We start from the raw sequence: 57,671 nt of genomic DNA, 5'->3' as shown, positions 1-57,671 counted from the left end.
TCTAATATATCTTTAACTTTTAGTACCATGCTTCTATTGATATTTGCGCCGTTGGTCAGCAAGCAGACGGCTGTTCGTTCATTTAGCAGTATGGCCACTTCGGTTCCAAAATTGGGATTGCCCCCTGGGTGCTCTATAATCGTTTGGTTGGCGTTTACCGACCAGCCCGCCGCATAATACATTTCGTTGACAGCCGGAACAGACATATCACCCTGATGTGATTTTTCGATAACCGTATGGAATATTTCGGGTATGTCCTGCACAATACCCATCTGTATGCCCATCCAACGCGCCATATCTTTTGTACAAGAAATGATGTAGCCTGCGGGTTTATTCCCGGAATAATCCGGCGCGTTATATGGAGTTGTCATAAAAAAGGAAGAACGGTAGCCCTGTGCCAACTGTCCGGTGGCTTGAGCATCTTCTTTATAAACATACGTCTGGTGAAGACCTAACGGCTGAAATACCTGTTCCCTCATAAAGTCTTCATAGCTTTGTCCCGACACAATCTCAATAACCAAACCCAATACGTCATAATTAACGGTTCCATAGTTATACTGTTCACCGGGAGGGAACGCCAACTCAGCATCTACCAGCATTTCCACAGTCTTTTGCAGCAAATCTGGCGTATTGCCTTGTGGAATATTTTGAGTATGCCTAGCATTTGTTAGGCCGCTAGTATGGTGAAGAAAGTTATTGAGTGTAAGGCTTTGCATATCAACAGGTTTCCCTTGATACTTTAACGTAAACCAAGGTAAATATTTTTGGACAGTGTCAGTCATTGACAGCAGCCCTTGCTCTTCCAACAGCAGAATACCCATGCCGGTAAAAGCTTTACTGACCGATGCCAACTCATATAGTGTATTTTCACTTGCAGACAACCCACTTTCACGGTCTGCATACCCGGAAGAAAAGTAGAACACTTCATCATCAGCAAGTATTGAGATTGACATTCCCGGCACACCTGATATACGACTGGCATCATCCAGCAACGCTTGTATTGCCGCAGATTGCGTATCTGACAACGACGCATAACTTTGTGTTGTGAATCCTGAGAATAATATAAGTATCGTTAATACAAAAACAATAGTCTTTTTCATAAACTCTCCATTTCGAAAAAATTATGCGAGGATAATATAAACAACCCGTAGTACGCCTTATCCGCCAAATGTGTCATTTCAATATATTTAATACTAGATGTTCAATGATCAGATTACTATTGTAAACTTCATACTCTTATGGATATTATTTTTAGGAACACAAAAAGACCCATCTGCTTCATCAGCAGAAGGGTCAATTGTCTGAAAGTATTCCTCAACGTTCTCATCAAAGGTTAACTGGATCTCTTCAATCTGTTTCGTTACAAAATCCTATTTATTTATAATATTATACAAACAATCTTTAATCCTCAACATATATACCTTGTTCATTAATTTATTATCCATCATCTAATCGATACATTCATTAGTATTGCTAAACTTGAGTAAACTTTGGTGCGATTTTGCAGAAAAAAACACAGGTTGGCCATTAGAATTGACCGGTAATTAATTAAGCTAAAGGGACACGATAGTTTAATAGCAACAAGAAGGCAACCGATTATCGATCGGTTGCTTTTTTCGTTATACTAACGGGCAGGATAGTTCAAAAGTTTCGCGAATACCCTACATATGGAATTGTTTACGAAGTTCGTGAATAAGAGTAGGAAATTCTTGCAAAATATTAAACAAAGATTACAAGAAAGGGCTGGATATCTTGAAGACACTTGAAAACCGGATATATTTTTTGGACAATTTGAAGGTTGCACTAATCATGCTTGTGGTTGCCCATCATGCAGGTCAACCGTACGGAGGCTCCGAAGGATGGTGGTATTTTAAAACTGTTGATTCACCGGGATTAGGTTCTTTCTTCGCTGTAAATGCCGCATTTTTTATGAGTCTTTTCTTTATGATTTCGGCTTATTTTATGCCAGCTACGTTTAATAAAAAAGGTGCTAGCAAGTTTCTTAAAGAACGTTTTCAACGACTTGGCATACCACTTCTTATCGGCTTCTTCATCATCATTCCACTACTAATGTATACCTATTACATTAATTTTAGAGGATATCCATCCATTTCTTACTGGAAATATTATATTTCGACCTATTTTGGAATAGGTGATCAACCTGTAGGTTGGACAGGCCCTTCATGGCCTGATATGAATTTCGGTCATTTGTGGTTTATTGAGCATCTTTTGGTATATGCTCTACTCTATGCTATTTTCCGAATGATAATCAAAAAAACTTTAACAACTGAAACCAAGAATAAGTTTCCTGGACATGTTACTATATTACTCTTTACGCTCTTTGTTGCCGTTGTTACTTTTGTAATTCGAATTTGGTATCCTATCGACCACTGGGTAGGCTTTTTTGGAATAATACAAACTGAATTTGCGCATGTGCCGCAGTATGCCAGTTTTTTTATCCTTGGGCTTTTAGCTGCGAGAAGAGGATGGATGGGGAATATACCCAAATCCCTTGGGCTTAGTTGGCTTGCTATTGGTGTTATCCTTGTTTTAATAATGTATTCTGGCAAACTGAGTTTTTTTCAAAAAGGCGGACTTACTTGGGGAAGCCTAGCCTATTCCGTCTTTGAAACATTTCTGTGTGCAGCGTTATGTATCGGAATAATTTATTTATTTTATGTGAAATTCAACAAAGCAAGTATACTGTTTCAAAATCTTTCATCCAATACATTTACTGTTTATGTTATTCATGTACCAGTTGTCGTTATTTTGCAGTACGCATTCGAAAACATGAGTATGTCAGCATACGTTAAGTTTCTATTAGTCACCTTTTTTGGTATTATTTTATGCTTTGGTATAAGTCATTTTATCATTGGAAAGATTTCATACCTAATAAAATCTTATAATAAACTTAAATCATCAAAAATGATAGATTGTTAATGAACATTAATACAAGTAACCATTGAATATAAAAAGAATAGACTTTGGAGAAGATTCAAAGAAGGCAAGAACTTCCTATAACACCGTGTTCCCACTGCGGGGCATCCGCCCCTTGGTCTGCATGAGGAATTTCGAGGAGGCATATTCAGCAGACACACCTGCACCGACTAACCGCATCGCGGCCGCCCCTATCGGGGCTTAAGTCGGTGAGGCGTCGGGAACACAACAACGTTATACGAAATGCGAGATAATAACACAAAAATTACAGGAGGTTCTTATGTCAATAAAGATAATAAATGGGACAAATGATGAAGCGAATTATGTGAGGAATAAACTTATTGAGTTCAATTCAAAGCAAGTACCAAATGGAACTTATGAGGAAATTAATTTATGTTTGAAGGATGATAAAGACGAGATTATAGCCGGCCTCAACAGTGCATTATGTTGGAATTGGATGGAGATTGATATTTTATGGGTAGAAGATGACCATCGTGGACAAGGATTCGGAAGAAGATTATTGGAGGAAGCAGAACGAATTGCAAGAGCAAAGAATTGTTCATTCATTAAGTTAAACACCTTCAGTTTTCAAGCGCCAGAATTCTATAAAAAATATGGATATCACGAAATGGCAGTAATCGATAATGCTCCTTTAGGGAATAAACACTATTACTACAAGAAAGACCTAAACTAGGTTTCAGTAATTCGAGGATGGCATTAACATCGTCTAACATAATATTCACGCTCCGGGGCTAAAGCTTTACTAAGGTAAAGGATTAATAAGCATGCACGCCTTGAAACCACTTTTCAGTGTTAAACTAACGGGACACGATAGTTGAATACTAGACATTGTTTGGGCAGACTACCGCAGTCTGCTCATTTTATTAAGCTAACGGGCAGGCTAGTTTAATGGATAATGCAGGAAATATTAGGGTGCGCGTTGAAGTAAAGAGAGCAATTCATTTTAATAAGGGGGATAACCAGATGAGCTTAAAGGTGGAACCGTTGGATTTGCAAAGGGCAGATATTTCAGGATCTAAGTGGCAGGAGGTCAGAGCTGAGGAGCTTGATATCGATAATGTAAGCTTGGCAAAGACAAAAATTAATAACGTAAACATGAGTGATATGTCTTTGAATGATGTTAATATGGGTGGAATTAAAATCTCGAACGCAAACTTGTCGGGTTTAGGTATTCAGCATGCTAACTTTAGCCACGCTGTTATTGACCATGTCCATCTTTTTGGAACAGAATTTCATAATGTGGTTCTTCCTCAAGAAGGAGACGGAAACTACAATCCCGAGGGACAATATAAACCAGTAAGTTTTCATAATTGTAACCTGTCAAACGGACAGTTTAATAATTGTGATTTATCAAATGTTGAAATAATTGCATGTGACATTTCAGGATTAAAAATAAATGGTATCTTAATTACTGATTTACTCAATAACAAATAAACAACAAAGAGCGGTAGCTGTTTTGTTTTGACTCCTCTAAATAACGAAGTTTGGTTACGCTAACGGGACACTATAGTTGAATGACACACTTTGATGAGCAGGTGCTTCGGTATCTGCTCTTTTTATTAAGCTAACGGGCAGGATAGTTTAAGATCTTACGCGGTGAACCCTACCACAAAGTGATGCCTCAATGAATTTTGAATTGCACAAATTAAGTGTACATGGGAGTGGATGAGATGTCTTTGCACGTTATATCCCTATCAGGAATGGTTCAGAATTAGGGATGAGCAATAGGGCGGTTATATCGGCTAGAGGTTTGCACGATATTGACATTTTTACGTATCGCTTTCGCCTCCCATTTCATTCCATGCCGCGGGATGCGCCATGCGATAGGCATGGGGCGTCATGCCCGTCAGCTTTTTGAACAGGCGATTGTAAAATTTGAGATCCTTGTAGCCGACTTGCTGGGCAATCGTCGTGACTTTGTCCGTCGTTGTCCTTAATAATTCGCAGCTCTGCTCGATTCGCCACTTGTGTACATATTCGAGGAAAGTCATGCTGAAGCATTCCTTAAATCTTCTTCGGAAGTGACGCTCGCTGAGACCGGCTTCCTCCGCACAGCGTCTTGCGCTGTCTGGCTGGAAGGAATTCGCTCTCAGTTGCTTTGCAATCGTGTATATAATCTCATCTGTGTCCCTTCTGCGCTTGGCAGGCTGAACGTGAGGGGAGGCTTCCAGCAATGGAGCGCGCGTCATGTAAGTAAGCAGACGGACCAGCTCCGCTTGAATGAGCGGGATGTAGTTGGCGCGACACCTTTGGAATTCCTCAAGCATGATATTGAAGCTGTGCTGGAACAATCCGTCGTGGTCATGGAACCTTTTCCATGATTGCTCCGGGAACTCTAATTGGAGCAGCCGTTGCACATCCTGATCAGGCTCGAAGGCACGGATCAACCGTTCCGAGAATGATTCGTTAAACAAACAGTTGTATACGATAAGCCGTCCCTCCCCAGGGGCAGGCGTTGACGGTCGGAAGACGTGAGATACCCCGATTGGAAGGTAGAACAGGTCTCCCTTAGACACCGTAATCGTAGAGCCTTCAATATAATGATAGCCTCTGCCTTCGCTCACGTAACAGAGCTCGATAAATTCGTGTCGATGCTGCTCCAGGAGAAATGACTCTGAGACACGGTTTACATATACGGGCTGTTCCGGGAACAGGTACATACTGCTGCTTGTCACAAGCACGTTTTTTTTCATGGAGTTCCTCCTCTGATTTCTGTCATAAGGCATACTTATGTCCGAAAACAACCGATGATTGGTCCGAATCGCCCCTTTTATCCTTCATTTCTTCAATTATAATAAAAGTTGTTCTGGAATGGCATCATGAATCCGCTCAATACATTTGGAGAGGAGATCCTATTATGAATCAAGCCATATCATCGGATTGGCAAGCAGCATGGATATGGGGTTCTGGCCAACAGAGCCCGAGGAACGAATGGCGCTGCTTTCGCCGCTCCTTCATACCTATGAATCCTATCGAAGGGTCCACAGTGCGTATTACCGCCGATTCCCGTTATGTCTTGTTCGTTAATGGCAAGCAGCTTGGACGAGGTCCTGTACGCTCTTGGCATTCCGAATGGGCCTATGACGAATACGAAATTGAGCATCTGCTGGAACCAGGGAAGGAAGCGGTCATTGCCGTGCTAGTCATGCATTACGGCATCTCAACGTTCCAATATTTGCGAGGCCGCGGGGGATTATTACTGCAGTTGGAAATGCAGCAGCATGGTGCAGACACGGATAAGTTTATGGCGAACTCCTCCCGCATCGTAACCGATGCATCCTGGAAGACCGCCATCCATCAAGGATACCAGGCCAACTCCTCCCGCATCTCCTGCCAGCTGGCTTTTACCGAAGTCATCGATGCAAGGACTTGGGATGCATCCTGGATACAGCCCGAATATGACGATAGCGATTGGGAAGAGGCAACTGTTATCGGACCCGCAGGAATGGAGCCCTGGGCGGGGCTGGTAGCTAGAGATATCCCATACTTGACGGAGGAGCCTGTATACCCTTCTCGTGTAGAGAGCATACTCGGCGTGAAGCCGCCTGCCTGGAGCGCCGTCGTGGATCTATACGCATTGGTGTCCCCGAATAGCGGCAACCATGCTAATAACGTCGCCTTCTGCGGCTACTTGGCGACGAAGCTGATTCTAGAGCATGCTGATGTATTCACGATCGGCATCCCTGATTCAGGTCGCATTGACCCCGTCATCCGAATTGATGGGCGACTGTATCCAGTGGACAGCTATACAGGAGAAGAGCCCGAGAGGTATCTGACCGTCCATCTGGAGCCCGGAGATCATTTCATCCTGATTGATGTAACCGGTTGCAGCCATGGGCATGGTTTCCATATCGGCTTCGACTGCGAAATGCCATTTCAGATTCAAACGCTTGGATTAAAGGACGGGGAAACAGGCACATCGCCGTTTAGCCTCATCGGCCCGTTCGATGCGGTCGAGATCATTGATCATCAGCAGGCGAGAGACCTGGTCAAGTTCCATTCCGTTTATGAAGCGATCAAGACGGCCTCATCCGCTGCCGATATGCAGCCGTTCGAAGCTTGGATTCATCCGATCGCTGAGCAGTTCGTGAACCTAAATGACGTCTTCACCTCTTGCATCTGGAAGAAGTGCGAGGTGCCCCAACCCATGACGTCGTCCTTGCAGCATGCTGTGACAGCCGGGGCAGACGCTGCCTTGTTGCCTGTTATCCACGGTATGGATACGGAAATCGTCATTGATTTTGGACGGGAGCTGTCGGGATACATCGCATTCGAGCTGAATGCTGCGAGTGGGACCATCGTCGACCTGTATGGTTTTGAATATATGAAGGAGGGTTGGCGCCAGCATACCTACTCGCTGGACAACACAATCCGATACGTATGCCGTGAAGGCAGGCAAACTTATGTATCCTTCATCCGGCGCGGGCTGCGCTATCTTACGCTGACCATCAGAGAGGCCTCTCGACCGGTAAAGCTGTACGAGGTGAAGCTGCTCCAGAGCAACTATCCAGTTGCTAATGTCGGCGGCTTCCGCAGCAGTGACCCCATGCTGAGCGACATATGGGTAATTAGCCGGGACACGACCCGCCTGTGTATGGAGGATACGTTCGTGGATTGTCCAGCTTATGAGCAGGCGTATTGGGTGGGCGATGCCCGCAATGAAGCACTCATCAATTATTATACCTTTGGGGCCAGGGAGATCGTAGAGCGGTGTCTGAAGCTGGTACCAGGCTCCGCTTCCCAGACGTCCCTGTATGCTGACCAAGTGCCAAGCGGATGGAACAGTGTAATCCCGAACTGGACCTTCTTCTGGGTAACCGCTTGTCTGGAATATTATCGTTATGATGGCCGTCAAGCGTTCCTGAATGAGATTTGGCCTCATGTGAAGCTAACGATGGAAGCGTATCTACACCATATCAATGACAAGGGTGTATTTGTGTTCCATGGCTGGAATCTGCTGGACTGGGCTCCATTTGAGCAGCCGAGGGAGGGAGTCGTCACCCCGCAGAACATGATCCTCGCAAGAACACTGCGGCATGCTGCCGAGATTGGAGCACTAGTCGGTGAAAGAGATCAAGTGTCACGTTTCGAAGAGGAGGCTGAGAAGCTGATCCGCGCTATCAATGAGTACCTATGGGATGAAGAGCGGCTTGCTTATGTCGACTGTATCCACAGTGACGGTAGCTTATCCTCTACCCTGAGTGCTCAAACGCAGATTGTAGCCTTTCTATGCGATATCGCGAAGGGAGACAGACTGGAGATCATCAAACCATATATCATTGAAACGCCGAAAGACTTCGTGCAGGTCGGGAGTCCCTTCATGTCCTTCTTCTATTACGAGGCTTTGGCTAAGATGGGACGTCTTGATATGCTCATGAAAGATATGCAGTGCAATTACGGATTCATGATCGAGAATGATGCCACCACGTGTTGGGAGATGTATCCTTGGAGCGGGTTCTACACGAATCCAAAGGTAATGACGCGCAGCCATTGTCATGCTTGGTCGGCGGGACCGGCTTATTTCCTCGGTGCTTATGTCCTTGGTGTTCAGGGTGTTACCCCGGGGTGGTCCAAGGTGAGGGTTGCTCCTGAGCCCTGCGGGCTGCGATGGGCTTCCGGCTCTGTGCCACTGCCTCATGGAGGACGTATTGATGTCTCCTGGAGGGTCGAAGAGGCAGGTCTGTTAAAACTAAGAATTGAAGCGCCGCCGGAGGTTGAGATCATAACTGAAGCACCGAAGGGCTACGAACTGAGGGTGGAATACCGAAGTAAGAATTCATCCAATAGAGAGGTCGAGTCGAAATGAAGGGTATCGGAAAAGGATTAGTATCCTTGATGGTTCTGATGGGAGCACTCTGGTTTGGCACGAATAACGTTCATGCGCAAGATGAATCTATACAGGACAGTGCGTTCACTTTCTTCAATGGAGCAGCGCGAATGGCTGACTCCACGGCACCAGACCAATATTCCGCCCGAATGGCTAACGATAATACGGGATGGAATATTCAGTATATGAATTGGGATTTCTCTCATCTGAAGCCTGGCACGTTATATGATGTCTACGTGAAGGTTAAGGTGAAGCATGCAGCATCCAATCCGTCAGGCGATGCTTTCAAAATAGGTGTTTACGATATCACAGATCAGAATTTTACGATTTCGGAGCAAACGATCACTGCGTCGGAAACGGAGGATAACGTATGGACGGATGTGAAGATCGGCATGTTCAAGCCGAACGCCTCTGTAAACTGGTTAAGCTTTTATGTATCGGGAACCGCCAATCTAACGCAAATATCGGATATTTATGTTGACGCTTTCATATTTATAGAACATGAAACTTATACGATTGAGGACAATCTCTTCTTTAAATTTAACGATGCGGCTGCAGTTGTCGACCCTATGGCGGTCGATAATAGCGCGATCCGCATGAATCTCCATGCAAGTAAAGCCGGAGAGATCGAATTGGGAAACTTCGACGGGAGATATGTTCGGCTATCTGGTTTATGATCTTACGGCGGAAACCTATCTGGTCAATCCGACAAGAATCCCATCGACATCCTCTTCTAAAGTTGCTTATTACCCTCAGTGGAATACCGATCCAATCGTAATGGATCCTGCTCATGATGTTCGTGTATGCTTCTTTCCTGTAGACAACGTGGCTAATTTTCCAACCTTCAAAGTCGATCGCGTCAGTCTGTCTCAAGTACCAGCGGATGAGAGCGCCGCGAAGACGATCTATGCTTATCCCTATAAGCTATCTCCGCTTAACCAAGACGGGCTCAACGATTCCACAACGGTTGCTTATACGCTTCCCGCTGCTCAAACTGTAACCGTGTCTGTATATAGCTATGTGGATCAGGCGACAGTTCGGACGTTAACGAGCAGTGCCCAACAATCTGGTCCTCAATCCATTGTCTGGGATGGAAAGGACGACAACGGACAATTTGTGGCTAATGGGCTGTATATGGTAAAAGTAATCGCGGGAACGACTGACTTGCTGCGGACCAACGTGGAGGTCATTCAAGGAGTCTCGATAACAGTTCCTATAAGCTCGGTCCATGAGGATATACCAAAGGGCATCTTCTATGAAGCGGGAGAAATTCCATACAGGGTATCGGACGCCCAGACTTATCTGGAGGCTACGTTCAGCGATATCAGCAATATGGGAGCGGATACGGTTTTTCTGGCTAATTGGCATGCGAAGCCGGCGAATATTTACCAAGAGACCTTACTGCAAGCAGAAGCGAATGGGCTTAAGATCGTTGGCCTGCCGGATAGCTATTCACTATTTAACGAAACGTTGTATAACGATGAGAACGCGATGTATGCCCAGATAAACGCGATGATCAATCCTGTTCGTACTAGCAATGCATTATATGGGTACTACTTGTATGATGAACCTGCCAACGATCTTCGCCTAGCAGATAATCTGAAGGATATGAAGAGAATTTTGGAGACGATTGATCCTAGCCGACCGGTCTTGATGACTTATGTTGGCTTGGATAGAGTCCCTCTCCATTATGAGGTGGAGAGACCGCAGGTGTTAAGCATTGACCCATATGGTGTCGGTGAAGGAAGCGAAATAGGCGATCAGGCATATTTATAAGTATCCCGGCTTCTCATTCGAGCAGTATATGGACTTCTCCTCTCTGCAGATTCGAAAACGGATTAATGACAAGGCGCCGATGTGGACGATTCTACAAACGAACAATACCACAGGCTGGTTGCGTAATCCAACTGCGGCTGAGATCCGGGCGATGACCTACGAGGCGATCGGTCATGGGTCGGAGGGTTTCACGTATTTCGTCTATCAAACCGAAGTGGATTGGGTTGGTATTGTTGACGAGAATTACAACCATACAGAGGATTACGGAACTGTTCAGACGTTGTTCAATGAAATCGAAACGTTGAAGCCGACCATCAAAAAAATGAAAAGAATTGCAGCAGCAGCAACCACCGCAGGGGGAGGGAACTTTGCGTATCCGAGCGCGGATATTACTACGCATGAAGATATCGAGACGGGCGACAAGTATTTGGTTATCGTCAATCACGATAGTATCCAACCCGCGAACGTAACCATTACGATTGACCGGGCCAAACTTGGGATGGATATCACCTCCATCACCAATATGCTGGATAACGCTAACGTAACGTTTACTGCCAACTCTACGAGCTATATCATCAGCAATTTGAATATGGCACCAGGAGATGGGAAGGTGCTGAAGCTGACGAAAAGCGCTGCACAAACGAAATATATTGGGCAAGACAAAGCTTTCCATGTCAACAACGGCGCCGTATCGAACGTGACGGATATTTCAGCTTCAGATATGAAGACGGCCATGCATAAGATCACGGGATCACGGACTTGGAATATTCAGTGGTTCTGGGACAAGACGCAATTGATTCCGGGCGAAACTTATGATTTGTATGCGGTTGTCAAAATCAAATATGCCAAGGATACGTACATAGACTCCAGCGGAGCGGAGCATCCGTTCCAGCCTTCCGGAACTGCATTCTCCTTCGGGGTATATGATCTAATAGCAGAAAAGGCCGTAGCGGCGGAGAGCATGGAAGACATGTTCTGGCATACCGTCAAGATCGGTAGTTTCGTCCCTTCCCAGACTGGAGATCAAGTGGTGTATATCATGCCATGGGATAATCCGGGGAATGTGTTGGAGATTTATGTTGATCAGTTTTACTTTGTGAAGCATTAACGCGTATTTTGAATATGTGCGACTGCTTCTGAAATTGAGGGGGTTATCGCACGGTCGCGTTTGATCCTCAGCATGAATCAGGAGTTCACACAAGCAAAGGGCGATATGAAACGGAGTTCTTGCATAATGGGATACGAGGGGTAATGTGATGAATCAGCATATTGCTATTGATATTGGCGCGTCCTCCGGTCGCGTGGTGGCAGCGAGCTTAGCTGCCGGTCAGCTTCATTTGCGAGAAATTCATCGGTTCAAGAATGACTTCACCGAAAAAGACGGGCATATGTATTGGGATATCGAGTACTTGTCCCAGGAAATCGTGAAGGGGCTGCAGCTGGCCAAGCAGCAAGGGATTGAAGCGTGCACGCTGGGGATCGATACGTGGGCCGTAGATTATGTGCTGCTGGATGATGCCGGGTCTCGCATGCACGAGGTCTATGCTTACCGCGATCACCGCACGGAGGATGTACCGGATCGGCTGCATCAACGGATAAGCCGAGAAATAGTCTATGCGAAGACGGGTATTCAGGAACAGCGGTTTAATACGCTATATCAGCTGTTTGCTCATGGTCCGAATGAATTGTCCCGTGCAAGCAGTATTCTGCTCGTACCCGATTATTTATATTACCGGTTATCGGGCCGGCGGATGAATGAGCGCACAAATGCTTCCACGACGCAACTGTTGAACGTGAAGACGGGCGATTTTGACGAAGATTTGCTGGGCCTGCTGCAACTGCGCAAGGATCAGTTCGCCAGTTTGCAGGAACCGGGTGAATTCTTGGGTTCTATTCTGCCTGATCTTGTCCACGCGCATCGCTTGCCGGACTGTCAACTGGTCGTCGTGCCCACACATGATACGGCTTCTGCCGTCGTTGGGGTCCCAATCCAGATTAACCGCCCATGGGCATATCTAAGCAGCGGAACCTGGTCCCTGCTTGGTGTCGAACGAGATAGACCGATCGATACGCTCGAAGCGATGCGATGCAATTACACGAATGAATGGGGAGCCTATGGCACATACCGGTTTCTCAAAAATATTATGGGCATGTGGATGATCCAAGAGGTTCGCAGAGAGCTTGGCGAGGAGCATAGCTATGCGGAATTGACGGAGCTCGCATCACTTGTTCCCGCCTATCGCAGTCTTGTTCCGTGCAATGCGGCTAGATTCCTGAGTCCGAAGCGCATGATTCTGGAGATGCAGCGATTCTGCCAAGAGAGCGGACAACCGGTGCCGATGTCCCCTGGAGAGCTCGCACGATGTATCTTCGATAGTCTCGCCTTAACGTACTATAATGCGATGCAGGAATTGAACAGGCTGCACGGTCAAGTGATTGAAGTGTTGCATATTGTCGGCGGAGGCTCTCAGAATGCGCTGCTCTGTCAGTTGACTGCGGATGTGCTAGAAATCGAGGTGCAAGCCGGACCTTCCGAATCCACCGCACTCGGCAACATTGCCGTCCAGATGATCAGTTCGAAGGTGCTGCCGAGCCTTCAGGAGGCACGTCGGTGCATTGCCCATGCTTTTCCACCTGTCGTATATATGCCGCAGGGCATGCCAGACCGGGAATCGGTTCTACAGCGCTGGCAGCAGGTGCAAGACGTTACGACCCAATAGCTTCTAATGATGCGGGAGGAGAATAGTGCCATGAATCAAGCAATTGAATCCAGTTATAACGAAGCGAGACAGCTCTATGCCCAGCATGGAATTGATGTCGATGAAGTGTTGCGCAAGCTTATTGATATTAAAATATCTCTGCATTGCTGGCAAGGGGATGACGTTCAAGGCTTTCTTTTTCAAGACAAAGGATTAAGCGGCGGGATCGCGGTCACGGGCAAATATCCCGGGCGTGCGCGTACGCCTTACGAGCTGCGGCAGGATCTGGAGAAGGCGCTGTCCATGATACCGGGAAAGCATAAGGTGAATCTGCATGCGATATATGCGGATACCGACGAACAGGTTGATTTGAGTGAGCTGGAGCCTCGCCATTTTCAAGGCTGGGTGGATTGGGCTAAGCAGAACGGATTAGGACTCGACTTCAATCCAACGATGTTCTCGCATCCGAAAGCGGAGGATGGATTTACACTCAGTCATGCCGATCCGGAAATCCGCCAATTCTGGATTGAGCATTGCAAAGCTTCGCGGCGGATCGGCGCTTATTTCGGAGAGCAGCTGGGCGAGCCGTGTGTGACGAATCTTTGGCTGCCCGATGGGTATAAAGATACGCCTGTGGATCGGCTGGCGCCGCGAATCCGTCTGCGCGATGCGCTGGATGAGATATTCCAAGAGGAGATGAACGCGGCGCATCATATCGATGCGGTGGAGAGCAAGCTGTTCGGCATCGGCTCCGAGAGCTATGTCGTTGGTTCGCATGAATTTTATATGGGATATGCAATGAGCAGAGGCAAGACCATTTGCTTGGATTCGGGCCATTTTCACCCGACGGAGATGATCTCCAGCAAAATCTCATCCATTCTCATGTTCACGGATCGGCTGTTGCTGCATGTGAGTCGGCCAGTCCGATGGGACAGTGACCATGTCGTTACGATGGACGATGAGCTGCTTGACATCGCGCGCGAACTCGTCCGTGGTCATTTCCTCGATCGAACGCATATCGGTCTGGATTTCTTTGACGGAAGCATTAACCACGTTGCGGCTTGGGTCATCGGTACGCGCAATATGTTGAAGGCATTGATGCGTGCCATGCTGGAGCCTGTGGAGCTGCTGAAGGAACTTGAGCTTCATCGGGATTATACATCCCGACTTGCGCTCGTCGAGGAATACAAATCCTATCCATTCGGCGCGGTATGGGATTATTATTGTGCCCAAGGAGGCGTGCCTGTAAGGGAAGAGTGGCTTCAAGTCGTGAAGCGCTATGAGCAAGAAGTGATGTTTGCACGTTAATTCGAGACCTCCTGTCCGGGCTGTGATGTATTTGATCATGGCCTATTTTTACGGAGAAATAATCATCTATTTCCTAAAATAGGTATTTATAAACACAAACAAAAAGTATCGGAGGTAATCAAAATGATCGAAAATGCATGGGATGCCGCTAAAGCTTCGCAAATTGTAAGCGAATTGGATCTGTTAGCCTTCCGTTCCAACTTGATCGGTGGGGATCGGCGGGTCTGTAACATTTATGGCGGCAATACGTCGTCCAAGACGACAGTGATCGACTTTCGCGGACGCGAGACCGAAGTCATGTATGTGAAAGGCAGCGGCTCCGATCTTGGGTCCATGCAAGCGGCTCATTTTACGGGACTTCGATTGGAGGATATACAGCCGCTCGTTGCGCGCGAATCGATGACGGACGAGGAAATGGTAACGTATTTGGGGCATTGCATGATAGATGCCAAACATCCGCGCGCCTCGATCGAGACTTTACTGCATGCGTTTCTGCCCTTCAAGCATGTTGATCATACGCATCCGGATGCGATCATTAGTCTATGCTGCGCAGATAACGGCAAGGAGATTGCCAGCGAGATTTTCGGAGATCGATTCGTGTGGGTTCCTTATCTTCGTCCAGGTTTCGCCTTGTCGAAAATGATCGTAGAGGGCGTACGAGCCAATCCGAACGCAGAGCTGGTGCTGATGGAGAAGCACGGACTTGTCACGTGGGGGGATACGCAGGAAGAATGTTATGCACACACGATTCGCATCATTAACGAAGCCGCTGCGTATATTGAAGCGCGAGTGGACGAATTGCAATTGTTCGGCGGCATGAAGCACCAAGCTTTGCCGAAGGAGACCCGCCGTCAGATCGCGGCGCGTGTTATGCCGGTGATTCGGGGCGCAGTATCCGAAGGGCAGAAGATGATCCTCTCCTATGATGATGAAGAGGATATCCTGCGCTTCGTGAATGGGTGCGATTCGCCGCAGTTGTCGCAGGTTGGTGCAGCATGCCCAGATCACTTGGTCCATACGAAGGTGGTGCCGCTGTTCATCGAATGGGCGCCGAATACCGAAGATGTTGCTGGATTGGAGGAGAAACTGCTCGCAGGGATTGCCGCCTATAAGGCGGAGTATACAGCATATTTTGAACGTCATCACACTGAGGGCGATCAGATGTTCCAAGCAGCACCGCGCGTCATCCTCATCCCGGGGATCGGAATGGTGAATACGGGCAAGAGCTGGGCGATCTCGCAGGTCAGCGGGGCCTTGTTTCACCGAGCGGTTGCCGTGATGCGCGGTGCAACGACGCTTGGGCAATTCGTCTCGCTGTCGGAGAATGAGTCCTATCACGTGGAATACTGGCCGCTTGAGCTCTACAAGCTGTCGCTTGCGCCTGCAGAATCGGAATTTTCGCGTAAAATTGCCTTCATTACCGGCGGTGCCGGCGCCATCGGCAGCGAGACGGCACGACGACTTGTATCGGAGGGCGCGCATGTCGTACTGGCCGATCTGAACTTGGAAGGTGCGCAGCAGATCGCACAAGAATTGAATGCGAAATACGGCGCCAACCGAACCTATGCGGTGAAGATGGACGTCACTGACGAGCAAGCGGTACAGGCCGCCTATGAAGAGACATCCGTCATGTATGGCGGCGTGGATATTATCGTCAACAATGCAGGATTGGCCACCTCCAGTCCGTTCGATGAGACCTCGCTCAAGGAATGGAACCTGAACATGAATGTACTTGGGACAGGTTATTTCCTCGTAGCCCGTGAAGCCTTCACCATAATGAAGCTCCAAGGCATTGGGGGAAATATGGTGTTCGTCGGTTCCAAAAACGCTGTATATGCAGGCAAGAACGCCTCCGCTTATAGTGCCAGCAAAGCGCTCGAAGCGCATCTGGCACGGTGCATTGCGGCCGAAGGCGGCGAGTTCGGGATCCGCGTCAACACGATTCTGCCTGACGCCATTCTGCAAGGATCTGCGATCTGGAATAGCTCCTGGCGGAATGAACGCGCAGCCGCGTATGGCATCGAGCCCGATCAGCTCGAAGAATATTATCGCAAGCGCACAACGCTGCTCGTGAACATTTACCCGAAGGATATTGCAGAGGGGATCGCTTTCTTTGCTTCTTCCAAATCCGATAAGACGACAGGCTGCATGCTGACGATCGATGGCGGCGTTCCTGCAGCATTCACGCGCTAGATACCCGTTTCTTGGCCCGAGCACTGGTATATTTATACTATGACAATGAAAAGTAAGATGGAAAAGAGTTCTATCCATGCTAGTCTTAGAGCGACTACTTATGCAGGCTACTACAATATGATATATTATAGTTAAGCATTATAACTGAAGGGAACTGAATAAATTGGCTAATGAAAGAAAAACCGATTACGAATATTTCTTCTCCCTTTCCATGGAGAGCGTTCCTGCTTTCATGAAAGTTTTTCGTTTCTAATTTCCGTTAATTAGTTTTTTATAGAATATACTGGAGATATTAATTTATCAATATGAGTGATGCATACTGTCACCAATAAAACGGTAAATTTGCAGGATTCCGGTAGAACGCGATCTAGGGCAGAACGAACGGAGGGCCATGTGTGGATTGATTTTGATGCGGAAGTCATATCAGGGTATTCGTTGGGTAATGTTGTTTTAGGGAGAAATATATCTGAGTATATCGATGAACTATATTCGCGGCACAGGATGAGCTTAAAGAATATTCCGTTCCCGGATGGCGAGGTAAGATCTGCGTATACATTGGATGGTACTTTGACAATTGTAGTGGATTCTAGTGGCCTGATTGTCTCTATTGGTTGCAATCAAAGTTATACGGGGCGCTATAAGGAGTGCTTGTATGCCGGGCAATCCATGAGGGATATAATCGGGCTGACATCTAGGCAGCGTATTTTTAATGGATCGCTGATCATTGATGATGACTTTGGATTTTCTTTAGTAATTCCTCCGCCTTATGACGAAATTGCTGATGCTGTGGAGCATATGCCACTCGATTTGATATTTAACGAAATCTATGTGGCTGACTTTTCTTCTTGGAATCCCAATAATAGCGGAGCAAGATTTTTGCATGAAAGGAAGACAAAGAGGTGAAAATTAATTCTCAAGTGCTTTCTAGTCAAACGATTGAGCTTGAAAGGGATCAGGTAAGTATTTTGGGTCCGAAACTGGAACTGCATAATTGCACCGTCATTTCGGAAACCGATGGGCAAGGAATGGTTTTTGCTGGATTGAGGATGCATGGAGGTATTTTCGATCAAAAGCAAGCCTTAAGGGACTTTCATTTTCGGGGTGTACATTTCTTACGCGTCAGGTTTATGGGCAAGTATATTGGCTGTGATTTTGGCGACTGGGAAGACATGGACAGATCATCCGTATCAGAGTGCGATTTTTCATCTGCACGCTTGCAAGATTGCCGTTTGTTGAATTGTGACATGAAGAGAATTTTTATTCCCAAATGGCCATGCTTTTGCTTGTTGGATCCGGCGGAAGCTCGGGATTTTGTGATCTCACAACAATGGCCGAAAAAAATCGGTCTGATTTTGGACATTTATACGGATTCGGATCGGGAATGTGTCGCTGTGTTTGGCGATGCCAGTGAGTGGGCTAAGAAAAGCGGGTTGCCGATGAGCGAAATACGCGAGCTTTTGCAAACCATCCCCGGTCTTCATATTGTTGACTAAGCCGTTTGGAGATGGAAAATTACGGAGCAACATTTTGAACGAATCAGGAATATTGGAGGCTAGGTATATGTGTACGGCACTGGCCATGTATGACACAAGTGAAGTCACACCAATGGAGGCTTGCAATGCAGGCGAGTCTTTCTTTGATGCTATCGATGGATTGTAGTGATTAGTGATACGGGTGCAGCATTGATTGTCATATTGAACAGTATGAGGCTACTGAGGGTTAAAAATTAATGCCTATTGATTAAACTAACGGGACACTATAGCTTAATTAAAACGCGGCTGCCGGCACGGATCGGCAGCCGCGTTGCGCTAACGGGCAGGATTACTTCATCAATTGTCGAATCCTTCGTTAGCCAATATTTTTAATAACGGGGGTAGGGTATGGAAATTAAGATACGTGAAATTGTAGCAAATGATTATACTGAAGTTGTTTTTTTATGGAACGATGTACTTGGAGTTCGTAATGTTAATAGTGAAAACTTTCGAGTTACTATGGAAGACATGGATAAGGACGGAAATTACAAAACATTCGTTGCATTATTTGAAAATGATGTGGTTGGTTTTGTCACTATCGTTCAGGCGTTATCCGTAGGGTCTCCGATTGGTTATCTACATATTCAAGGGCTTGCTGTTAAAAAGGAATTACAGCATAGTGGGATAGGTACAAAACTACTAAAACACACTGAAAATTATGCTAAAGAAATGGGAATATCAAGTATTATTTTATGTAGCGGATTTAAGCGAACCGACGCTCATGCTTTTTATGAGCATAATGGCTATGACAAAGAATCATACTGCTTTGATAAGATTATTAAACTTGACTAATGAATAACCATTTTGCATTAAACTAACGGGACACGATAGCTTAATAAATAACTAAAACGCGGTTGCCGGCATAGATCGGCAGCCGCGTTGTGCTAACGGGCAGTTTAGTTCAAGTGAAACTTGAATGGATTTATGTGGTAAAATATAAATATTTGATATTTTAGGAGGAATCTTGTAAATGTATGATATTTGTATTAAAGAAATTACAAAGGATAATTGGGAAGACGCATTTGAACTATCAGTGCACGAGAGCCAAAAAGCATTTGTTCCTAATGTTGCAGAATCACTAGCGTTTGCTTATATAAAACCTTGGGATGAGGCTTTAGATCCTTATGTTTTATATGAGAATAATAGAATTGTTGGTGCGTTTTATATTAGCTATACACCAGACAGTGAGGACAATTATTGGATTTGTGGATTTCAGATCGATAAGGCACTTCAAGGTAAAGGATATGGAAAACAGTCTCTAAAATTATTGAATTTATAAAAGAAAAACACAAAAAATGTAAGTTTATATCTTTAACAGTAGAAAAAGAAAACAAGCAAGCTATCGATTTATATGAGAAAGCTGGGTTTATAAGCCAAAATCAATTAAATATCTATCAGCAGCCTATATATAAGTTAAAGCTTGATACTTTCCATTATTAAGCTAACGGGACACTATAGTTTAATAAATAACTAAGACGCGGCTGCCGGCATGGATCGGCAGCCGCGTTACACTAACGAGCAGTAAAGTTCAAATATAATCATTTATTCACTTGTTGATGTATTAGATGCAGTAGTATGTTAACCATGACTACGCTATTGAATGTTAATAATTAACAGAGAGGGTTGTCTATCAAATGAATACCGTTCGAAAACTTACAATAGAAGACGTAGATGCATTCACAGAAATTTCTTGTAATTCGTATCCATGGATTGGATATCAGGAAGATAACGTAAACAGGTTGAAAAGTTGGATTGAAAATAGTATTGAGCAGTTTCCTCAGCAAGAACTGTTTGGAGCTTATAGGGATAAACTACTTTTAGGTGGAATGTGTCTTTATGACTTTAAAATGAATGTTACATCGACAATTATGAGTGTAGGAGGGATTGGTTCAGTTGCGGTGGATTTACTGCATAAAAAGGAAGGAATCGCTAAAGAACTAGTACAGTTCTCTTTCCAACGTTATAAGGAATGCGGAGTGCCATTGGTCACGCTATACCCATTTGATGCTGGATCTTATAAGAAAATGGGGTTCGGATATGGCAGTCAAATTAATCAATATAGAGTGAAAACGGTAGGTTTCCCTAGAGGTGACTCAAAGCAACATATTGAATTTTTAAATAATGAAGACAGAAATGAGGTTCTAAATTGCTACAACAAGTTTTTTGAAAGGACAAATGGGTTAACTGAAAAGTTGGATAAAGGTCTGGGTGATCTGTTTGACTTTAACGAGAATCGAATCGTGGGATATAGAAAAGATGGAACAATTTTAGGATATCTGGCTTTTTCATTCCACAAGCATTATCAGTACAAAAACGATCTAGTCATCAAAGAACTTGTTTACGAAACTCCTGATGTTCTTTTAGAATTCTGTACATTCCTTCATACTCAATTTGATCAAGTAGAACGTGTGATAATAGAAACCCAGGATGAATATTTCCATTTTTTACTTTCCGATCCCTCACGAGGTACGTATGATTCATTTTTATCCAAGTATCTCGAGACGAGTACAATAGGCATGGGAATTATGTACCGAGTAGTTGATATAAAAACTCTATTCGAAAAGCTAGTGAATCGTAACTTTGGAAATCAAAACTGTAAGATGAAAATCTCTATAGTTGATACTTTCTTCGAGTCAAATAATGGAAGTACAATAATACATTTTGTAAATGGATTTCCAACTATAACTGATAACACCGATTACGATGTGGAAATTAGCATGGATGTCGCTGAGTTTTCTTCTCTAATTATGGGGGCAGTAGACTTTAAAACATTAATCCGTCTTGGATTAGCTAGGTTATCTGATAATACATTTTTTGAATCAGTACAGAATGTGTTTAGAACAGAACAAAAACCAATGTGTCTTCTTCAATTTTGAACAAGGGTTCTGACCTGAGCAGTAATTGTTTTGGGCAGTTGAATGTTATTACCAACGTCTATTATATTGAACTAACGGGACACGTTAGTTGAACAGAGCGAGGAGCAGTTTGCTACGGCAGCTGGCTCCTTGTTTTTATTAAGCTAAAGGGCAGTTTTGCAGTTTTGCATGGGCGGGTGTTGTTGAGAGCAGATTGGTTGAGGCTACAGAAACGCACCGAGCCACTGTAAAAAATCTTTAATGGCGCTAGCTGTTTCTCTTTTGATCGGGCGTCAGACTTAGATGCTTACGGTTGTAAACGAATAGAAACCAAAAACTGTCGCATTGCGGCAGTTTTTGTTATTTCACGCATCTAGTATATGAAAAACATTCTTTTCTTAAAGCTTTTACATATTTCCCATACCGTTCGGATGTATGTTAGCATGGACTTGGCATTAGAAGGAAGGAGCTCATCATGGTATCGAAGTCAGCATTCCCACTATTACTACTCAATATGTTTCTCGCAAATTTAAGTATGGGTCTCGTTATTCCCATTCTCCCCGAGCTCCTCACATTGTTCCGGGCAGGTGGACAAGCGGCAGGATACTTGGTTTCCTGTTTTGGACTAACCCAATTTCTGTTCTCACCGGTTGCAGGTAATTTGTCAGATCAGCGTGGGCGAAAACCTATGATTATTGTAGGGTTGATTCTATTTGCTTTCTCGAATCTATTAGCCGCCTTAGCTGGCGATCTATCCTTATTGTTCGTCTCAAGATTGATTGGCGGAATCGGTTCAGCAGCGCTTATTCCAGCAATTATCGCGTACGTTGCGGACATTACGCCAGATCAAGAGCGCAGTAAGGCGATGTCGTGGTTAGGCGCATCCATGACATCGGGATTTATTATCGGACCCGGGGTGGGGGGATTACTGTCTGAGCTAGGCATCAAGGCGCCTTTTTATGCTTCTGCGCTGGTCGGACTGCTCGCCATGATTTGCAGTCTGCGGATGCTGCCAGAATCGTTAACGCCGGACGTTCGCCGGTTGCGCCAGCAAGCGAAGGAGAAGAAGGAGAATGTATTTCAGCAAATTGGCCGATCCATTCACTCACGCTATTTCATTTTATTACTTATTGTTTTTGCGATTTCCTTCGGCTTGACCCATTTTGAAGCGATATTCCCACTCTTCGTCGTGCAGAGCTACGGATTCACGACACGTGACATATCGATCCTGCTGACCGTATGTTCGTTAATCGCTACCGTCAACCAACTTGTGCTTACAGAACGAATCGCCCGTCGATTCGGGGAGAAACGGGTCATTGCAGCCATGCTCATGTTGTCCGCAGTAACATTAATCGGTTTGATCTTCTCAGGCAATTTCTTGTATGTCATGATCGTGACGATGTTATTCTTTACGTTCAACAATATTCTGCGGCCCATGATGAACAGCATGCTGTCCAGGGAAGCAGGGGATGAACAAGGTTTCGTCGCGGGTATGAACAACGCCTATTCGAGTCTTGGCACCATCTTCGGACCGATGCTCGCAGGAATTCTATTCGATGTTCATATCAATTTGCCTTACCTGTTCGGTGCCTTCGTCTTGTTACTGAGCTGCTTCGTGTCGTTAACACGACTTCGTAGACAGAGTTATCGCACATCGCACGAATAGGGTATGTCAGCAGGGAATACGCAAGGTGACAAAAAGCGAATCTAGCCATGGAGGGAAAACAATCATGCAAGAGATGTTTTGGCTTACAAATGTGAGATTGGAAAATGGACACATCGTTCAAGACAGCAACGTTATAGGAACGAAGACGGAATCATACCATTTACAAATTCAAGCGGGAAAGATATCGAATATCTTGCCTGCGACAGAACCTTTGCCTGATGATGGTGGGCTGCGGAAGGATGCGAAAGGCTTGCTCGCATTGCCATCCTTCATAGAGAAGCATTGTCATCTAGACAAGACGCTGCTTGGCGACCGCTGGCGCCCCGTTCAACCGGCTGCTTCCATTATTGAGCGATTCGAAATGGAGAAGAATACGCTTCCTACGCTTGCAACGACGATGAAGGAACGTGCCGAGGCGTTGCTTCACGTTCTACTCCAAGCCGGGTCAACCCATGTCCGCACGCATGTCGATATTTATCCCGAAGTTGGTCTACGTCACTTGGAGGCGATCCAGGAAGCGCTCGCTTCATTCGATGGCAAATTATCTTATGAAATCGTTGCTTTTCCACAGCACGGACTCCTGCGGACGCAATGCTATGATCTTATCAAAACAGCGGTACGTCAAGGCTGTGGCCTGGTCGGAGGCGTAGATCCGCAACATGTGGACGGCGACATGGAAAGGTCACTGCAGCAGATGATGGAGCTGGCTGTCGAAGGAAATGCCGATGTTGATCTGCATTTGCATGACGGAGGACGTATCGGGCTCGATACGATCAAACGGCTGGCACATCTGACAGAGCAGGCTGGATGGCAAGGACGCGTATCCATAAGTCACGCATTTGCTCTAGGTGACATGGAAGGACAAGAAGCAGATGAAATTGCCCATCTGTTAGCCGAGAATGGCATGACGATCGTTACAAGCGTGCCGCTTGCCAGAACGATGCCGCCGGTTCCATTTCTTCACCAGCATTCTGTGCCTGTAGCCGTAGGATGTGACAACATTTTTGATTCGTGGTCCCCCTTTGGTAACGGGGATGTGCTCGAGCGTGCCGGCCGATTGGCAGAACGGTTCGGAAGTAGTACGGAACTGGATTTGGCACGAACACTACATTTTATTACTGGAGGCAAGACCCCATTAGATGAAGAAGGTTATCAAGTATGGCCTAAAATGGGTGATGAAGCGAGCATCGTATTTGTCGAGGCAAGCTGCTCGGCAGAGACGATCGCTAGAAGATCGAAACGCCCAGCCGTGATGTATCAAGGCAAGATTGTATCTGGATCGTTGTAGATACGGATCATTTATAACACATTTAAGCCCGTCAAAGCGCACAAGCTGTTATTATACCTCCAATAACTTCGGCGCTTTGCGCTATCAATCGAGACATTGTTGCATGGAGTGTATGCTATCCCTCTCTTATACTGTTCGTAGATAGGTTCAATCTAGCTACACACAAGGAGGCAGACAGTGGCATGAAGTGCAGCAAGGAGAATACCGTAAGTTGGAGCAATGAAGTGAACAATGTCTATGTTGCGGATAACGGGCGCATCCGTGTCGAGATCGACTTGGCGCATGGAGTATATGCTTGTACGCGGCAAGGTTTTTTTGAACTTAGCGAGGTATACAGCGCCTTTCGTTGGCAGGGTCGGGAATATCATACCGGGCTTTATGACCGCCATGTGCTGCAAGCTGAGCCCCAGGCGATTGAAGATGCGTTCGGCCGAGGCATCCATTGGACGATTCGGCATGAGTCGTCAACGATTCCAACGATGGAGCAGCATTTCTATGTATACGAGGATCATGCATTTTTCTTGACGAAAGCTGTTATCGCGAGTGCAGAGGAGACGCAGGTTCGGCGCATTTCGGTCTTGAAGACGAACAAGTTGACGGCAGCGCAGCCATCCTCGCCGCAAGACGAGCTGCATGTGCTCCGCGTGCCTTACGACAATGACAAGTGGGTGCGTTATACGGCGAGACCTTTCCCGCATGAGACGGAAAGCTACGAGGTTACGGCTTTGTTCCAACCAGAGAGTCGGAACGGGCTTCTCATCGGTTCGATTACGCATGATGTCTGGAAATCAGGCATTCGAATCAAAGGGGAACACGCAGGTCAGGTCGATGAGCTTGAATTCTATGGCGGAGCGGCCGGTGAAATGACGCGAGACGTGCTGCCTCACGGTTATGTGATCGGCACGCGCATTGAATCTCCACTTGTGCTGGTCGGCTTTTATGAGGATTACCGGGATGGCCTCGAGGAGTATGGATGGGCAAATACATGCGTTACGGCTCCGCTGCCTTGGGCTGGCGGTGTACCGTTCGGATGGAATAGCTGGGCTGCGGCCATGAGCAATCTGGATTATGACTTGTATACTTCGACGAGCGACTTCTTGAAACATGAGGTGCAGCCGCTAGGGTTCGAGAATGACCAGACGCTCTATATCAATTTCGACGCTTTCTGGGATCGGTTCACCAAGGAGGAGATGGAGGATGCGCTGCGAAGAGTCCGGAACAATGGTCATCTAGCAGGCACATACTGGACGCCTTTCGCGTTCTGGGGCAGCGTCACGCAATTCCAAGATATCGTCGAAGGGACGAATGGGCAGTATACGTATACCGATATTTTGCTCAGGGATGATGCAGGGGAAGTCGTCGCGGATATTGCGGGCGGGCTCGCGATCGATCCGACGCATCCGGGAACGCTTGCGCGAATCGATTGGTTCACGCAGAAGATGATTGCCGAGGGCTTCTCCTACGTGAAGCTTGATTTCATGGCGCATGGTGCGCTGGAAGGCAGGCACTACCATCCGGAGATTACGACGGGGATTGCCGCCTATAATTACGGGCTCTCGCATCTAGCGAAGAAGCTGTCTCCGGAAGCCGCAGGCCGAGACATCTTTGTTAATCTATCGATTGCTCCGATGTTCCCTTACGCCTACGCGCATAGCCGGCGAATCTCCTGCGACGTGTTCGGGACGATTCAGGACACGGAGTACCTTCTGAATTCCGTCACGCATGGTTGGTGGATGAATCAGTCGTTGTACCACTACAATGATCCCGACCATGCGGCCATTTACCGAAGCTGCAACCAGGAGCCGACGTCGTGGCATGAAGGGAGAAGCCGGTTTACGGCATCGGTGATCGCCGGCACGGTACTGCTTCTTGGCGATGATTACCGCAACCTGGAAGCCGCGGAGCGGGCGAAGGCCTGGCTTGGAAATCAAGAGATGAACGGGCTTGCTCGGTTAGGTCGAACATTCAGACCGGTCGAAGGAAACTTCGGGGATCGCGCTTCGGATGTCTTCGTGCTGGATCGTTTAGAAGATTCATCCATCATCTATTTAGCGGTGTTCAACTTCAGCGGCAAGGAAGCCGCGCATAAGTCGATATCGCTTGAACGGGTTGGTTTGGAGTCGAATCAATCCTATCGTGTATGGGATATATGGGAAGGCGTGGAACAAGAAGCGGCGAAGGTGCTGCAGATAACTTTGGAGCCTGCCGAGTCTAAAATCTATAAAATTACGCAAAGCAAGGCATGACGGACGAATTCATCTGAAGGCTGAAAAGACCATTTCCCGCAGTGGGGAATGGTCTTTTCCTTAGATGCAGCTAAGATCGAAGTCGATCCGGTTTCCGGATTGAATCACTTCCTCCATGGGCATTGTTGAGCAAAAAAATCTATGAAAGACGTTTTCAACTATCAAACGTAACTATGCGTTATAGATCGTTCGTACAAGGCTCCTTACAATAGGACGTAAGTACAGTTCGAGGAGGCATTTGGATGAACAATCGGATTCAAACGAGGTATTTAGCTATGCTCCTGATCATCGTATTAGGCAGTTCATTATGGCCTGTATGGAGTTCAGCGGAGTCTGCAAGTGCGCAATCTGAAGCTCTTTTCACGAACAAGAACAAGAAGGTAAAAGTCACGAACGGCAAATCTGAACTGAGTTATGATCTTACGACGGGTACAGGCGATTTCTCGTGGTCTGGCACGACGATGGTCAGAGGATTTCATTCGGAAGCGAAGCTGACGGGGCACGAAGAGCGGTTAAGCTCATTAGATGCTGTATCCCGCACCGCCGAGTGGAGTTCACTTCAGGATGATGCTTACGGGAAGCATGGGAAGAAGCTGACGGTGATCAATACGTTCGCTTCCGGCATAACGATGGATGTGAACTTTTACGTCTATCCGAAGTCATCTTACATTCTCGTCGATATGCAAGTTCATGATGACAATCAGCTAACGGTCGAGATCCTGGAACCGATTACAGCCGATAACCTGGATATCGGCGCAGGTAAGGACAAGCGGATCTTCACGACGCCGTATACGAATAACTTCGACTTTGGGGTAGCACCCGTCGATCAATTCGGTCACAGTCAGAATGGCGCGGACCGCTTCCATGGCGAGGCATTGACATGGGAGAAGTTCAATGGGATTAGCCATTGGGTCGCATCGATGTTCGATAACACGGACAAGCAAGGCATCGTTGCGGGCGCGGCGACCGTGAAGCAATGGAAGAGCAGCCAGAAGCTCGGGGAAGCGGCGTCGAAGAATGGCGCGTTAACCGCGTTCTCCTTGTATAACTGGGGCGGATCAATTCACGGCAAGACCGTTGCTTCCGACAAGTTCTTCCTTGGGTTTTATGAGGATTATCAACAAGGCTTAGAAGAATACGGAAGCGTATACAATATGGGAGAACAGCATATGGAATGGCAGGGTGAAGTGCCGATGGGGTACAACACCTTCTATTCGCACGACAGCTACGCAACCGCCGAAGCAATGTATCCAATGGTCGACTATGTGGCAGAGCATTTGAAGCCACTTGGTTATCAATACTTCAATTTGGATGGGGGATTCCAGCCTGAAGGCGGAATGCCGTTCGAGGATGCGATGGCCAAGTTCGCCGATTATGTTCACGCCAAGGGATTGAAGGTCGGAGGCTATTCGACCCCGTTCACGATTTATGAGGGATGGCTGGACTTGCCGGTGGAAGGCTCGAATTTGACCCATCGGGATATCTGCCTGCGCGATGAGCAGGGCAATTTAATCAAGACCTATTTGAATACCTACGCGCTGGACGCAACGCATCCTGTCGCGCAGCAAGTGATTAAGCGCAACGCCCAACAATATATTGCATGGGGCTTTGACTATTTGAAGCTGGATTTCATCGATATGGGCATGTATGAGGGCAAGCACTATGACCCATCAGCCAACGGCATGCAGAATTATCGCATCGGCCTCGGCATTATCCGCGATGCGGTGCTCGCAGCGAACCGCCCGATCTACATTAACGAGTCGATCGCACCGCTGCTGCCTGCCGCATTCGCTCACGGCCGACGTACCGCTTGCGATACATCACTCGGCGTAGCGAGCTACTCGGGGATCGAGCGGCAAGCGATGAACAGCGCTGCTTCCTGGTGGACGAATGGAACGCTGTACGCCTACAACGACCCGGATATGTACCTGCCGGAATACGTAATTCAGGGCTTCTGGCACAAATACAGCCAGCGGGACGCGCAACTCCTGGCGACGACGGTAGCACTCGGTGGCGGACATTGGCTGCTCGGCGATAATCTGCCGTTTGTCGCGGATGACCGATGGAAATGGGTGGAGAACAAGGAGCTGTTAGCACTGGTGAAGCAGGGTAGATCAGCAAAGCCGGTGAGCATGACCAATTTCTATCATCAAGAGGAGCATTCGCCATCCGTTATTTATACGACCGATGCCGAAGACAATCGGATCGTCGGGCTGTCGAATTGGACGTCGGAGGAACAGAAGCTTACGGTGAAGTTCGAAGATCTCGGACTAAAGCCAAATCACAACTATGCCATTACGGAATTATATAGCGGAGATCAACAAGGCACAGCAAAGGGCAGCTATACATATAAGCTCCCGGCCAAAGGGACCGCGATCTTGCGCATCACGAAAGGTAAGGGGGCAGTCGAGGCTGATACACCCGTCAATCTAGCGTTAGGCAAGCCGGTGCAAGTCTCCTCCACTTGGGCTGATCCAGGTTATGATGCCGCGCGGATCACGGATGGCAATGAAGCAACACGTTGGAATGCCGCGGATGGACAAGTGAATGATCAATGGGTTGAAGTGGATTTCGGACAGGACACGACACTGAATCAGGTTGTCATCAAAGAGTTCAGGGATGCGAATTTCCGAATCGCGAACTATGCGCTGCAATACTGGGATGGTGCGAATTACAAGGACATTACGAAGGGATTTACGGTAGGCGACCATCGGAAGCTGACGTTCCCGACGCTAACGACGTCTAAGATCCGGTTGATACTGAAGACGAATTATGGCGTGCCTTCGATTAACGAAATCGAGGCTTATCATATACCGGATGCGGTTGGGCAGCGTATCGATCAAGACAGCAGTGGGGGCGAGTACAACTACTATTCGGATATTCGGGCAAATGTTGAGCGCATGCAGGTCTTTACGCTGGAGCATTCCGACCTGCCGAAGCTGGACATCTACATCTATGAGAGCTATGTCAATGCAGTGCCCAAAGATGCTTATTACTTCGATCTCGTGACCTTGGACGATGCAAATAATCCGGTGGATACGATCTTCTCCGCATCGCTCACGCCTTATAACATACCGGGATCCGTGTCTCCATATTCGATTTATCCGAGACTGAAGGGGCTGGACGTAACGAAGAAATATGGCCTCATCTTGAAATCTCCTCGATCCACATATACGGAAAGTACGGATAACAACTACGGCTTCGCATATCGTGATGACAATCCGTATGCGAAAGGAATGGCTCGATTGTCGCTGGACGGCGGCCAGACATGGACAAATGAAGAGCAGCGAGATTTGCTATTTACGGTCTATACGGCGAATCCATGGAATCGTCCGTAGCATGCAAGCATGAGCAAGGCGGTTCCGGATGATCGGAGCCGCCTTTTCACTAGCTACATCAGATCATGAATGAGAAGGAGAATGAGACATGAGTGGAATGAAACTGTGGTATAACCACCCTGGCACGGAGTGGTCGCAAGGACTTCCGATCGGCAACGGAAGAATCGGCGCGGTGATTTATGGAGGCACTGATGCGGAGACCTGGAGTGTGAACGAAGTGACGTTCTGGTCGGGCCAATCCGAGCCAGCGGTAAGTGAGTCGAATGGAAAAGCTGATTTGCAGGCGATGCGGGAGCATTTCTTCGCGGGCGACTATGCGGCGGGAGATCGATTGGCGAAGCAGATGCTGCAGCCGAGGAAGCAGAATTACGGCACGAACCTGCCGCTCATGGATGTATTGTTCCGGTTCGCAGCATCGGGCAAGGCGGAACAGTTCAGCCGAGAGCTGCAGTTAGAGCAGGCGGTGTACCAAGCGTCCTACAACGTAAATGGTAAGAAGATCATGCGCGAGGTGTTCGCAACCCATGCGGATCATATTGTTGCAGCACGTCTTTGGGGAGAAGAATCCGGGAGCATTTCCTTCCAACTTGGTGTTGTAGGACGAACCGCATCATTCGCAGCGGAGATCGTGAACGAGGATACCATCGCCTTCCGATGCCAGGCAACGGAGCAAGTCCACAGTAATGGGACATGCGGCGTCTGGAGTGAAGGACTTATCAAGGTGATCACGTCCGGCGGATCGCTGCGCGAAGAAGCGGGGCAACTGATCGTCACAGATGCCGATGAAGCTTGGGTTTATTTGGCGGTGAACACGGACTATCGTGCCGAGGGCGGAGCGTGGAAGCAAGCTAGCTCGAAACAGATCGAACGCGCAATCGCGAGTGGATATGACGCATTGCGGGTCGATCATATCGCAGATTATCGCCGGCTTTATGACAGAGTCACGATCCAGCTAGGCGAGTCAGAGCATCCAAGTCTCCCGACGGACGAACGTCTGCGGTTATTGAAGACAGGACAAGCCGATGACCCCGAACTGTTCGCGTTATTCCTGCAATATGGCCGTTATTTAATGATTGCCGGTTCGCGGGAGGACTCGCCGCTGCCATTGCACCTGCAGGGCATCTGGAACGATGGGGAAGCCTGCCGAATGGGATGGAGCTGCGACTATCATCTGGATATTAATACCGAGATGAATTACTATCCGGCGGAAGTGACGAATCTTGTGGAATGCCACCTACCTTTAATGCGCTATATCGAGGCGTTGTCGCAGGCAGGCCGTGCGGCGGTACGCGATTTCTATGACAGCGAAGGCTGGGTAGCGCATGTTTTCTCCAATGCTTGGGGATTCACGGCTCCGGGCTGGGAGACGTCTTGGGGGCTCAACGTGACGGGCGGATTATGGATTGCAACGCATCTGATGGAGCGTTATGCCTATAGCTTGGATCAAGATTTTCTAGCGCAGCGTGCCTATCCCGTCTTGAAGGAAGCGGCCGAATTTTTCTTGGATTATATGACGATCCATCCGAAGTATGGGTGGCTCGTCACGGGACCTTCGAATTCGCCAGAGAATCATTTCTATTGCGATGATCGAAGTCAATGCGTGCAGCAGCTGTCGATGGGATCGACGCTGGACCAAGTGCTCGTACGCGAGTTGTTCACCTTCTGTCTTGATGCGGCGGACCGATTGCAGACAGATCATGCCTTCCAGCAGCAGTTGAGGGAGGCAATCGCGTTCCTGCCGCCGCTGCAAATCGGTAAGAACGGCCAGCTGCAAGAATGGCTGGAGGATTATGAGGAAGCGCAGCCGGAGCATCGGCATCTTTCGCACCTGGTGGCGTTGTACCCGGCTCATCAGATAACCCCGGAAGGGACGCCTGAACTCAGCGAAGCAGCTAGAGTCAGCCTGGAGCGGCGAATGGCGCAGGATGAGCTGGAGGATATTGAATTTACGGCAGCGCTCTTCGGGCTCTATTTTGCACGGCTACAGGACGGGGAGAAGGCGTACAGACACGTCTCCCATCTCATTGGGGGCTTATGCTTCGAGAATTTGCTGTCGTATTCAATTCCAGGCATTGCAGGCGCGGAGACGAATATCTTCGTCATTGACGGGAACTTCGGCGGAACAGCCGCCATGGCCGAGATGCTGCTGCAGAGTCAGATGGGAAGCATTCATGTACTGCCGGCATTGCCTAAGGCGTGGGGATCGGGAAGGGTGACGGGACTCCGTGCAAGGGGAAATGCAGAAGTCGATATCGAATGGCAAGAGCACCAACTGGTTCGTACGACGATTTACGCATATGCCGCAGGGAACATCACGGTGCAGTATGGAGGTAAGAAGGTGTCGCTGGATGTCGAAGCAGGCGGGGTATATCGATTAGATCACGCCTTAGATGCTCTGCACGAATAATCAGCTCATGATGAACAACCGAAAGGGGCGGTCCTTGGTCTAAGAGATAGACCAGGGATCGCCCCTTCTTGTTCTCGAATGAAGCTGGATTAACTCTTGATCGCGCCCATCATCATCCCTTTGACGAAATATTTCTGCACGAACGGATAGACGAGGACGATCGGCAGTGTCGCTACCATCGTTACCGCCATACGAATGCTTTCGCTGGATACCGGAACGCGGGTAGAGCTTTGCGCAAGCTGCTGCGCATCCGACATCATGCCGGCTGTTTGGAATTGATTCAGAATTTTGACCAAGACGGCTTGCAATGTTTTCAGCTCCGACTTGTACGTGTAGATGTACGAGTCATACCAGGAGTTCCAGTGTCCAATGGCCAGGAACAGTCCGATCGTCGCGAGCACTGGTACGCACAGCGGCATGACGATGCGGAAGAAAATCTGCAGGTCGTTGGCGCCATCGATCTTCGCGGACTCTTCGATCTCGCCGGGCAGCTGTTCGATGAACGTACGGACCAGAATCATGAGGAAGACGCCAATCAGTCCCGGGAAGATGAAGACCCAGAAGGAGTCGATTAATCCTAGCGATTTGATGACCATGTACGTCGGAATCAATCCGCCGCCGAAATACATCGTAAAGACGAAGAAGAACGAGAAGAACCGCCAACCGATCAGATGCCGCTTACTCAGCGAGTAGGCGAGCATGGAGATGCAGAAGATCGAGAGCGATGTCCCGATGATCGTACGCAAGAGCGTGACACGAATGGCGCTCCAGATCTCTGGATTACGGAAGATGGTAAGATAACTGTCGAAGGTTATTTCCCGCGGCCAGAAGTATAACCCGCCCCGCAGCGTATCGGTCGCATCATTTAACGAGATGACGAGAATGTTCCAGAACGGGTAGAACGTGACGATGAAGATGACCGTGAGGAACAGATAGAGTGCTGTGTCGAACATATATTCCGCAATGCTTTTTTTGCTTTTCATGATAGTCCCTCCCATTGCCCTAGAATAAGGATTGCCCGTTAACTTTTTTGGCGGTGAAATTGACGATGCAGACGATGATAAAGGCTACAACCGAGCTGAACATGCCTACGGCAGAGGCGTACGAGAACATGCCATTCTGAATCCCGTAGCGGAACGAATACGTCGACAAGACGTCGGAGTAGTCTTTGGTCAGTTCATTGCCGAGCAAGAAATGCTGGTCGAAGCCGGCATTCAGAATGCCGCCTAGCGCGAGAATCAATAGAATGACGATGGTTGGCTTCAGGTGGGGCAGCGTAATATAGCGAATTTGCTTGAACCGATTGGCCCCGTCGACCTTGGCGGCTTCATAGAGCTCTGGATTGATCGCTGAAATAGCTGCCAAATACATGATCGAACTGTATCCCATATCCTTCCAAGTGTTGCCGATCGCGACGATCCACCAGAAGTACTTGCCGTTCTGCAAGAACAAGATGCTCTCATCGGTAATATGGAAAAATTTAAGAATTGCATTTATGGCGCCATCCGATGACAGTAGAGTTACGATAATATTCGCCGCGATAACCCACGAGATGAAATACGGCAGATAGGATGCGGTCTGTACCGTTTTCTTGAAGCGGACACTCTTGATCTCATTGATGGCGATGGCGATCAGGATCGGCATCGGAAAAGAGAAGCACAGCGTAATTAACGTGGATGCCAGCGTATTACGCAATACGATCAGGAAGTCGCCGTTCGTGAAGAAGTACTCGAACCAATCGAAGCCTACGAACTCGCTGTGGAACAAGGTTGTCCAGAACCCGCCTAGGTTCGGCTGGTAATTCACGAAGGACATGTACAGGCCGACCATTGGTGTATAGGCGAACAACACGGCCCAGATTAAGGCGGGCAGCATCATGAGGAAAAGGTATTTCTGCTCTTTGAAGACCGTCCAGAGCTTCCGACGAGGAATCGTGAGCTCTCGTCCATCGTGTACGTTCATGTTTGTTTGCATGTGTGACACCTCGCAGTTTCTTGTGATAAGAAAATTATAAGATCACAAAAAAATAGATGTCGATATGACAATGTTCCGAATGATGCTTGAAAATAACTTACATTTTGAAAAGGGATTCAGAAAGGCATGCCAAGGAAGCTATAATAAGTTAAGAGTCAGCGAACAAGGAGTGGTCATCATGTACAGCATATTTCTAGTAGACGATGAAGAGATAGAATTAGAAATGATGCGCGACATCATTCGTTGGGAAGAGATGGGGATTTACGTCGCGGGCACGGCCATCAACGGAAAGGATGCGTTGGAGAAAATCCAGACGATCCAGCCAGATATCGTGTTAACGGACGTTCAAATGCCCATTATGAACGGTATTGAACTCGCGAAGCAGGTGACGGAGCAGTTCGATTGGATGAAGATTGTCTTCTTGACGGGACATGATGAAATTACATATGTGAAGTCGGCACTCAATGTCGGCGCCGTCGGTTATTTATTGAAACCGCTGGATCTGGAAGAGATCGCAAGTGTGATGACGCGCGTCAAAGAGAAGTGCGAAGAAGTTCGGTTGAAAAATAGATCGATCCAAGTGACCAAATCGAACATCTTGAAAGAACTGATCTATGAGAAGAACGAGGATCGCAAAAGCAACTTGATGGAGAGCTTCGAGCGGTTGGAACGAAGATCCTATCAGGCGGATTATACCGTGGTTCTGGTCTCCATTGACGACCATGTCGAGGAGCGGGAGATGTTCATTGAGGATGCGATGAATCAGATTCGTACGTTCATGGGCCATTATTTCCTCTCGTGCCAGCTGTCCTGGAACGATGTCTCGCTACGTGAAGGGGAGATGCTGATCCTGATGGACAGTCATCCCCGCGTGATGCAGCGCTTGTTCTGGGTCGAGCTTGCGCAGGCAGTGAAGCAAGCACTGCCTTTTATGGTCACGTTAGCCGTCACGGAACAGGTTGGACCGCTTACGCAAGTTCACGCGCTGTATGATCATGCGAGGAAGGTGTTAAGCGAACTCTTTTATACAGGGTACGGCAAAGTGATTTTTGCACAGGATATGCGCATGAATATGGAGAGCGATCAGTTGCCGCCTTTTGCAGAGAACGAATTGTTGGAAGCGGTTCAACAGATGGAGGAAGAACGGGTTGTCTGGATGTTGCAGGAGTATTGTACGCGGCTAGTGACGCTGCGGGTGCGCAAGAAGCACATTCATGATTGGGCGCTGGATCTTGTGGGAAGAATTCAGGACCAGCTTCGCAGTAATCCTTCGGATACGAATACGGCGGAGACGCGGGCCAATGTCTACCATGCGATTTATGATTGCCAGACGATCCATGAAATCGAAGAGGCTGTCAGTCAGATACTGAGACATATGATGGATTCGATGAAGGATCGGTTCACGGATAAGAACTTGAAGCTGGTGCACCAGGTGAGTTCCATTATTCAGCAGACCTATCATGAGCAGATTACGATTACGAGCCTTTCCAGCCAAGTCTACCTGTCACCGAATTACTTGCGGTCGATTTTTAAAGAGAAGACCGGCGTGACAATTCATGATTATTTGACGCGGATTCGTCTCGAGAAGGCCAAGCAGATGCTATCGGATCCTTCGCTGAAAGTCCAGGATATTGCGCAAAAAGTAGGCTACGAGAGTACTTCATACTTCATTTCCCTATTCCTGAAGCATCAAGGAGTCACGCCGAATGAATACCGAAAAAACCTATAAGAAGCTGCGTTTCTGGCAAACGATTGCCCATCGGCTGTCATGGATGACGGATTTGAAGCTGCGCAACAAGTTTATTATCATTTTTCTGCTATCGATCATTCCATTCTTCGGCATGATTTATTATTCCTATACCTCGACCCGGGATCAGATTACGGAGCAGACGTATGCGAGCTTGAGTGGCACACTGAATCAAATTAACACGAATATCGAGAATCGATTGGAGTACTATCATCAGTTATCCAATATCATGTACATGGACTCGCAGCTTCGCAATTACCTGTCGAATGATTATGAGCAGGCGTTCTATTATTTGGATGCCTTCGAGTACATCAATCGGCAGTTCAGCGCGATGCTCGCACTCAACACGAATGTACAGGGGATCACCATTTATACGGATAATAAAACGCTGTATTCGGACGGCGAATATATTCGATATACGGAGGAGCTTCCTGAGGCGGTGCGGCGGATGGCCATTCAAGCGGCGGGCGACACGGTCTATACCCAGATGGACGAGCATACCTTGATTCTGGCGCGCTCGCTGAGCTACTTCAGCCTGACACATCCGTACGGGATCTTGATTATCCAGATTAGCAACGCGGAGCTCTACTCCCTCATTGAGAAAGAGAACAATAACAAAAGCGTCTATATTATCGACCAGGCCGGCCGCGTCATTACGACATCCGACAAGAATCTGGCGTCGAAGAAATTATACGATACATTCCCGATCGCGGATGATCTTCAGTCGACCTCCGGCAATTTCGACAAGCAGGTGAACGGGGAGGATCGGTTCTTCACGTACAAGGCGTTGAGCAACGGATGGAAGACCGTCATCACCGTCCCGTATCATGAGCTGCTCGAGAATACGAATAAGGCGACGGCACGCATTGTATGGATTTCGGTGATCGCCTTTGCAGCTTCGATCCTATTAATCTATGTGACGACGAAGCTCATTACGAAACGGATTGAGAAGCTGCTTCTCTATATTCGCAAAGTGGAAAAGGGGGATTTCCAGGTCTCCATCCAGTCGATGGGGCATGATGAGATTGGGCAGTTATCGTTCGCTTTCAACAAGATGGCCTCCAAGATTCAAGATTTGATCGAAGATGTGTACGTGAAGGAAATATCGACGAAAGAAGCGGAGTTAACGACGATGCAGGCCCAAATCAATCCGCATTTTCTATACAATACGCTTGCCTCGATCTCCTCACTTGCATTGAAGGAAGGCGGCACCAAGGTCTACGAGATGGTGAACTATCTCGCGAAATATTACCGAATCTCCTTGAACAAAGGCAAGCGGATTATCCTCGTGAATCAAGAGATTCAACTGGTAAAGAACTACATTGCGATTCAAGAGATTCGATTCCGGGGCATGCTGCATATGCATTATGACCTCGACGAAGAGCTGTTCAAATATACGACGATCAAGCTAATTCTGCAGCCGTTCATTGAGAATTGCATTAACCATGCCATATGTCACGAGTCGGGTATTAACATCATCGTGAAGCTCTATGCGGAGGGCGACGATATCGTGTTCCAAGTGATCGACGATGGCGCGGGGATGCCGCCAAGGAATCTGGAGGATGCCTTCCAGACGGCGAATAATTTATCGGGCTACGGGATTAAGAACGTCAATGACCGCATTCAGTTGACCTATGGCGATGCGTATGGGGTCGATGTCTTTAGCCGGCTGGGCATTGGGACGACAGTAACTGTGCGCATCCCGAAGCGTCACAGCTATGAGATGATCTAGCCATTCAACGATGAAAGACGTTTTCCACTATGAATCATAACATTGCGTTATAGATTATCGAATCAAGGCTTCTTACAATTAATCTTAGATTCAGTAGGCAACCATCAATACGAACTTCAGAGAGGGGTTAATGTATGAAGAAGGTAAACTTAGTTGTATCGGCGGTATTGGTTCTATCTTTGCTGGCTGGCTGCGGTTCGAATTCGGCTTCCAATGAGACAGGTTCAGGAGCAGGATCGAATTCGGCAGCGAACGATACAGCTCCGATCAAGCTGACATGGTTCGATAAGAATACGGGCGATGCGTTCACGAACCCGGTAGCGAAGGCGATTACAGAGAAGACAGGAGTAACGGTGGAGATCCAGCAGCCGACAGGGAACCCGCTCGAGAAGCTGAACTTGATGCTCGCGAGCAACGATTTGCCGGATGTTCTCATGCTGGATCGTGGAAGCGATATCATGAACAAGTACATTGCTTCGGGGGCGATCATTCCGCTGAATGACCTGATCGACCAATACGGCCCGAACATTAAGAAGATGTACGGCGATACGCTCAAGAAGACAAGAAGCGCTGACGGGAAGAACTACTATTTGGCGAACTGGTACGGTCTCGAGAAATACCCGGTATTCGGCTTCTTGATGCGGATGGATATGCTGAAGGAGCTTGGCGTCGGCGATAAGGTGAATAACGGTGAACCGTTCACGGCGCAAGAATTCGAAGAGTTGCTCGTGAAATTCAAAGAGAAATATCCGACGATCGACGGCAAGCCTTCCATTCCGATGACGCTCAATGGGGAAGATATGGGCAGCGTGCAGTGGACATTCAAGGGGATGTTCGGCATGAAGACCTATTACGAAACGAATGGGGAGCTGAAGAAAGATATCCGCGATCCGCGTTACCTGGACATGATGAAATTCATTAATTCCTTGTACAACAAAGGGTTGATCGATAAAGAGTGGGCGACGATGAAGACCAAGCAGTATGAACAGAAGATCGCCGCCGGCAACGTGTTCGCCACAGCAAATGCTTCGTGGAACGTAGGGGCCCCGAATACGCTGCTCAAGGCGGATGCGCCGGAAGGTACGAACAAGGAAGAGCGTCAGCTCTATCAATATAAAGTGCTAGGGCCGAACATTGCGGCTGACCTGACAACATACGGACCGAAGAGCTCCTTGGGCTGGGACGGCGTAACGATCTCGAAGACGAATAAAGATCCGGTGCGTACGATCAAAATGTTGGATTTTTTAGCTAGCGAAGAAGGCCAGTATTTGCTAATGTGGGGATTAGAAGGCAAGGATTGGGACATGAAGGACGGGAAGCACGTTCCGCGCCAAGAAGTGCTGGATGCATTTACGAAGGATTGGAATGAAGCTTCCAAGACGACGGGCATTCGCAAATGGACATGGATGATCAAGAACGGTCCGGGTTCGGACGGTACGCCTTACGATCTGATCGGACGCTACAAATCGGATCCAACGACGGATCTCGCGATCAAGAACTTGGCGGATACGGCTTACGATACGGCACCTTACGACAATCTGGGCCCTGCTGGCGGTACACCGGAAGCGATCATGGAGCAGAAGGTTGGCGAGACAATCAATAAGTATTATCTCAAAATGGCGCTCGCACCGACAGAACAACAAGTCACGGATATGTACAACCAGATGATGAAGGAAGTAGAAGCCGCAGGACTTGCAAAGCTTGAGAAGGTCTATAACGAGAACTATCAGGCACGATTGGAATTGTGGAAGTAACGGGGCAATAAAACATCACGAAATCGTTGAGAGCAGGTGGATAGCTAGTGATTCAGTATCAAGAACAGCATCGCATTTTCGCAATTCAGACGAAAGGCTCCTCTTATGTATTCGGTATTAACGCGAAAGGGATCCTGCAGCATCTGTATTGGGGCGAACCCGTGGATGTGGAAGATTGCATTCCGCTGCTTACGAACAAGGGTCATAGCTCCTTTGATATGGAACTGGAAAGGGAGATCGAAGAATACAGCTTTTGGGGAGGGCTCATCTACAGCGAGCCTTCCTTGAAGGTCATCTGGCAGGATGGCGTACGCGATCTCTGTATGGATTATGCAGGGCATCAGATCACGAAGCAGGATGGCAAAGAAACCTTGGTGATTACGATGAATGACCGAGTCTATCCGATTGAGGTGCATTTAACTTATGCAGTCATCCCGGAATTTGATCTTGTCGAGCGTTCCGTGCGCATCGTTAATACGGGCGAGTACGAGATCGTCTTGGAGAGCATGCAATCTGCGGCGTGGAGCCTTCCGACCTTGCCAGATTATCGGTTAACTCATGTCACGGGCAAATGGTCCGGAGAATTCCAACTACGCAATACCGTGCTATCGGAAGGGAAAAAAGTGCTCGAATCCCGCCGAGGCTTCACGGACGGCCATGCGAATCCATGGTTCGCCGTGGATAACGGGCATGCAACGGAAGAACGTGGACAAGTCTGGTTCGGTGCTCTTGCATGGAGCGGCAACTGGAAGATCACAGCGGAGAAATCGTCATTCAACCAAGTCCGGGTAAGCGGCGGGATCAATGATTTCGATAGTGAATGGATCCTTGGTCCGGGGGAGAGCTTCAATACGCCAATGTTCGTCGGCGGGTATACGGAAGGCGGATTCGGCGAGATGAGCCGGCATCTCCATCATTATCAATACCAGTATATTATTCCGAGCCAAGAGCCGAGGAAGGTATTGTATAACTCTTGGGAAGCGACTTATTTCGATGTTAATGCGAAGGACCAGATGGCGCTGGCGGAACGTGCGGCGAAGCTAGGGGTAGAGCTGTTCGTCGTCGATGACGGCTGGTTCGGCGCACGTAACCATGATCGAGCGGGGCTTGGGGATTGGTTCGTGAACCAGGAGAAGTTCCCGAACGGATTGAATGAACTGATCGAGAAGGTGCATGCGCTCGGCATGGAATTCGGGATCTGGGTTGAGCCGGAATCCGTCAATCCGGACAGTGAATTGTATCGCCAGCATCCGGACTGGGTCTATCACTTTCCGACGCGAGGACGGACGGAGCTGCGCAATCAGCTGCTGCTCAACATTTCGAAGCCGGAAGTGAAGCAGTATATTTTAACGTTCATGATCGATCTGCTATCGAAGCATGACATTACGTTCATTAAATGGGATATGAACCGTACGATCACAGAGCCGGGCATGAAGGATCATCCGATCCATCGTCAGAAGGAAGTATGGATTCGCCACGTGCAGACACTGTATGAGATTTGGGCCGAGCTGCGCGAGCGCTTCCCGCATGTCGCCTTCGAGACGTGTGCTGGCGGGGGCTCACGGATTGATCTTGGTATCCTTCGCTATGCGGATCAATCGTGGCCGAGCGATAACACGGATGCCTTCGATCGCCTGAGCATTCAGGAAGGATTCTCGTATGCGTATCCGCCGAAACTCATGACCTGTTGGGTGACGGAATCGCCTAGCGGCATGAATAAGCGAGTGACGTCACTGGCGTACCGCTTCCACAGCGCCATGATGGGGACGCTCGGGATCGGGTCGAATCTGAACGAATGGAGCGATGAGCTGATCGAGCAATCGGCTGCCTTCGTACAGCAGTACAAAGACATTCGCCCGGTGATTCAATACGGACAGCAATACCGGCTGCCAGCCTTGAAGCATAAAGGCGTTACAGCCGTACAATATGTGAGCCTAGACGGCTCGGAGAGCGTCCTATTCGGGTTCCTGCATTCCCAGCGTCTCGGTGAACCGCTGCCGCGCCTTCGTCTGCAAGGGCTGCAAGCCGATCAATCCTACCGGATCGATCAGCTCGAAGGCACATGGACGGGTCGGGCGCTGATGAACATTGGCATCGAGCTGCCGCTGCGAGGCGATTTCGATAGTCTGATGTACCGCATACAGTGTGTCTAAGCCGGAATAATCATTGATTTTAAAATATAAGAATTTATTAGTATTACGAAATAAACTGCTCTTATATTTCTCGAAGATACGCTTATCGTCCGATAAAGGACGACGAAGTCTCGTTTCTTCTTGCTTCGTTAGGGAAGTCATCCCTTCCGCGTATCTCGGTACGCGGAAGGGGACTTCCCTATTATTTTTTTGAAGATGCGGGAGAAGTAGTAGGGGTCCTGGAAGCTGAGCTGAAGGCTGATTTCCTTGATGCTCTGATTCGTTAAGTCTAGATACTGGCACGCCCGCTGGATTTTGAGCCGTAGAAAGTAATCGATGGGCGAGTATCCCGTCGCATCCTTGAACAGCATCGAATAATGAGGGACGGATAGTTTCGCTTGCTCCGCCAGCTCTTGCAGCGTCACCTGCTGTTCTATGTGCGCGCTCATATATTGCAAGGATTCCTCAATATCGTGTTTGTTCTGCCGTGACTTCGGCACCTTCGGCTGCTGCTGCGAGAATCGTATGAGCGCGGCGAGATGGCAGGCCAATTGCGAGACATAAATAATATGATTTAACGAGTATCCTTTCTCTAGAAGTTCATAGGATTCATGGAACAGCTCAATGATTTGCGTCGATTTCTCCACCGAGACTTGCGATGATGCCGTGAACGAATCAATGCCCTCGAAGAAAGCAGGTGCATTCTCGCCCCGCATATGAAACCAATAAATAGTCCATGGGTGGGATTCGGTTGACCCGTAGGCATGGGGCGTGTTCGCTGGGATGACGATGATCGATCCTTTGTGCATCTGATGCAGTTTGTTCTGATTTAACCGAACCCATCCTTCACCAGCAATGCAATACATGATGATGTAGGACGGGCTGCCCTCGGGACGCTCGCGATAGTGATGCATCGCCTGCGGGAAGTAGCCGATGTCGGTGATATACAGTGACCGGATCAGCGGATGGGAAGCATATTCTGCCAAAATATGTTCCGGCAGCACGATTAATTTTTGCGACATGAAGCCGTCTTGTTTTTTGATCGTATCCATGCTTCAACTATGCTTCTTCCTCCCTGAAATGTCAATGAAGAGTGTTGGGTTATAATCATAAAATAGTCCATCACAATCATGCGATAGTCAATGGTGTTCATGGCCGGAAGCTCGTAAGATGGGGGTATCACAATGAATCTATTGCATTAGGAGGGTACAGACCATGACAACGTTAGTAGAGAGCGTGAAAGTATGGGAAGAGACGATTAACATCCCAACATATGAAGTAGGGGAGCCGGACAAGAATCCCATGTTCCTAGAGAAGCGGGTCTATCAAGGCAGCTCGGGCCGCGTCTATCCGAATCCGGTCATTGATAAAATTTACGATGATAAAGTGATGAAGCCGTATCAAGTGGTGTTCCTCGAGAATGAATATGTTCAGATCCAGATCATGCCGCAAATTGGTGGTCGTGTCTATCGTGCGATCGACAAGACAAATCAATATGATTTCGTCTATCACAACCAAGTGATTAAGCCCGCGTTGGTCGGCCTTACCGGTCCGTGGATCTCGGGCGGCATCGAGTTCAACTGGCCACAGCATCATCGCCCGAATACGTTCGGTCCGGTGGAATACCGCATCGAAGAAAACCCAGACGGCAGCAAGACGGTATGGGTCGGCGAGATCGACCGCATGTACGGAACGAAGGTGACGACCGGATTTACGCTGCACCCGGGCAAAGCGTATCTTGAGATACATGCCCAAATGTATAACCGTACATCCGAGCCGCAGACCTTCCTCTGGTGGGCGAATCCTGCGGTAGCCGTCAATGATCATACGCAATCCGTATTTCCGCCGGATGTGCATGCTGTATTCGATCATGGCAAACGCGACGTATCGAAATTTCCGATCGCGACCGGAACGTATTATAAGATGGACTATTCCGAAGGGGTCGACATTTCGAAATATTCCAATATTCCCGTACCGACATCGTATATGGCGTACCATTCTGATTACAATTTCGTCGGCGGTTATGACCATCAGCTGGAAGCCGGCATTCTGCACATCGCGAATAAGCATGTCTCGCCGGGTAAAAAGCAATGGACTTGGGGCCATGGCGAGTTCGGACAGGCATGGGATCGTAACTTGACGGATGAGGACGGCCCGTACATTGAACTCATGACCGGTGTGTATACCGATAATCAGCCGGATTTTACATGGCTTCAGCCGTATGAAGAGAAGAGCTTCAAGCAATATTTCATGCCTTACAAACACCTTGGCATGGTGAAGAATGCGTCCATCGATGCGGCCGTGAATTTGGAAGTGACAGGCCAGTCGATCACAGCTTATGCGTATGCGACATCCGTCTTCGAGGATGTGCACGTGCTGCTTAGAAGTCCTCGGGTAACTTATGTCGATAAGACGATGACGCTGTCGCCGACGGCAACCTTCTCCATCACGGTGGATCTGGATCCGGAAGATCGGGAGGAAGATCTCGTGATCGCGGTATTCTCCGCAGGCGGAAGGGAGCTTATCTCATATCAGCCAAAACCGAAGAAAGTCGAGCAGACGCCGGATCCTGCCAAGGCCATCGGCGAGCCGGAAGCGTTAAAAAATACGGAAGCACTTTATCTCGCAGGGCTGCATCTGGAGCAGTATCGTCATGCGACGTATGAACCGGATGCCTACTATCTGGAAGGGCTTCGCCGTGACCCGGGAGATATTCGACTCAACAACGCATATGGCCAGCTGTTGTTACGTCGGGGGCTGTTAGAACAGAGTGAAGCTTATTTCAGGAAAGCGATCGAGACGCTGACTCGGCATAATGCTAGACCTTATGACAGCGAGCCCTACTATAACCTCGGAAAAACGCTCAAGCTGCAAGGTCGGCTCGACGAAGCCTTTGCCGCATTCTACAAATCGGTGTGGTCGGCAGCGTGGCAGGCGGCAGGATACTTTGCGCTCGCGCAAATCGCCTGCGAGAAAGAGGCGTATGAGGAAGCGTTAGAACTCCTGGACCGCTCGCTCTGCATGCAAATGCGGAACTATAAAGCCCGCAATCTGAAGAGCTTGGTGTTACGCAAACTGAACCGTCTCGAAGAAGCGGCGCGGTATACGGAGGAGACCATCGCGCTGGATCCGATTGAATTCGGTTCTCGCAATGAACGCATTTACATGTATGAGCAAGTCGGGGATACCGTCAATGCAGTGAAATGCTTCGAAGAGTTGGAAGGGTTGATGCGAGGCAATGCCCATAGCTATATTGCGCTGGCACAAGATTATGCCGATGCCGGGCAATATACGGAGGCGCTTATTGTGCTCGAGCGTATCGCTTCATGTTCAGCGGGTCACGTGTACCCGATGATTCGCTACTACCAAGGGTTCTACAGCATGAAGCTTGGCCGTGCCGATGTATGCGACGCTTTCTATCATCAGGCTGAGGCGGCAGATCCAACGTATTGCTTCCCGAACACCGTGCAGGATTTCATTGTGCTGAAGCATGCGACGGATGCACGCGAGAACGATTCGAAGGCACCGTATTATCTCGGTAATTTGCTCTATGACAAGAAGCGTCACGGGGAAGCCGTCGCTTATTGGGAGCAGTCCGTACAGTTGAATGATACGTTCGCTACGGCGCATCGCAATCTTGCGTTAGCTTATTTCAACAAACAAGGGAATCCTGAGGCCGCGTTGGCATCGCTCGAGCAAGCATTCTCCCTGAATACTGCAGATGCGCGTGTCTATTATGAGCTGGATCAGCTCTATAAGAAGCTTGCGTACACGCCAGAACAACGACTAAGCATGATGGAGAAGCATATGGCACTCGTCGAAGCGCGCGATGATCTCTATCTGGAATATATTACACTCTACAATTTGCAGGGCCGTCATGAGGAAGCGATCGGTCTGATTCTGAACCGGCATTTCCATCCTTGGGAAGGTGGCGAAGGGAAAGTGCCAGCCCAATATGTCATCGCTCGCGTGGAATGGGCGAAGAAGCTGCTGCAGGAAGGCCGGGTTCAAGAAGCTATTGATCAATTGCTGCTGGCGAAGCAATATCCGCTGAACATCAATGAAGGGAAGCTGGAAGGCGCGCAGGAGAACAACATCCATTATTATCTGGGCTTCGCGCATCAACAGCTGGGAGAACAAGATATCGCGCAGCATTATTTGGAGCTCGCTTCGAGAGGGTTGGATGAGCCGACGAGCGCGATATATTATAACGACCAACCGCCGCATATGATCTTCTACCAAGGGGTTGCATGGCGTCAATTAGGCAATGAGAAAGCGGCACATAGCCGGTTCAATAAGTTGATCGACTTCGGCGAGCAGCATCTATTCATCGAGCAGAAAATTGATTATTTTGCCGTCTCGTTGCCGGATTTCCTCGTGTTCGAAGAAGATTTGAACAAGAAGAACCGCATCCATTGCCATTATATGATGGGGCTTGGTCATCTGGGGCTCGGCAACCAAGAGGAAGCGAAGAAGAGCTTCCAGCAAGCGCTGTCGCTCGATCCGATCCATCAGGGCGCGATGATTCATCTGGCGCTGGTGTAGAGAGGAGCTGCTTGTATGACACGATGGGAACGATGTGAGAAGCAGTCGGGTCATGACATATGGATTGGTCGTAATGCATGGATGGAGATCAAGGTCGTGCCCGCACTCGGCAGCAAAATGATATCGCTGAAGCATCTTCGGACAGGTAGAGAGTGGTTGTCGGAAGCCGCTGGTCCCCTTGGGAATAAGGGGTATGCGACTTCATTCGCAGACAGCGACGGCAGCGGCTGGGATGAGATGTTTCCGACGATCAACGCATGCGCCTATCCGGATCATCCTTGGCAGGGGACGGAAATGGCTGACCACGGCGAGGTGTGGTCCATACCATGGCAGGTCGAGATCGCGGATGAGCGACTCAGCTGTCATGTGCATGGCGTGCGGCTGCCGTACCGGCTGAGCAAAACGTATTCGTTCACCGAAGAACAACGCTTGCGGATCGATTACACGGTGTACAATCCCAGCCCGTTCCCCCTCTCGTTCTTGTGGGCGGCGCACCCGTTATTCGCCGTCCATGAAGGGATGGAGATCATCGTCCCATCCGAGCTGAATGAGATCGTCGTTTCATACTCACAGCATGAGAGGCTTGGACGGATGGGAGACGTGCGAAGCTGGCCGATTCCGTTCGAGGATCATCCAGAGATTCGTCTGCATCAAGTTGAAGCGATGACGGCAGGGACGGCGGAGAAGTATTATTTCCGAGGCGAGCTGCCGGAAGGACGGGCAGGACTTCACGATCCGAGCACAGGCGAGTCACTGATGATGTATTTTCCGGTGGAACAAGTGCCTTATTTCGCGGTGTGGGCGAATTACGGAGGATATCAAGGCGGGTATAATGTTGCGCTAGAGCCAGCAACAGGATTTTTGGATGACTTGTCTTATGCGATGAAGCAAGGGATGGTAGCAACCATCGAAGCGGGAGGCCGCTATCATTGGTTTCTTGAAGTTGAATTAACATAAAAAAGAGGCGCGGAAAGGCGGCAGGCTTGGTAATAGAAGGCTTGCTGCCCGACCGGGCCTTTTTTTTAGTTGGATGTGGATGACTCAATGCATCCGAGGGATGTTCTCAATCATAGCTTTCGGCACCTAATTCCATGATTCTTCCTCGTCGCATTCTCATCATCTGTGGTACGGCGCTTACGCTGAATGTATGACGAACTGGAAAATGTTAGAGGAAAAATTTATCGATGGGCGAATATGATATATAAAGTAATTTACCGAAAAGGGGCACTTTCAAGTGGAATTAAAAGAATTGATTGATCTTCTAACCATCGCTGAAGTACGTGGTAATGTGAATGTTAATATAACTGGTATCAAAATGAATTCACAACATGTAACCCCTGGAGATCTGTTTATTTGTGTTCCTGGTATACCTGGCTTCCAAGAAGATCGTCACTCTTATGCTGAAGATGCAGTCAAAGCTGGGGCGGTCGCCCTTATAGTAGAGCGTGATATTAACGTATCTGTACCAACCGTCAAAGTGCCTGATTCTCGATATGCTATGGCAGTGATAGCTTCTCACTTTTATGGTTATCCGAGTAGTGACTTAAAATTGATAGGCGTTACTGGAACAAATGGAAAGACCACTACATGTCATATGCTTGAATCGATATTGGCGCATGCAGGATTTCATACGGGGTTGATGGGGAACCTTGGAACAAAAATTGGTTCAATGACGATGGAAACCGATATCAATACCCAAGAGCCTCCTGTTCTACAGTCAAATTTAAAGAAAATGAAAGATGCTTCCATCGATTATTGTGTTATGGAAGTCACTTCTCAAGGGTTAAATGTAGGACGTGTGCTAGGTTGTGAATTTCGAACTGGAATTTTTACGAACTTAACGCAAGATCATTTGGACTATCATGGAACAATGGAAAATTATTTAGCCGCTAAAGGATTATTATTTTCAAGAATAGGAAATTCTTTTTCTCCTGACCTATCTCAACGCAAATTTGCCGTTTTAAATGCAGATGATACTGCATCTACAATATTTCGTAAATTAACTGCTGCACAAGTCTTAACCTACGGAATTGTTAATGAAGCAGATGTTATAGCAAAGGACATACAGTTGAATGCTCAAGGAACTGTATTTAATTTAGTTTCCTTCGCAGGAACGATATCGGTTAAATTAAGAATGGTAGGAACTTTTAATGTGTACAACGCGCTCGCTGCCATAACAGCTTCATTAGCCGAACAGATCCCTTTATATGCAATCCAAGAAGGGTTGGCTAGCCTTTATACTGTACCTGGCAGAATGGAAGTCATCGATGAAGGTCAGGACTTCCTTGTGCTTGCTGATTACGCTCATACCCCTGACGGATTAGATAATGCGCTCTCGACAGTTCGTGAGTTTGCGAAGAGAAGAGTTATAGTAGTTTTTGGTTGTGGTGGTGACAGGGACCGTACAAAACGTCCGGTTATGGGCAATCTCTCAGCAAAGTACAGTGATATTGTAATCGTTACTTCGGATAATCCACGGTCGGAAGATCCAATACAAATCCTACAGGATATTGAAGTTGGATTAAAAGAATGTGGAGTAACAAATGCCACATATGAACTCATTGAAGATCGGAGAGAAGCAATAACAAGAGCCATTCAAATTGCTGAGTCTGGGGATATTGTACTTATCGCAGGGAAGGGTCATGAAACCTACCAAATTTTAAAGGATCGAACGATACATTTTGACGATCGAGAAGAAGCCAGAAAAGCGATTCAAGAAAAAATGTCGATATCATAGCAGAGATGATTATTGAGCTAACGGAACACAAGATAAGGAGCTTGCTTGAAGCGGCTCCTTTTTGACTTGTTGAGGTAAAGGTGTTGGAATAGTAGTTATTTCCTTCTTGGGAGTGCTTTTTGGCGCAAATAGAACTTCTATGTTCTTTTTGACGCTGTCTGATATTCACCTTATCGCGTGTATCGGAGATTTCTCCCCAATACATGTAACCTCCATTACGGCAGCGTACCAGCTGTCGTTTTTAATTTAGAAACAGCAGACCATCCATGTTATAAAAAATGAAATCGGAATCGGAATAAATTCTTGTCATTTATCGGTACAAATACTTGTCATCTGACAATATGAGTTAACGGACAGCAGTGGAATGCCTTTACTTTGATTCGCCAAAACTATAAGTTTGATTTAACCGAACTACACAAATTGAAATTAAAAGGAGTATACATATGGGCGATAGCAAAAAAGAAAAAATTTATTATCAAAGAAGTACTGAAGAATTAAAGTTGAAGAGCATTAGAGCTCAGAGACTGGTTCAAGAATTTAACAGGAGTGACGTTGAAGAATTTGAAAAGAAAGAAAATATTATTCGGGAATTGTTTGGAAGTGTAGGAGAAGGGCTTAGCATCGAGCACAACTTTCATTGCGATTTAGGTTACAACATACACGTAGGTAATAACTTTTATGCAGGTTATAACTGTACGATTTTAGACATGGCAGAGGTAAGAATTGGTGATGATTGCATGATAGCTCCTAATGTTGGGATCTATACCGCTGGTCATTCTGTAGAACCAAAGGGTAGAAATAAAAGTGGTTATGGAATACCGATAACTATAGGAAACAATGTATGGATTGGCGGGAGCTGTGTAATCTTACCTGGTGTAAATATTGGTGATAATTCCATTGTAGCTGCAGGTTCAGTTGTCACGAAGGACGTGCCTGCAAATACAATAGTCGCGGGTAATCCAGCAAAAATAATAAGACAAATAACCGAGTAATATTTCAACTCTGTATTTGTATTATTACGCTAACGAGCAGATTTGCTTAATATTAAATGCGCAATTCATAAGAAATTACAATTATTCAAATTGTTATAATTTAAAGAGATACTCAGAATAATTTCAGGGAGGAGCCAAATGACAATGAACCAAACAGCACTTCCACAAATCGTTTCAGAACAAGAGTGGCTGACTGCTCGAGAAAAACTGCTCGTCAAAGAGAAGGAACTCACTCGTGCGTTGGATGCACTGGCCGCAGAACGTCGCAGGTTGCCGATGGTAAGGATCGTTAAAGATTATGCATTCGAGGGCCCGAACGGTACAGCGAATCTTATTGATCTTTTCGACGGACGACGGCAGCTCATCGTCTACCACTTCATGATGGCTCCGGGATCGAACCACCGTTGCCGAGGCTGCTCGTCATTCGTAGACAATATTGGCCATCTTGCTCATCTGCATGCTCGTGATACGACCTTTGTTCTAGTCTCCCCTGCACCATTATCACAGATCGAGCCCTACAAGAGGCGCATGAGTTGGACTGTACCCTGGTTCTCTTCGAATGGCGATAACTTTAACCTGGACTGTGGTGCAGGTAGTGGATTCGGCCTGAGTGTCTTTCTCCGTGATGACGAACAAGTTTATCGTACCTATTACACTATGGCTCGTGGTGTTGATAGGCTCAGAGCTGACTTCAATCTCCTTGACCTGACACCCTACGGGCGCCAGGAAGACTGGGAGGATTCACCTGAGGGTTGGCCGCAAACACCACCTTATACGTGGTGGCGGCTGCACGATGAATACTAATCGTGACCCGAGGAAGGAACAAACTTGATGAATTGCAGGATTTTCGAGCGATAGCTGTCGTTATTTGTTCGGAAGCATTCCCTAACAGCAGGAGAAGGTAGTCAGCTGAGGCTGGCTGCCTTTTACGCTAACGGGACACGATAGCTCAATAAATGACATTTGAAGGTAGCTGACTTCTTGAGATCGGCTGCTGCCTTTTCTCAACTAACGGGCAGGATATTATCAAAAGACTCTCGAATAATTAGATAAAATTGGAAATGCATGAGTTCAAATCATATCGAATAAGGCGGCTGAATTAATGAACGAAGAACAAGTTTTTGAACAATTCAAAATGTGGAGAAGATGGACGATTGATTTGGTGGAGTCACTGGACGAGGCCCTGCTTGACGATATTCCTACTGGTTTCTCGAATAATATAAGGTGGAATATCGGACACATATTGGTTGGGTGGGATCATGCTGTTTTTACCAATCTCCAGAAGGATAGGCAATTATCTCTCCAATATCACACCATGTTTCCTAGAGGCAGTATGCCATCACTTTGGGTTGAAACTCCTCCCTCGCTAATTGAACTTCGAAATAATTTATCTAAACAACAAGATGACATTGTAAATGCAACACGAGGAAAACTAGACAGAAGATTAGTTGAACCGTTTCTCCATATGAACACTATTGGAGAGATAATGCTATTTCAACTAAGCCATGAAGCATTACATGCGGGAGTCATAACAGGTATAAGGCGTTGTTTGGCATGAAAAACTGAAATGGGAGTTCAAAAACCTAAATTTTTTGTTCTATTTTCATACAACAGGAGTCCTTATTAATCCCGTCGTGTAGATGTCCGGCGCTCGACCATTAAGCTAATGGGACACTATAGCTTAATAAAAAACTAAAACGCGGCTGCCGGCATGATCGGCAGCCGCGTTGTGCTAACGGGCAGTTTAGTTTAGAAGCAAGTGAATGTAACATCCAATATGTGGTAATATAAGAATCTCCTAAAACGAGGAACGTGAGAGTAGAGGGGGATATGGTCATCTTCTTTCAGTTTTAGGTGGTTTAAGCTAAAAATGTGAGGATAATCTACTATGCTAAGGAGTGGCATTCTATGGATTATACGAAGTGTTTTAAGGAAGTTATACTGAACTATTCTTTTATCGACCCTATTGTGGAATTTATTCGACATAATGAAAACATTACTTACAAGGTAACAGAAAAGGGATCTGAAGACACTTACTTGTTACGAATGCATAAACCAATTACAAAAAACATGCAGGGTGTACAAAACACGCGTGAGGCGATTCAATCGGAGCTAGAATATTTGTTAGCTTGGTCATCTCATTCCGAATTACCTGTTCAAATCCCTGTTCCGAATATAAACGGTGAACTAGTAACAAACGTTGTCATGGAGAGCGAAGAAGTATATTGTTCCGTCTTGAAATGGATTGCAGGGGAAACCATGTCTAAGATAGATTTCACTAATGAGGAAATGGTTAGTACCTTGGGGAAGCGTATTGCACATTTACATCAGTTTTCGAGGAGTTTCGAACATGGTATAAGTTTTATAAGACCCCATTATGAGATAGAGTGGCTTAATAACATATTGACCAAATTTCGATCAGGCGAAAATATTGGTATTATCACCACCGAGGAATTTAAAATTCTTGAAAATACATTTTCGCTGGTAACCGATCGTATGAAAGGGTTGAGCAAAAGTTCTGAAACATGGGGATTCATCCATGCCGACATTCACCATAGCAACCTAATTAGCACATCATCGGGAATCTCATTCATTGACTTTGGATTATCGGGATTTGGATATTACGCAATGGATGTGGCTTCTGCTGCCCTATTTACTAAAAGTGATTTACGGGATGATCTGCTTTCCAGCTACACAAATATAATTTCAAGGAAGATAGACATTGCACAATTAGAAGATTTCATGTTTTTGGAAATATGCGTACTCTACGCATTTCGAGTAAGTAATGAAGGAATGCATATATGGATACGTGAAAATATACCAAGTCTGATTGAACTAAGTAAATCCTTGCTTAATGGGAAAGAGGTTTTTTATAAAATCAATCAAAGAGGCTTAGCAAACTAGAGAAGCCCGTAATTAAAGAAAACAAAGTACGCAGCTCATCGGAACCCTCCTTACCTTAAAATACTTACAAAGTTCTTATTCTTCATAGGGTGTTGCGCTAACGAATAACGATAGCTCAATAAAAACACTTGAAGACATCCGGATTCTTGATGGATGCATTGTTAGTTGAACAGTGATAAGGTGAAACAGCATCAATCATGTATTTTCCATAAAAAGGAGTCTCAACCGTGAATGAAAAAAAACCTATATATTCGTCTAACCTCGTCATTAGAAGCGCAGTCGACGATGATGTCGATATGCTGCGCGACGTCTTTCGCCGTGCGTCGCTGACAATCGAGGGCGACCGTGATCTCATCGCTACTCACCCTGAATGGCTTGTGTGGGACGACGCGATGTTGCCGTTCGCACGTGTCGCTGTTGTTGACGGGCGGGTCGTAGGCTTTGCGTCGGCACGTCCAGTCGACGATTTCCTCGAACTCGAGGATCTGTTCACTGATCCAGATTGGATGCGCCAAGGCGTCGCGAGTGCACTAATCGAAGACATTGTGCGTCGCGGTGTACGAGTAGAGGTGACCGCCAACCCGCACGCGATAGGGTTTTACGAGTCCGTTGGCTTCGTCGCCAGCGGCGTCGCCAACACACAGGGTGGGACGGCACCACGGATGGACCTCGATGTCACGCGTGCTCGATTTTGAAATCATTAGAGATATAGAACTAAGTCAAATCAGATATCAAAAAGCACTTATATAATCACAACTCATTACGCTAACGGGACACGATAGCTTAATAAATAACTAAGACGCGGCTGCCAGCTCGATTGGCATCCGCGTTTCTCTATAGGGCAGTTTTTCGAAAGGATATATGGAATATTTTAGCAATATGTGTTAAAGTTAAGTTGTTCCATCTTATGATATACGGTTTCATTAAATGAAACAAAAGAGGTGTATGCATATGATCCATGTCATTCGGAAAGCAAAAAAAAGTGATATTACTGTTCTTTCACACCTGATGGAAGAATTGAGTGGTAAACCTATCTCTCATGAAGATATGAATAATCGACTAAAAGTGGTAGAAGAAAGCAGCACAGATACAATTTTTGTTTATGAAAAAGATTCGGAGATTCAAGCAACTCTTGTATTTAGAATAAGGGAAAATATTCGTGAGGTAAGTCGTTATGGGGAAATTTGTATAATTATAGTTAGATCATCAGCAAAGCGGCGTGGAATAGGAAGACAACTTATGGATTTTGCAGAGCACCTTGCGAAAGAATTAGGATGCAAGGGCACATACCTCATCAGTGGTTTTGGGCGAAAAGCAGAAGCCCATCAATTTTATCTGGATTTAGGGTACAAGATAACTGGTTATCGCTTTGTGAAAGAGCTATGAATGAACGTCACTTAACTGACGGAGAACGAGAGTTGAGGAGCTTGCTTGAAGGCAGCTCCTTTTAGCTTGTTGAAGTAACGGGCAGGATAGTTTATCAATATATTTTTCATTATTGCAGGAAAATATTGGTGAGAATTGAATTCTTACTTGTACTAAAAAAAGAGGAAAGAAGGTTTGCCCGATGGAGGTTACGCAGCAGCCAGCTACGGTTACATCTGTCCCTAAATTGGCATATGACGGCGGACAAATCGATGTAATTTGGGACAATCATGAAATGGCTGTCCAATGGTATGAAAAACATATGGGATTTACCCGCAAGCAAGTAATGAATGGGAAAAATGAAAAATTATCTACAGCGGAAATTATGACCGAGTTGCGAGCTGGTTTATGGCTCAAATCTGTACTGACGGACAGAAGAGTTAATCATTTTTTCGCCGAACGTGGCACGGTTGACCCAAACGTTCGTTGGTGTCATGCTACGCGTGACTTAGAAGCCGAGCATGCTTATTTCCAAAAAGAAGGCATACGTACTTCTGACATTTATTACACAGCCGATGGTAAGGGTCACTTTGATTTTTGGGGATTCGAAGGTACCCGCTTAACCGCAGCAGAAAGCCAAGATATTCAAGACGGTTCACGCTTTGGCGGAAGTTGGGTTCGTATTGGAGTAAGAAATCTTCAAGAGGCTAGGACGTGGTATGAAAAATATTTAGGGATGGTATTATTGGAGGATTACTCTACAAAAGGGTCCCTAAAAATGGGGTTATCTTTGGAACATCATCCCGATGCACATTCCGTTTGGTGGCTTGACCAACTTTCAGAAGACGCACCGGATAATGGACCAGTAGATGGACCTTGCCGCCCATATTGTGTCACTCATGATGGAGAGGCTTTTTCTCAATATTTTCAATATCTACGAGATAACGGTATCCGTACTTCTGACTACATTACTGGTGGTTTTTTTACGTTTTTTCACTTTTATGACCCAGACGGCAACCGATTTAATGTATATAAATATTAACTGAATCGTAAACGACCAGAGTGTGACAAAAACCTCTGATAGACCTTTGCACTAACGGGACACTATAGCATTCGCCCTTGCCTTCTAAAATGATTCGTTACGCTAACGGGACACTATAGTTTAATAACATAACTAAGACACGGCTGCCGACATAGATCGGCAGCCGTGTTACGCTAACGGGCAGATTAGTTGAAGTCGTGGTTACGTCATCCGTCTCCAGTCCAGGCGATAACGAGACTTTAGCCTGTTTTAGCGAGATGATCCTTCGCTTAAGATGATGGTATGGAAAAATCATCTGATCGAGGTGGCTTGATATGACGTTAATCGATAGTCCGAGATTCAATCGACTGAGCGGGATCGTGCTCGCTTATTATGTTCTAGCTTCCGTCTTCGCGCTACTGCTTGGAATCGTGCAGCCGGCTACCGGCATCCCTGTGGTGATCATCCAGCTGACGCAGTTCGGGCCGATGCTGGCGGTACTTGTCGTTCTGTGGTTACTCCCTGGCTCTCAAGGGCTTGTTCGCCAGGCGGGACTCCAATCATCGAAGGCGGGCATTGCTCAATTGGGGGAAGCAGTGCTGATCGTGGTGGCGATTTTCGTGGTCGCGCTGGCCTGGTACGGATTGTCCGGCCATATGATCGACTTTACGAATCCGTTCGATCTGGCGCACCCGATATGGCTCATCGTCATTGCGCAGTTCATCGGAGCGGCTGGAGAAGAGATCGGTTGGCGCTGTTTTCTACAGCCCGCCCTACAGACCCGCATGGGCGTCCTACTATCCTCTGTCGTCGTCGGACTGCTGTGGGGCGTGTGGCATGTGGGGGTGTTCGCCGAGGGCTGGCTGTACGCAAGTTCGTTCATCTTGTTTGCCGTCTGTCTCTCGGTCATCCTCGGAGAGCTGCTGCGCGGCAAAAGACTTAAGTTGCCGACGGCCACGACGTTCCACGCGCTGATTAACCTAGCGATGCTGCTATGGTTCAAGGAAGAGGGAGGAGACGCTTACGCGATGGCGACGATGGCGGTTGCAACCTTGATCGCTGCGGTGTGTGCGCTGATCGTTCACTCGGTTCGCACGGGCAGGGGAACGAGGAAAAGTAATAATACCTTCCCTGAATTGCGCTAACGGGACACGATAGCTTAATTAAAACGCGGCTGCCGGCATGGATCGGCAGTCGCGTTGCGCTAACGGGCAGATTAACGCAATAACAAGCTCGAAAATATGGTACAATTTGTAATACTAATGGGAGGTAAATGCATTTGAGAAATATTGTTGAAGATGATCAGTTTCTAAGTGAAAGAACTGAGATGATGTATTATTTTCAAGATAAGTTTTACAACTCCGATGAAAGTGAAATAATTCATTCACCGTCGGGGAAGTTCAAACTTGAAATCCATCACTATAATCATGAAGAAGATAATATTAGGAGATACAATTATACCAAAGGGATTGTTACGGATAGTGACAATAATACCATCGACATAATATATAGAAACCTCGACCCGTTCCTTTTCAGTTGGGTGGAGGTAAATGGCATAGAATATCTGTTGTGCGGACTCGATTATCAGGGGTATTCAATTGTTAATTTATCAAATAATGAGACCAAAAATTATGTTCCCGAAGAGGCTTATGATGGGCGTGGATTCTGTTGGGCGGAAATAATGTATTTCCAACAAAAAAAACTAATAGTGGTTGATGGTTGCTATTGGGCATGTCCTTATGAACTTGTTTTTTATGATTTTTCTAATCCGATGAATGTTCCATATAAAGAATTATTCCTCGTGGAAGTTGACAGCATCACAAATTGGGATAACTGGAAAGATTCCTCCAGAATTAGATATCTTGATACGGAAAATAACGAGAAGGAATTTGCTTTTTAGAGACTACGCTAACGGGACACGTTAGTTCAATTTTCTGCATTTAGAAGGGTTTTCCTCGTTTCATTACGAATATGGAATACATGAGTGAGGTGAAATTAATGTATGACTATATAAGCATCCATTCTGATGATTACACAAAAAAAGTAAAGTCGAAGATTTTGGAACAATACTTGATTAGTAATTTGGGTTTTGAAAAAGTCAGTCACCTAATATATTGCACAGAACTCCATGGAGAGAGGATCAGGCTAAGAGGCATTCCAGCTGGACTAGATGGTAACTACGCGTATGATACACTAGAAGGTATTGAAGAAGTAAACTTAATTGAAATAGATTTACCTAGCTGCATTAGTAATATTTTAGAACACCCCATATCTAACGTTGCTACTGCCATTTCAAAAGAGTTCTCATGGATCATAGATGAGGACCATGGATTAAACTAACGGGACACTATAGCTCAATGATGACACGACGGCAGCCGGCCAAAACGATCGGCTGCCGTCGTTGCGCTATTCTAGCTAATAGTTTGTCAATATTTAAAACTTAATGGATTCAATCGCCGGTGGTATACTGAAAAATGAGTATAGCAAATAACCCTTCCTGCAGTTGTGGGAAGGATTTCCTGAGAAGGTGAGAATTTCTTTCTAACTCAATTGAAATGCTTCTTTTTTAGTAAGGATCGCGTAAATCCAGTGGATCAGCTTGTTTACGCAGGCAATTACGGCTACTTTAAACGGCTTGCCCTCGGCACGTTTTTTATCGTAATAGGCTCGGAGCT

General features: G+C 47.1%; 43 protein-coding genes and 2 pseudogenes (1 of these 45 running past the window's edge). 38 read left to right on the top strand and 7 right to left on the bottom strand.

Translation table 11 applies throughout. The features are described 5' to 3' along the window. Positions 1 to 1,100 carry the 5' portion of a serine hydrolase domain-containing protein gene (locus C558_RS0128945; RefSeq protein WP_018759788.1) on the bottom strand. 352 nt of this gene lie to the left of the window's left edge, so 1,100 of the gene's 1,452 nt are visible here — the first part of the coding sequence; its start codon is at positions 1,098 to 1,100; the stop codon falls past the left edge of the window. A 682-nt stretch (positions 1,101 to 1,782) separates the two neighbouring features. Here C558_RS0128945 and C558_RS32140 point away from each other — a divergent pair. The 3 genes from C558_RS32140 to C558_RS0128930 all read left to right on the top strand — a co-directional run bounded on the left by C558_RS32140 (position 1,783) and on the right by C558_RS0128930 (position 4,392). Further along, positions 1,783 to 2,940 (top strand): acyltransferase family protein, encoded by a 1,158-nt coding sequence (locus C558_RS32140; RefSeq protein WP_211220814.1) that lies wholly within the window; start codon positions 1,783 to 1,785, stop codon positions 2,938 to 2,940. A gap of 277 nt (positions 2,941 to 3,217) precedes the next feature. Next, positions 3,218 to 3,631, top strand: coding sequence for a GNAT family N-acetyltransferase (locus C558_RS0128935; protein WP_018759786.1), 414 nt, complete (start codon positions 3,218 to 3,220; stop codon positions 3,629 to 3,631). Positions 3,632 to 3,846: 215 nt separating this feature from the next. Continuing rightward, a complete protein-coding gene (locus tag C558_RS0128930) occupies positions 3,847 to 4,392 on the top strand; it encodes a pentapeptide repeat-containing protein (RefSeq protein WP_245583898.1) in 546 nt (181 codons plus the stop codon). Positions 4,393 to 4,727: 335 nt separating this feature from the next. Here the strand turns inward: C558_RS0128930 and C558_RS0128925 are convergent, their stop codons facing one another. After that, positions 4,728 to 5,684 carry an AraC family transcriptional regulator gene (locus C558_RS0128925; RefSeq protein WP_083927306.1) on the bottom strand — a complete coding sequence of 319 codons (957 nt, stop codon included), beginning with the start codon at positions 5,682 to 5,684 and terminating at the stop codon, positions 4,728 to 4,730. Positions 5,685 to 5,815: 131 nt separating this feature from the next. On the opposite strand from C558_RS0128925, the gene C558_RS0128920 reads away from it, so the two are divergent. From C558_RS0128920 to C558_RS0128835, 18 genes and pseudogenes are all read left to right on the top strand, one after another. Then, positions 5,816 to 8,764 (top strand): family 78 glycoside hydrolase catalytic domain, encoded by a 2,949-nt coding sequence (locus tag C558_RS0128920; RefSeq protein WP_018759783.1) that lies wholly within the window; start codon positions 5,816 to 5,818, stop codon positions 8,762 to 8,764. Further along, positions 8,761 to 9,462, top strand: a complete 702-nt coding sequence (locus C558_RS0128915; protein ID WP_018759782.1) for a hypothetical protein — start codon at positions 8,761 to 8,763, stop codon at positions 9,460 to 9,462. Before C558_RS0128920 ends, C558_RS0128915 begins: the two co-directional genes overlap by 4 nt. After that, positions 9,392 to 10,561 carry a FlgD immunoglobulin-like domain containing protein gene (locus C558_RS0128910; RefSeq protein ID WP_083927305.1) on the top strand — a complete coding sequence of 390 codons (1,170 nt, stop codon included), beginning with the start codon at positions 9,392 to 9,394 and terminating at the stop codon, positions 10,559 to 10,561. The genes C558_RS0128915 and C558_RS0128910 overlap by 71 nt, the downstream gene beginning before the upstream one ends. A 28-nt stretch (positions 10,562 to 10,589) precedes the next feature. Next, positions 10,590 to 11,669, top strand: coding sequence for a hypothetical protein (locus tag C558_RS0128905; protein WP_018759780.1), 1,080 nt, complete (start codon positions 10,590 to 10,592; stop codon positions 11,667 to 11,669). 148 nt (positions 11,670 to 11,817) lie between these two features. Then, complete coding sequence (gene rhaB, locus C558_RS0128900) at positions 11,818 to 13,281, top strand: rhamnulokinase (protein WP_018759779.1); 1,464 nt, start codon at positions 11,818 to 11,820, stop codon at positions 13,279 to 13,281. 30 nt (positions 13,282 to 13,311) lie between these two features. Continuing rightward, complete coding sequence (gene rhaA / locus C558_RS0128895; RefSeq protein ID WP_018759778.1) at positions 13,312 to 14,568, top strand: L-rhamnose isomerase; 1,257 nt, start codon at positions 13,312 to 13,314, stop codon at positions 14,566 to 14,568. A 123-nt stretch (positions 14,569 to 14,691) separates the two neighbouring features. Further along, entirely contained in the window at positions 14,692 to 16,761 is a 2,070-nt protein-coding gene (locus C558_RS0128890; RefSeq protein ID WP_018759777.1) for a bifunctional rhamnulose-1-phosphate aldolase/short-chain dehydrogenase, read from the top strand. A gap of 393 nt (positions 16,762 to 17,154) precedes the next feature. Beyond that, positions 17,155 to 17,664, top strand: coding sequence for a hypothetical protein (locus C558_RS0128885; protein WP_018759776.1), 510 nt, complete (start codon positions 17,155 to 17,157; stop codon positions 17,662 to 17,664). Further along, positions 17,661 to 18,254 (top strand): pentapeptide repeat-containing protein, encoded by a 594-nt coding sequence (locus C558_RS0128880; RefSeq protein ID WP_018759775.1) that lies wholly within the window; start codon positions 17,661 to 17,663, stop codon positions 18,252 to 18,254. Before C558_RS0128885 ends, C558_RS0128880 begins: the two co-directional genes overlap by 4 nt. A 243-nt stretch (positions 18,255 to 18,497) precedes the next feature. Further along, complete coding sequence (locus C558_RS35065; protein ID WP_281167154.1) at positions 18,498 to 18,626, top strand: hypothetical protein; 129 nt, start codon at positions 18,498 to 18,500, stop codon at positions 18,624 to 18,626. Positions 18,627 to 18,641: 15 nt separating this feature from the next. Continuing rightward, on the top strand, positions 18,642 to 19,085 hold the full coding sequence (locus C558_RS0128870; protein WP_018759773.1) for a GNAT family N-acetyltransferase: 444 nt from the start codon (positions 18,642 to 18,644) through the stop codon (positions 19,083 to 19,085). 178 nt (positions 19,086 to 19,263) lie between these two features. Continuing rightward, positions 19,264 to 19,733: pseudogene (locus C558_RS32135) on the top strand (GNAT family N-acetyltransferase). Positions 19,734 to 19,927: 194 nt separating this feature from the next. Beyond that, on the top strand, positions 19,928 to 21,169 hold the full coding sequence (locus C558_RS0128860) for a GNAT family N-acetyltransferase (protein WP_018759771.1): 1,242 nt from the start codon (positions 19,928 to 19,930) through the stop codon (positions 21,167 to 21,169). A 454-nt stretch (positions 21,170 to 21,623) separates the two neighbouring features. Then, the gene (locus tag C558_RS0128855; protein ID WP_018759770.1) at positions 21,624 to 22,814 is read left to right on the top strand and encodes an MFS transporter; all 1,191 of its coding nucleotides are present in this window, start codon (positions 21,624 to 21,626) and stop codon (positions 22,812 to 22,814) included. A gap of 64 nt (positions 22,815 to 22,878) precedes the next feature. Then, positions 22,879 to 24,102, top strand: coding sequence for an amidohydrolase (locus C558_RS0128850; RefSeq protein WP_018759769.1), 1,224 nt, complete (start codon positions 22,879 to 22,881; stop codon positions 24,100 to 24,102). Between the two features lie 182 nt (positions 24,103 to 24,284). Continuing rightward, complete coding sequence (locus C558_RS0128845) at positions 24,285 to 26,348, top strand: alpha-galactosidase (protein WP_018759768.1); 2,064 nt, start codon at positions 24,285 to 24,287, stop codon at positions 26,346 to 26,348. Positions 26,349 to 26,590: 242 nt separating this feature from the next. Further along, positions 26,591 to 29,686 carry a discoidin domain-containing protein gene (locus C558_RS0128840; protein WP_018759767.1) on the top strand — a complete coding sequence of 1,032 codons (3,096 nt, stop codon included), beginning with the start codon at positions 26,591 to 26,593 and terminating at the stop codon, positions 29,684 to 29,686. 88 nt (positions 29,687 to 29,774) lie between these two features. After that, positions 29,775 to 32,093, top strand: a complete 2,319-nt coding sequence (locus C558_RS0128835; protein WP_018759766.1) for a glycoside hydrolase family 95 protein — start codon at positions 29,775 to 29,777, stop codon at positions 32,091 to 32,093. An 89-nt stretch (positions 32,094 to 32,182) separates the two neighbouring features. On the opposite strand, the gene C558_RS0128830 is transcribed toward C558_RS0128835, so the two are convergent. Beyond that, on the bottom strand, positions 32,183 to 33,076 hold the full coding sequence (locus tag C558_RS0128830) for a carbohydrate ABC transporter permease (RefSeq protein ID WP_018759765.1): 894 nt from the start codon (positions 33,074 to 33,076) through the stop codon (positions 32,183 to 32,185). 19 nt (positions 33,077 to 33,095) lie between these two features. Then, positions 33,096 to 34,067 (bottom strand): ABC transporter permease, encoded by a 972-nt coding sequence (locus C558_RS0128825; RefSeq protein ID WP_018759764.1) that lies wholly within the window; start codon positions 34,065 to 34,067, stop codon positions 33,096 to 33,098. 178 nt (positions 34,068 to 34,245) lie between these two features. Here C558_RS0128825 and C558_RS0128820 point away from each other — a divergent pair, with 178 nt between their 5' ends. From C558_RS0128820 to C558_RS0128805, 4 genes are all read left to right on the top strand, one after another. After that, positions 34,246 to 35,796, top strand: a complete 1,551-nt coding sequence (locus tag C558_RS0128820) for a response regulator (protein ID WP_018759763.1) — start codon at positions 34,246 to 34,248, stop codon at positions 35,794 to 35,796. Continuing rightward, positions 35,774 to 37,546 (top strand): sensor histidine kinase, encoded by a 1,773-nt coding sequence (locus C558_RS0128815; protein ID WP_018759762.1) that lies wholly within the window; start codon positions 35,774 to 35,776, stop codon positions 37,544 to 37,546. The genes C558_RS0128820 and C558_RS0128815 overlap by 23 nt, the downstream gene beginning before the upstream one ends. A gap of 134 nt (positions 37,547 to 37,680) precedes the next feature. Then, positions 37,681 to 39,300, top strand: coding sequence for an ABC transporter substrate-binding protein (locus C558_RS0128810; protein ID WP_018759761.1), 1,620 nt, complete (start codon positions 37,681 to 37,683; stop codon positions 39,298 to 39,300). Positions 39,301 to 39,347: 47 nt separating this feature from the next. Continuing rightward, a complete protein-coding gene (locus C558_RS0128805) occupies positions 39,348 to 41,453 on the top strand; it encodes an alpha-galactosidase (RefSeq protein ID WP_018759760.1) in 2,106 nt (701 codons plus the stop codon). A gap of 137 nt (positions 41,454 to 41,590) precedes the next feature. Here the strand turns inward: C558_RS0128805 and C558_RS0128800 are convergent, their stop codons facing one another. Next, a complete protein-coding gene (locus tag C558_RS0128800; RefSeq protein WP_018759759.1) occupies positions 41,591 to 42,484 on the bottom strand; it encodes an AraC family transcriptional regulator in 894 nt (297 codons plus the stop codon). 163 nt (positions 42,485 to 42,647) lie between these two features. Between C558_RS0128800 and C558_RS0128795 the strand changes: the two genes are divergently transcribed. The 10 genes from C558_RS0128795 to C558_RS0128750 all read left to right on the top strand — a co-directional run bounded on the left by C558_RS0128795 (position 42,648) and on the right by C558_RS0128750 (position 55,017). Continuing rightward, positions 42,648 to 45,977 carry a DUF5107 domain-containing protein gene (locus C558_RS0128795; RefSeq protein WP_018759758.1) on the top strand — a complete coding sequence of 1,110 codons (3,330 nt, stop codon included), beginning with the start codon at positions 42,648 to 42,650 and terminating at the stop codon, positions 45,975 to 45,977. 15 nt (positions 45,978 to 45,992) lie between these two features. Further along, positions 45,993 to 46,934, top strand: a complete 942-nt coding sequence (locus C558_RS0128790; RefSeq protein WP_018759757.1) for an aldose epimerase family protein — start codon at positions 45,993 to 45,995, stop codon at positions 46,932 to 46,934. A gap of 277 nt (positions 46,935 to 47,211) precedes the next feature. Continuing rightward, positions 47,212 to 48,714 carry a UDP-N-acetylmuramoyl-L-alanyl-D-glutamate--2,6-diaminopimelate ligase gene (locus tag C558_RS0128785; protein WP_018759756.1) on the top strand — a complete coding sequence of 501 codons (1,503 nt, stop codon included), beginning with the start codon at positions 47,212 to 47,214 and terminating at the stop codon, positions 48,712 to 48,714. 443 nt (positions 48,715 to 49,157) lie between these two features. Continuing rightward, the gene (locus C558_RS0128780; protein WP_018759755.1) at positions 49,158 to 49,706 is read left to right on the top strand and encodes a sugar O-acetyltransferase; all 549 of its coding nucleotides are present in this window, start codon (positions 49,158 to 49,160) and stop codon (positions 49,704 to 49,706) included. A 138-nt stretch (positions 49,707 to 49,844) separates the two neighbouring features. Then, entirely contained in the window at positions 49,845 to 50,510 is a 666-nt protein-coding gene (locus C558_RS0128775) for a DUF899 domain-containing protein (protein ID WP_018759754.1), read from the top strand. Between the two features lie 298 nt (positions 50,511 to 50,808). Beyond that, positions 50,809 to 51,264 (top strand): DinB family protein, encoded by a 456-nt coding sequence (locus tag C558_RS0128770; RefSeq protein ID WP_018759753.1) that lies wholly within the window; start codon positions 50,809 to 50,811, stop codon positions 51,262 to 51,264. Positions 51,265 to 51,614: 350 nt separating this feature from the next. Continuing rightward, the gene (locus C558_RS0128765) at positions 51,615 to 52,610 is read left to right on the top strand and encodes a phosphotransferase enzyme family protein (protein WP_018759752.1); all 996 of its coding nucleotides are present in this window, start codon (positions 51,615 to 51,617) and stop codon (positions 52,608 to 52,610) included. 227 nt (positions 52,611 to 52,837) lie between these two features. After that, complete coding sequence (locus tag C558_RS0128760) at positions 52,838 to 53,305, top strand: GNAT family N-acetyltransferase (protein WP_018759751.1); 468 nt, start codon at positions 52,838 to 52,840, stop codon at positions 53,303 to 53,305. Between the two features lie 256 nt (positions 53,306 to 53,561). Next, a complete protein-coding gene (locus C558_RS0128755; RefSeq protein ID WP_018759750.1) occupies positions 53,562 to 53,996 on the top strand; it encodes a GNAT family N-acetyltransferase in 435 nt (144 codons plus the stop codon). 181 nt (positions 53,997 to 54,177) lie between these two features. Then, positions 54,178 to 55,017: a VOC family protein gene (locus C558_RS0128750; RefSeq protein WP_018759749.1), complete on the top strand. Its 840-nt coding sequence runs from the start codon at positions 54,178 to 54,180 to the stop codon at positions 55,015 to 55,017. A 97-nt stretch (positions 55,018 to 55,114) separates the two neighbouring features. Here C558_RS0128750 and C558_RS34105 read toward each other — a convergent pair whose 3' ends face one another. After that, positions 55,115 to 55,312 carry a hypothetical protein gene (locus C558_RS34105; protein WP_156826302.1) on the bottom strand — a complete coding sequence of 66 codons (198 nt, stop codon included), beginning with the start codon at positions 55,310 to 55,312 and terminating at the stop codon, positions 55,115 to 55,117. Between the two features lie 19 nt (positions 55,313 to 55,331). Between C558_RS34105 and C558_RS32130 the strand changes: the two genes are divergently transcribed. The 3 genes from C558_RS32130 (at position 55,332) to C558_RS0128735 (ending at position 57,336) form a co-directional block, all read left to right on the top strand. Further along, entirely contained in the window at positions 55,332 to 56,141 is an 810-nt protein-coding gene (locus C558_RS32130; protein ID WP_018759748.1) for a CPBP family intramembrane glutamic endopeptidase, read from the top strand. A 134-nt stretch (positions 56,142 to 56,275) separates the two neighbouring features. Continuing rightward, a complete protein-coding gene (locus C558_RS32930) occupies positions 56,276 to 56,896 on the top strand; it encodes a hypothetical protein (protein WP_018759747.1) in 621 nt (206 codons plus the stop codon). 80 nt (positions 56,897 to 56,976) lie between these two features. Continuing rightward, positions 56,977 to 57,336 (top strand): hypothetical protein, encoded by a 360-nt coding sequence (locus C558_RS0128735; protein ID WP_245583897.1) that lies wholly within the window; start codon positions 56,977 to 56,979, stop codon positions 57,334 to 57,336. Positions 57,337 to 57,537: 201 nt separating this feature from the next. On the opposite strand, the pseudogene C558_RS34100 reads toward C558_RS0128735, so the two are convergent. Further along, a pseudogene (locus C558_RS34100) lies at positions 57,538 to 57,671 on the bottom strand (IS110 family transposase); the annotation flags it as partial.

This window comes from Paenibacillus terrigena DSM 21567, assembly GCF_000374845.1.
GTDB classification, from domain to species: domain Bacteria; phylum Bacillota; class Bacilli; order Paenibacillales; family Paenibacillaceae; genus Paenibacillus_K; species Paenibacillus_K terrigena.
The sequence above is the reverse complement of the archived record's forward strand: the minus strand, read 5'-3'. Positions and strand labels throughout refer to the sequence as shown.

What these genes read in the sequence shown, in the direction of transcription:
- C558_RS0128935 (WP_018759786.1), top strand. Translation starts at nt 3,218, where the DNA reads ATGTCAATAAAGATAATAAATGGGACAAATGATGAAGCGAATTATGTG.
- C558_RS0128930 (WP_245583898.1), top strand. Translation starts at nt 3,847, where the DNA reads ATGGATAATGCAGGAAATATTAGGGTGCGCGTTGAAGTAAAGAGAGCA.
- C558_RS0128925 (WP_083927306.1), bottom strand. Translation starts at nt 5,684, where the DNA reads ATGCCTTATGACAGAAATCAGAGGAGGAACTCCATGAAAAAAAACGTG.
- C558_RS0128920 (WP_018759783.1), top strand. Translation starts at nt 5,816, where the DNA reads ATGAATCAAGCCATATCATCGGATTGGCAAGCAGCATGGATATGGGGT.
- C558_RS0128915 (WP_018759782.1), top strand. Translation starts at nt 8,761, where the DNA reads ATGAAGGGTATCGGAAAAGGATTAGTATCCTTGATGGTTCTGATGGGA.
- C558_RS0128910 (WP_083927305.1), top strand. Translation starts at nt 9,392, where the DNA reads ATGCAAGTAAAGCCGGAGAGATCGAATTGGGAAACTTCGACGGGAGAT.
- C558_RS0128905 (WP_018759780.1), top strand. Translation starts at nt 10,590, where the DNA reads ATGGACTTCTCCTCTCTGCAGATTCGAAAACGGATTAATGACAAGGCG.
- rhaB (WP_018759779.1), top strand. Translation starts at nt 11,818, where the DNA reads ATGAATCAGCATATTGCTATTGATATTGGCGCGTCCTCCGGTCGCGTG.
- rhaA (WP_018759778.1), top strand. Translation starts at nt 13,312, where the DNA reads ATGAATCAAGCAATTGAATCCAGTTATAACGAAGCGAGACAGCTCTAT.
- C558_RS0128890 (WP_018759777.1), top strand. Translation starts at nt 14,692, where the DNA reads ATGATCGAAAATGCATGGGATGCCGCTAAAGCTTCGCAAATTGTAAGC.
- C558_RS0128870 (WP_018759773.1), top strand. Translation starts at nt 18,642, where the DNA reads ATGGAAATTAAGATACGTGAAATTGTAGCAAATGATTATACTGAAGTT.
- C558_RS0128860 (WP_018759771.1), top strand. Translation starts at nt 19,928, where the DNA reads ATGAATACCGTTCGAAAACTTACAATAGAAGACGTAGATGCATTCACA.
- C558_RS0128855 (WP_018759770.1), top strand. Translation starts at nt 21,624, where the DNA reads ATGGTATCGAAGTCAGCATTCCCACTATTACTACTCAATATGTTTCTC.
- C558_RS0128850 (WP_018759769.1), top strand. Translation starts at nt 22,879, where the DNA reads ATGCAAGAGATGTTTTGGCTTACAAATGTGAGATTGGAAAATGGACAC.
- C558_RS0128845 (WP_018759768.1), top strand. Translation starts at nt 24,285, where the DNA reads ATGAAGTGCAGCAAGGAGAATACCGTAAGTTGGAGCAATGAAGTGAAC.
- C558_RS0128840 (WP_018759767.1), top strand. Translation starts at nt 26,591, where the DNA reads ATGAACAATCGGATTCAAACGAGGTATTTAGCTATGCTCCTGATCATC.
- C558_RS0128835 (WP_018759766.1), top strand. Translation starts at nt 29,775, where the DNA reads ATGAGTGGAATGAAACTGTGGTATAACCACCCTGGCACGGAGTGGTCG.
- C558_RS0128830 (WP_018759765.1), bottom strand. Translation starts at nt 33,076, where the DNA reads ATGAAAAGCAAAAAAAGCATTGCGGAATATATGTTCGACACAGCACTC.
- C558_RS0128825 (WP_018759764.1), bottom strand. Translation starts at nt 34,067, where the DNA reads ATGCAAACAAACATGAACGTACACGATGGACGAGAGCTCACGATTCCT.
- C558_RS0128820 (WP_018759763.1), top strand. Translation starts at nt 34,246, where the DNA reads ATGTACAGCATATTTCTAGTAGACGATGAAGAGATAGAATTAGAAATG.
- C558_RS0128815 (WP_018759762.1), top strand. Translation starts at nt 35,774, where the DNA reads ATGAATACCGAAAAAACCTATAAGAAGCTGCGTTTCTGGCAAACGATT.
- C558_RS0128810 (WP_018759761.1), top strand. Translation starts at nt 37,681, where the DNA reads ATGAAGAAGGTAAACTTAGTTGTATCGGCGGTATTGGTTCTATCTTTG.
- C558_RS0128800 (WP_018759759.1), bottom strand. Translation starts at nt 42,484, where the DNA reads ATGGATACGATCAAAAAACAAGACGGCTTCATGTCGCAAAAATTAATC.
- C558_RS0128795 (WP_018759758.1), top strand. Translation starts at nt 42,648, where the DNA reads ATGACAACGTTAGTAGAGAGCGTGAAAGTATGGGAAGAGACGATTAAC.
- C558_RS0128790 (WP_018759757.1), top strand. Translation starts at nt 45,993, where the DNA reads ATGACACGATGGGAACGATGTGAGAAGCAGTCGGGTCATGACATATGG.
- C558_RS0128780 (WP_018759755.1), top strand. Translation starts at nt 49,158, where the DNA reads ATGGGCGATAGCAAAAAAGAAAAAATTTATTATCAAAGAAGTACTGAA.
- C558_RS0128775 (WP_018759754.1), top strand. Translation starts at nt 49,845, where the DNA reads ATGACAATGAACCAAACAGCACTTCCACAAATCGTTTCAGAACAAGAG.
- C558_RS0128770 (WP_018759753.1), top strand. Translation starts at nt 50,809, where the DNA reads ATGAACGAAGAACAAGTTTTTGAACAATTCAAAATGTGGAGAAGATGG.
- C558_RS0128765 (WP_018759752.1), top strand. Translation starts at nt 51,615, where the DNA reads ATGGATTATACGAAGTGTTTTAAGGAAGTTATACTGAACTATTCTTTT.
- C558_RS0128755 (WP_018759750.1), top strand. Translation starts at nt 53,562, where the DNA reads ATGATCCATGTCATTCGGAAAGCAAAAAAAAGTGATATTACTGTTCTT.
- C558_RS0128750 (WP_018759749.1), top strand. Translation starts at nt 54,178, where the DNA reads ATGGAGGTTACGCAGCAGCCAGCTACGGTTACATCTGTCCCTAAATTG.
- C558_RS34105 (WP_156826302.1), bottom strand. Translation starts at nt 55,312, where the DNA reads ATGATTTTTCCATACCATCATCTTAAGCGAAGGATCATCTCGCTAAAA.
- C558_RS32130 (WP_018759748.1), top strand. Translation starts at nt 55,332, where the DNA reads ATGACGTTAATCGATAGTCCGAGATTCAATCGACTGAGCGGGATCGTG.
- C558_RS0128735 (WP_245583897.1), top strand. Translation starts at nt 56,977, where the DNA reads ATGAGTGAGGTGAAATTAATGTATGACTATATAAGCATCCATTCTGAT.